The sequence below is a fragment of the Paraburkholderia lycopersici genome (genome assembly GCF_900096975.1).
Classification (GTDB): Bacteria; Pseudomonadota; Gammaproteobacteria; order Burkholderiales; family Burkholderiaceae; genus Paraburkholderia; species Paraburkholderia lycopersici.
On the sequence record NZ_FMYQ01000012.1, the window covers coordinates 56,580 to 114,250 of the forward strand.

At 64.4% G+C, this 57,671-nt stretch carries 47 protein-coding genes and 1 pseudogene (1 of these 48 only partly in view); 25 read left to right on the forward strand and 23 right to left on the reverse strand.

Annotation, left to right across the window (positions count from 1 at the left end):
- The 3 genes in view from BLU17_RS14920 to BLU17_RS14930 are tightly spaced (at most 3 nt apart) and all read left to right on the forward strand, a layout consistent with a single transcriptional unit that may run on beyond the window.
- Window positions 1-1,116: the 3' portion of a hydrogenase 4 subunit F gene (locus BLU17_RS14920; protein ID WP_091997731.1), read on the forward strand. It extends 348 nt beyond the left edge of the window; the window shows 1,116 of its 1,464 coding nt (coding positions 349-1,464); its start codon lies beyond the left edge, outside the window; the stop codon is at window positions 1,114-1,116.
- A 3-nt stretch (window positions 1,117-1,119) separates the two neighbouring features.
- Window positions 1,120-2,682 (forward strand): hydrogenase large subunit, encoded by a 1,563-nt coding sequence (locus BLU17_RS14925; protein ID WP_091997733.1) that lies wholly within the window; start codon window positions 1,120-1,122, stop codon window positions 2,680-2,682.
- Window positions 2,679-3,197: an NADH-quinone oxidoreductase subunit B family protein gene (locus BLU17_RS14930; protein ID WP_091997735.1), complete on the forward strand. Its 519-nt coding sequence runs from the start codon at window positions 2,679-2,681 to the stop codon at window positions 3,195-3,197. The genes BLU17_RS14925 and BLU17_RS14930 overlap by 4 nt, the downstream gene beginning before the upstream one ends.
- 134 nt (window positions 3,198-3,331) lie before the next feature.
- Here the strand turns inward: BLU17_RS14930 and BLU17_RS14935 are convergent, their stop codons facing one another.
- Together BLU17_RS14935 and BLU17_RS14940 are read right to left on the reverse strand one after the other, a co-directional pair.
- Entirely contained in the window at window positions 3,332-3,973 is a 642-nt protein-coding gene (locus BLU17_RS14935) for a DUF1109 domain-containing protein (protein ID WP_091997738.1), read from the reverse strand.
- The gene (locus BLU17_RS14940; RefSeq protein ID WP_425434093.1) at window positions 3,970-4,587 is read right to left on the reverse strand and encodes a sigma-70 family RNA polymerase sigma factor; all 618 of its coding nucleotides are present in this window, start codon (window positions 4,585-4,587) and stop codon (window positions 3,970-3,972) included. The genes BLU17_RS14935 and BLU17_RS14940 overlap by 4 nt, the downstream gene beginning before the upstream one ends.
- Before the next feature lie 348 nt (window positions 4,588-4,935).
- On the opposite strand from BLU17_RS14940, the gene BLU17_RS14945 reads away from it, so the two are divergent.
- The 4 genes from BLU17_RS14945 to BLU17_RS14960 all read left to right on the forward strand — a co-directional run bounded on the left by BLU17_RS14945 (window position 4,936) and on the right by BLU17_RS14960 (window position 7,271).
- Window positions 4,936-5,574: a cytochrome b/b6 domain-containing protein gene (locus BLU17_RS14945; protein ID WP_091997741.1), complete on the forward strand. Its 639-nt coding sequence runs from the start codon at window positions 4,936-4,938 to the stop codon at window positions 5,572-5,574.
- A gap of 56 nt (window positions 5,575-5,630) precedes the next feature.
- Window positions 5,631-6,407 (forward strand): molybdopterin-dependent oxidoreductase, encoded by a 777-nt coding sequence (locus BLU17_RS14950; RefSeq protein WP_091997743.1) that lies wholly within the window; start codon window positions 5,631-5,633, stop codon window positions 6,405-6,407.
- Window positions 6,408-6,495: 88 nt separating this feature from the next.
- Window positions 6,496-6,762 carry a hypothetical protein gene (locus tag BLU17_RS14955; RefSeq protein ID WP_091997744.1) on the forward strand — a complete coding sequence of 89 codons (267 nt, stop codon included), beginning with the start codon at window positions 6,496-6,498 and terminating at the stop codon, window positions 6,760-6,762.
- Between the two features lie 305 nt (window positions 6,763-7,067).
- Window positions 7,068-7,271 carry a cold-shock protein gene (locus BLU17_RS14960; RefSeq protein WP_091997746.1) on the forward strand — a complete coding sequence of 68 codons (204 nt, stop codon included), beginning with the start codon at window positions 7,068-7,070 and terminating at the stop codon, window positions 7,269-7,271.
- Window positions 7,272-7,808: 537 nt separating this feature from the next.
- Here BLU17_RS14960 and BLU17_RS14965 read toward each other — a convergent pair.
- The 7 genes from BLU17_RS14965 to BLU17_RS14990 form a co-directional block, all read right to left on the reverse strand.
- The gene (locus BLU17_RS14965) at window positions 7,809-9,350 is read right to left on the reverse strand and encodes a GTPase (protein WP_143189258.1); all 1,542 of its coding nucleotides are present in this window, start codon (window positions 9,348-9,350) and stop codon (window positions 7,809-7,811) included.
- On the reverse strand, window positions 9,337-11,112 hold the full coding sequence (locus tag BLU17_RS14970; protein ID WP_091997749.1) for a GTPase: 1,776 nt from the start codon (window positions 11,110-11,112) through the stop codon (window positions 9,337-9,339). The genes BLU17_RS14965 and BLU17_RS14970 overlap by 14 nt, the downstream gene beginning before the upstream one ends.
- A gap of 64 nt (window positions 11,113-11,176) precedes the next feature.
- Window positions 11,177-11,668 (reverse strand): hypothetical protein, encoded by a 492-nt coding sequence (locus BLU17_RS14975; RefSeq protein WP_091997750.1) that lies wholly within the window; start codon window positions 11,666-11,668, stop codon window positions 11,177-11,179.
- A 2-nt stretch (window positions 11,669-11,670) separates the two neighbouring features.
- Window positions 11,671-12,471: a GTPase gene (locus BLU17_RS14980; RefSeq protein WP_176929098.1), complete on the reverse strand. Its 801-nt coding sequence runs from the start codon at window positions 12,469-12,471 to the stop codon at window positions 11,671-11,673.
- A gap of 78 nt (window positions 12,472-12,549) precedes the next feature.
- Window positions 12,550-12,972 (reverse strand): hypothetical protein, encoded by a 423-nt coding sequence (locus BLU17_RS14985; protein ID WP_143189259.1) that lies wholly within the window; start codon window positions 12,970-12,972, stop codon window positions 12,550-12,552.
- A gap of 315 nt (window positions 12,973-13,287) precedes the next feature.
- Window positions 13,288-13,431, reverse strand: a complete 144-nt coding sequence (locus BLU17_RS33160) for a hypothetical protein (protein WP_176929099.1) — start codon at window positions 13,429-13,431, stop codon at window positions 13,288-13,290.
- A 283-nt stretch (window positions 13,432-13,714) separates the two neighbouring features.
- Window positions 13,715-15,340, reverse strand: a complete 1,626-nt coding sequence (locus tag BLU17_RS14990; RefSeq protein ID WP_091997756.1) for an AAA family ATPase — start codon at window positions 15,338-15,340, stop codon at window positions 13,715-13,717.
- Window positions 15,341-15,766: 426 nt separating this feature from the next.
- On the opposite strand from BLU17_RS14990, the gene BLU17_RS14995 reads away from it, so the two are divergent.
- Together BLU17_RS14995 and BLU17_RS15000 are read left to right on the forward strand one after the other, a co-directional pair.
- Complete coding sequence (locus BLU17_RS14995; protein WP_091997758.1) at window positions 15,767-17,713, forward strand: phosphate transport regulator; 1,947 nt, start codon at window positions 15,767-15,769, stop codon at window positions 17,711-17,713.
- Window positions 17,710-19,338: a PEP/pyruvate-binding domain-containing protein gene (locus BLU17_RS15000; RefSeq protein ID WP_091997759.1), complete on the forward strand. Its 1,629-nt coding sequence runs from the start codon at window positions 17,710-17,712 to the stop codon at window positions 19,336-19,338. Before BLU17_RS14995 ends, BLU17_RS15000 begins: the two co-directional genes overlap by 4 nt.
- A gap of 245 nt (window positions 19,339-19,583) precedes the next feature.
- Here the strand turns inward: BLU17_RS15000 and BLU17_RS15005 are convergent, their stop codons facing one another.
- From BLU17_RS15005 to BLU17_RS33165, 4 genes are all read right to left on the reverse strand, one after another.
- Entirely contained in the window at window positions 19,584-20,369 is a 786-nt protein-coding gene (locus tag BLU17_RS15005) for a glutaredoxin domain-containing protein (RefSeq protein ID WP_176929100.1), read from the reverse strand.
- A 123-nt stretch (window positions 20,370-20,492) separates the two neighbouring features.
- Window positions 20,493-20,948 carry a Zn-ribbon domain-containing OB-fold protein gene (locus BLU17_RS15010; protein ID WP_091997762.1) on the reverse strand — a complete coding sequence of 152 codons (456 nt, stop codon included), beginning with the start codon at window positions 20,946-20,948 and terminating at the stop codon, window positions 20,493-20,495.
- Window positions 20,949-20,976: 28 nt separating this feature from the next.
- A complete protein-coding gene (locus BLU17_RS15015) occupies window positions 20,977-22,155 on the reverse strand; it encodes a thiolase family protein (protein WP_176929101.1) in 1,179 nt (392 codons plus the stop codon).
- Window positions 22,152-23,297: a thiolase C-terminal domain-containing protein gene (locus BLU17_RS33165; protein WP_176929102.1), complete on the reverse strand. Its 1,146-nt coding sequence runs from the start codon at window positions 23,295-23,297 to the stop codon at window positions 22,152-22,154. The genes BLU17_RS15015 and BLU17_RS33165 overlap by 4 nt, the downstream gene beginning before the upstream one ends.
- Window positions 23,298-23,576: 279 nt before the next feature.
- Between BLU17_RS33165 and BLU17_RS15020 the strand changes: the two genes are divergently transcribed.
- The gene (locus BLU17_RS15020; protein WP_091997766.1) at window positions 23,577-24,449 is read left to right on the forward strand and encodes a cyclase family protein; all 873 of its coding nucleotides are present in this window, start codon (window positions 23,577-23,579) and stop codon (window positions 24,447-24,449) included.
- A gap of 27 nt (window positions 24,450-24,476) precedes the next feature.
- Here the strand turns inward: BLU17_RS15020 and BLU17_RS15025 are convergent, their stop codons facing one another.
- The 7 genes from BLU17_RS15025 to BLU17_RS15055 all read right to left on the reverse strand — a co-directional run bounded on the left by BLU17_RS15025 (window position 24,477) and on the right by BLU17_RS15055 (window position 32,398).
- Window positions 24,477-25,946: an MmgE/PrpD family protein gene (locus tag BLU17_RS15025; RefSeq protein WP_091997768.1), complete on the reverse strand. Its 1,470-nt coding sequence runs from the start codon at window positions 25,944-25,946 to the stop codon at window positions 24,477-24,479.
- Window positions 25,927-26,715, reverse strand: a complete 789-nt coding sequence (locus tag BLU17_RS15030) for an ABC transporter ATP-binding protein (RefSeq protein ID WP_091997916.1) — start codon at window positions 26,713-26,715, stop codon at window positions 25,927-25,929. Before BLU17_RS15030 ends, BLU17_RS15025 begins: the two co-directional genes overlap by 20 nt.
- A 14-nt stretch (window positions 26,716-26,729) precedes the next feature.
- Window positions 26,730-28,124, reverse strand: a complete 1,395-nt coding sequence (locus BLU17_RS15035) for an MmgE/PrpD family protein (RefSeq protein ID WP_091997770.1) — start codon at window positions 28,122-28,124, stop codon at window positions 26,730-26,732.
- Window positions 28,121-29,221: a 2-hydroxyacid dehydrogenase gene (locus BLU17_RS15040; protein WP_176929103.1), complete on the reverse strand. Its 1,101-nt coding sequence runs from the start codon at window positions 29,219-29,221 to the stop codon at window positions 28,121-28,123. The genes BLU17_RS15035 and BLU17_RS15040 overlap by 4 nt, the downstream gene beginning before the upstream one ends.
- Window positions 29,194-30,042, reverse strand: a complete 849-nt coding sequence (locus BLU17_RS15045) for an ABC transporter permease (RefSeq protein WP_091997773.1) — start codon at window positions 30,040-30,042, stop codon at window positions 29,194-29,196. The genes BLU17_RS15040 and BLU17_RS15045 overlap by 28 nt, the downstream gene beginning before the upstream one ends.
- 10 nt (window positions 30,043-30,052) lie before the next feature.
- A complete protein-coding gene (locus BLU17_RS15050) occupies window positions 30,053-31,171 on the reverse strand; it encodes an ABC transporter substrate-binding protein (RefSeq protein ID WP_091997774.1) in 1,119 nt (372 codons plus the stop codon).
- Between the two features lie 255 nt (window positions 31,172-31,426).
- Window positions 31,427-32,398: a LysR family transcriptional regulator gene (locus tag BLU17_RS15055; protein ID WP_091997776.1), complete on the reverse strand. Its 972-nt coding sequence runs from the start codon at window positions 32,396-32,398 to the stop codon at window positions 31,427-31,429.
- A gap of 157 nt (window positions 32,399-32,555) precedes the next feature.
- On the opposite strand from BLU17_RS15055, the gene BLU17_RS15060 reads away from it, so the two are divergent.
- The 3 genes from BLU17_RS15060 to BLU17_RS15070 all read left to right on the forward strand — a co-directional run bounded on the left by BLU17_RS15060 (window position 32,556) and on the right by BLU17_RS15070 (window position 36,729).
- Window positions 32,556-34,175, forward strand: coding sequence for a class I adenylate-forming enzyme family protein (locus tag BLU17_RS15060; protein ID WP_091997778.1), 1,620 nt, complete (start codon window positions 32,556-32,558; stop codon window positions 34,173-34,175).
- Entirely contained in the window at window positions 34,172-35,347 is a 1,176-nt protein-coding gene (locus tag BLU17_RS15065; RefSeq protein ID WP_091997779.1) for a CaiB/BaiF CoA transferase family protein, read from the forward strand. Before BLU17_RS15060 ends, BLU17_RS15065 begins: the two co-directional genes overlap by 4 nt.
- Window positions 35,348-35,505: 158 nt before the next feature.
- On the forward strand, window positions 35,506-36,729 hold the full coding sequence (locus BLU17_RS15070; protein WP_091997781.1) for a porin: 1,224 nt from the start codon (window positions 35,506-35,508) through the stop codon (window positions 36,727-36,729).
- Window positions 36,730-36,982: 253 nt separating this feature from the next.
- On the opposite strand, the gene BLU17_RS15075 is transcribed toward BLU17_RS15070, so the two are convergent.
- Window positions 36,983-37,900: a class I SAM-dependent methyltransferase gene (locus BLU17_RS15075; protein WP_176929104.1), complete on the reverse strand. Its 918-nt coding sequence runs from the start codon at window positions 37,898-37,900 to the stop codon at window positions 36,983-36,985.
- Between the two features lie 402 nt (window positions 37,901-38,302).
- On the opposite strand from BLU17_RS15075, the gene BLU17_RS32390 reads away from it, so the two are divergent.
- From BLU17_RS32390 to BLU17_RS15135, 12 genes and pseudogenes are all read left to right on the forward strand, one after another.
- Window positions 38,303-38,605, forward strand: coding sequence for a hypothetical protein (locus BLU17_RS32390; RefSeq protein ID WP_143189260.1), 303 nt, complete (start codon window positions 38,303-38,305; stop codon window positions 38,603-38,605).
- 644 nt (window positions 38,606-39,249) lie between these two features.
- The gene (locus BLU17_RS15085) at window positions 39,250-41,394 is read left to right on the forward strand and encodes a hydantoinase/oxoprolinase family protein (protein WP_091997786.1); all 2,145 of its coding nucleotides are present in this window, start codon (window positions 39,250-39,252) and stop codon (window positions 41,392-41,394) included.
- Between the two features lie 11 nt (window positions 41,395-41,405).
- Complete coding sequence (locus BLU17_RS15090; protein WP_091997788.1) at window positions 41,406-43,730, forward strand: hydantoinase B/oxoprolinase family protein; 2,325 nt, start codon at window positions 41,406-41,408, stop codon at window positions 43,728-43,730.
- Window positions 43,731-43,778: 48 nt separating this feature from the next.
- A complete protein-coding gene (locus BLU17_RS15095) occupies window positions 43,779-44,285 on the forward strand; it encodes an acetone carboxylase subunit gamma (RefSeq protein ID WP_091997790.1) in 507 nt (168 codons plus the stop codon).
- Window positions 44,286-44,656: 371 nt separating this feature from the next.
- Window positions 44,657-46,690, forward strand: coding sequence for a sigma-54-dependent Fis family transcriptional regulator (locus BLU17_RS15100; RefSeq protein WP_245746874.1), 2,034 nt, complete (start codon window positions 44,657-44,659; stop codon window positions 46,688-46,690).
- Window positions 46,691-46,919: 229 nt separating this feature from the next.
- Window positions 46,920-47,131, forward strand: a pseudogene (locus tag BLU17_RS15105) (phospholipase); the annotation flags it as partial.
- 401 nt (window positions 47,132-47,532) lie between these two features.
- Window positions 47,533-48,030 (forward strand): hypothetical protein, encoded by a 498-nt coding sequence (locus tag BLU17_RS15110; protein ID WP_091997792.1) that lies wholly within the window; start codon window positions 47,533-47,535, stop codon window positions 48,028-48,030.
- Between the two features lie 286 nt (window positions 48,031-48,316).
- Window positions 48,317-48,667, forward strand: coding sequence for a DUF1488 family protein (locus BLU17_RS15115; RefSeq protein ID WP_176929105.1), 351 nt, complete (start codon window positions 48,317-48,319; stop codon window positions 48,665-48,667).
- Window positions 48,668-49,088: 421 nt separating this feature from the next.
- Window positions 49,089-49,784, forward strand: a complete 696-nt coding sequence (locus BLU17_RS15120) for a phosphatase PAP2 family protein (protein WP_091997795.1) — start codon at window positions 49,089-49,091, stop codon at window positions 49,782-49,784.
- Between the two features lie 1,166 nt (window positions 49,785-50,950).
- Window positions 50,951-52,081 carry a sensor histidine kinase gene (locus BLU17_RS15125; RefSeq protein WP_091997797.1) on the forward strand — a complete coding sequence of 377 codons (1,131 nt, stop codon included), beginning with the start codon at window positions 50,951-50,953 and terminating at the stop codon, window positions 52,079-52,081.
- A gap of 302 nt (window positions 52,082-52,383) precedes the next feature.
- The gene (locus tag BLU17_RS15130; RefSeq protein WP_176929106.1) at window positions 52,384-53,385 is read left to right on the forward strand and encodes a helix-turn-helix transcriptional regulator; all 1,002 of its coding nucleotides are present in this window, start codon (window positions 52,384-52,386) and stop codon (window positions 53,383-53,385) included.
- 193 nt (window positions 53,386-53,578) lie between these two features.
- A complete protein-coding gene (locus BLU17_RS15135) occupies window positions 53,579-54,973 on the forward strand; it encodes an aminotransferase-like domain-containing protein (RefSeq protein WP_245746875.1) in 1,395 nt (464 codons plus the stop codon).
- 54 nt (window positions 54,974-55,027) lie between these two features.
- On the opposite strand, the gene BLU17_RS15140 is transcribed toward BLU17_RS15135, so the two are convergent.
- Window positions 55,028-56,164: a porin gene (locus BLU17_RS15140; RefSeq protein ID WP_091997800.1), complete on the reverse strand. Its 1,137-nt coding sequence runs from the start codon at window positions 56,162-56,164 to the stop codon at window positions 55,028-55,030.
- Window positions 56,165-56,247: 83 nt separating this feature from the next.
- Entirely contained in the window at window positions 56,248-57,606 is a 1,359-nt protein-coding gene (locus BLU17_RS15145; protein WP_091997802.1) for a purine-cytosine permease family protein, read from the reverse strand.
- Between the last annotated feature and the right edge of the window lie 65 nt (window positions 57,607-57,671).

Here is a 57,671-nt window from a genome sequence, read left to right on the forward strand (position 1 = left end):
TTCGTGTTCGCGATGCTGCTCGCGCTCCTCACCAACAACATGGGCGTGCTATGGGTTTCGATGGAGGCCGCGACGCTCGCAACCGTCCTGCTCGTGAGCGTCTACCGCACGGCGGCCAGCATCGAAGCGGCGTGGAAGTACTTCATCCTGTGCGGCGTGGGCATCGCGCAGGCGCTCTTCGGCACGATCCTGCTCTACCTCGCCGCCAGCCGCGAGCTGGGCGGCGGCGACGCGCTGCTCTGGACCAGCCTGAACGCCGCGAAGGCGAGCCTCGATCCCGTCATCGTTTCGCTCGCCTTCGTGTTCCTGCTGATCGGCTATGGCACCAAGGTCGGCCTCGTGCCGATGCACAACTGGCTGCCCGACGCCCACGCCGAAGGTCCGACGCCGATTTCCGCCGTGCTCTCGGGACTGCTGCTCAACGTGGCGCTCTACGCCGTGCTCCGCTGCAAGGTACTCGCCGACGGCGCGCTCCAGAACGGCCTGCCGGGGCGGCTGCTGGTGGGCTTCGGGATCGTCACCGTGCTCGTCGCGACGTTCTCGCTCGTCAAACAGAAGGACGTGAAGCGCCTCTTCTCGTTTTCGTCGATCGAGCACATGGGGATGATGAGTCTCGCGTTCGGAATGGGCGGTCCCGTGGCGACGTTCGCGGGCCTGCTGCACATGACCGTGCATGCGCTCGTCAAGTCGGCCATCTTCTTCACCGTGGGGCACGCCGCGCAGAAGGCCGGCACTCAGGCCATCGAGGGTATTCGCGGTCTCGTGCACGTGAGCCCCGTTGTCGGCTGGGGCATGGTGCTCGGCGCGCTCGCGATTCTCGGCATGCCGCCGTTCGGCGTCTTCGCGAGCGAGTTCCTGATTCTCACCACGGCAATCCATGCGCTGCCGTGGGCCGTACCGCTGCTGGTGCTGGCGCTCGCCGTCGCCTTCGCGGTCATTTTCCGGCACGTGCAGGGCATGGCGTTCGGCGACTCGACGACGGCACACCGGCTCGAACACCGGCCGGCGCTGCTGCCGGTGTTCATTCATCTGGCCATCGGGCTCGCGCTCGGGCTCTATATTCCCCCCTGGCTCGCGGCGTGGTATCGCGCGGCCGGGGCCGTGCTTGCAGGATGATTCATGCGGATCGACGCACTCCAGTTACCCGGTCTCACACGCCTCGCGAGCTTTGCTGGCCCGCCGGCCACGCTCGTCGCGCACGCCGATGCCGCCGCGTGGATCGGCGTCGCCGCCGAGGCCGGGCGTGACGGAGGACGGCTGGTCACGATGTGGGGCGCAGAGGACCGCGGCGGCGCATTCACGGTTTGCGCTGCTTATGCCCTCGAAGACGGCCTGCTCTGGGTCCGCCTGCCGCTCGGCCACGGCTCGTCCGGGGGCGGCGAGTATCCGGATCTCTCGGCGCTCTTTCCCTGCGCGGTCCGCATGCAGCGCGCCATCCACGATCTGACCGGCCTGCGCGCCTGCGGCGCGGGCGACGTGCGCCCCTGGCTGAACCACGGCAACTGGCCCGCCGACTACTTCCCGTTGCGCAAATCCGCATCCGGCACGGAACGCTTCGAGTCGCACGAAGCCGACTACGCGTTCACGCGCGTCGCGGGGGACGGCGTGCATGAAATCGCCGTGGGGCCAATTCACGCGGGCATCATCGAGCCGGGCCACTTCCGCTTCTCCGTCGTCGGCGAAAAGGTGCTGCGGCTCGAAGAGCGGCTCGGCTACGTCCATCGCGGCATCGAGCGCCTGTTCGAACGCACGCCGGCGCTCGCCGGCCATCGCGTGGCGGGCAGGATCGCGGGAGACAGCACCGTCGCGTTCGCGTGGGCGTACTGCATGGCGCTCGAGCGCGCGTTCGACACGAACATTCCGCCGCGCGCGCAATGGCTTCGTGCGCTGCTGCTCGAGCGCGAGCGCGTTGCCAACCATCTCGGCGACCTCGGCGCGCTCGGCAACGATGCGGGCTTCGCATTCGGGCTCGCGCAGTTTTCGCGGATGAAGGAAGACTGGCTGCGCCTGAACGAACGCATTTTCGGGCACCGTTACCTGTTCGACGCGATCGAGCCCGGCGGCCTCGCGCGCGACCTGAGCCAGCAAGGGGCCAACGCGATCGTAGCCCAGAGCGAGCGCATCGAGCGCGAGGTTCGATCGATGCGGCGCATCTACGACGATCACCCGGGGCTGCAGGACCGCTTCACGAGAACCGGCATCCTCACCCCGCAGGTCGCCGCCGATTTCGGCGTATGCGGCCTCGTCGCACGAGCGAGCGGCGCGGCCATGGACCTGCGGGTCGAGCACGGACCGTCCCCTTACCGCGAGATCGGCGCGCGCGTTGCAAGCGACAAACGCGGCGACGTGGCGGCGCGCGTCGCGGTGCGGTTCCGCGAGATCGACGAATCGTTGCGGCAGATCCGCGCGATCATCACGGGCCTGCCCGCCGGCAGCGTCGCCGCGCAGCCCGAAACGGGCCGTCCGCCATCGTATGGAGCGGGCTGGATCGAAGGCTGGCGCGGCGACGTCCTCGTCGCGCTCGAAACGGGCGAAGACGGCACCCTCGCCCGCTGCCATTGCCATGATCCGTCGTGGCAAAACTGGCCCGCCCTCGAAGTCGCGATCATCGGCAACATCGTTGCGGATTTCCCGCTCATCAACAAATCGTTCAATCTCTGTTATGCGGGGCACGACCTGTGACGTGGCAACTTCTCAAGCGTATCGCCGGCAACCGGGCTCCTGCCGAACCGCTCCCGCAGGGCGGCGACGACTGGCGCACGGAGTCCCAGCGGCTGCATCAGCAAATCCTCGACGTGCTTGGCCGCGCGCTGTGCATCCGGCAGATCGACGCGGGGTCGTGCAACGGCTGCGAACTGGAGATTCACGCGCTCAACAACCCGTACTACAACATCGAGGGACTCGGAATCCGCTTCGTCGCGAGCCCCCGGCACGCCGACATGCTTCTGGTGACAGGGCCGCTCGCGCTGAACATGCGCGAAGCGGTACGACTGGCGTACGAAGCGACGCCCGACCCCAAGCTGGTGGTTGCCGCCGGCGAGTGCGCATGCACCGGAGGAATCTTCAAGGACAGCTATGCGGTCTGCGGCCCGCTCGCCGAACTGCTACCGGTCGACGTCAGCATTCCGGGCTGCCCGCCTTCGCCGGTCGAGCTTCTGAGAGGCATATTTGCCGCACTCCATGCCTCAAGGAGTTAGCGACAGACGCCTCGTCGGCTGGTCCGACGCCGCCATTGCGCCGCCTGGCGCCAACCCGCCTGTTTGCGCGGCGCCGTCGCGATCACTCTGATCGATGATGATGACCGGCCAGCGCCGGACGAGGGATACCTGCCCTACCACCGCAACAACCGCGGCCCCAGCCACGCGCCAATGCCGGCGGGCAGCAGCATGCCGATCACGTACCAGACGCCCCAGAACGCCGGGCTCATCTCCGGGCAATGGAGACAATACGCGACGGTCGCGAGCGCGCTCGCAAGGAGGCCTGCCGCGGCGCCCGCCGCACGCAGACGCGTGGGCGCGAGACCGCGCACGGCCCAGAACACGGCCGCGAACGTGGGCACCGAAAGCAGCACGATATTGAACGGGCAGGTGCGCCAGGTGAGGCCGAGAACGAGCGGCACGCGTTGCGCGGGCGCGGCGTCGCCGAGCACGAGCCACGCGCCGCCCAGCATGGCGACGAACGGCAGCGCCACCAGCGCCCACGCATAGCCGCCGCGCAGGCCCGGCCGCCCGAGGCGGTTGACCGCCAGCGCGGCCGCCAGCGCAACGCACAACGGGAACGCGAGCTTTGCCCAAAAAATCGGCGTGTGTGCGACGCTCATGAGATCGCGCCGCACGCCGAACACGACGCTCATCAGCACGACGGAGCCCGCGAAACCGAGCGGCAACGCGCGCGCGAAGCGGCGCAGCGCGGCCTGGCGATCCACGCGCGCAACGCCGGTGGCAAGCAGGCTGATCAGATCGTCGGTTTTCATCGCGCTCCCCGAATGCGCGCGGCAAGCGCTTTGAGCCCGCGATGAATGCCCACCTTGACCGCCGATTGGGACAGCCCGGTGAGCTGCGCCGTTTCGACCACCGAAAGCCCTTCGAGCTTCACGTGGATGATGGGCAGGCGCTGCTTGTCGGGCAACTGCTCGAGCAGTTTGCCGATGTCGCGGCGCGCCTGGGCAGGCTCGTCATCGGGGGCGGCGAAGAGATCGGTGTGGTCGTCGAGCGGATCGTTGAGCACGTCGCGGCGCGCGCGCGAGCGGAAAAAGTCCATCAGCTTGTAGCGGGCGATCGCGTGCACCCAGGCCGTGAGCGGTTCGTCGGGACGCCAGGTATGACGCGCATTGTGCACAGCGAGCAGGATTTCCTGCACGAGGTCCTCGACGTCGTCGCGCAGTTGCGGAATGCGCCGGCGCAGGTAGCCACGCAAATGACGCGTGAGCTCCGCGAGGAAGTCGCGGTATGCGAGCGCGTCGCCTTCCAGTCCGCTGACGAACAGCGCTTTGAGACGGGTTTCCGCGGAGTGCAAAGGTCGTCCTGAATTGTCGCGACGATAGGTTGGCGGGCTGGCGGGCGCGGTGTTCGACCGGTCTCGCGCCAGCGAACTTTCAGGCAGCTTGCACACGTCGCCGCCTGCGGCCCCGATCGCGTGAGCGTAGCCGAACGCCTCGCGCACCGCAACCGGATGCCGGTTGCCGGCAGCGGCGCCGGGCGTCTCCGCTTCCCTCATCGTCGCCCATGTCCTCGTCAAGCCCACCGTCCGATTCTCCGCGTGACGCGAGCGCATGCGCCCGATTGACGGTAATTCGCCTGGAACGCCGGGCCGGTTACAGCCAGAGCGGCTTTTTCTGCGCCACGCTCCCTCGCGTGAAATTCGAGTTCGGGCGCTGTAACCGCCGCGCGCCCCGCAGCGAATTCACTGTCATCTTTCCGCCAACGAGGAATCGCCATGCACACGTCGATCGGCGAACCGCGCTCGCGCGCACCACGCATGACCCGCCTTCGCGCAATCCAGCCGATCTGGCTGCGCATCACGCATTGGCTCAACGCGCTCGCTGCGTTCGTCATGATGTTCTCGGGCTGGCGCATCTACGATGCGTCGCCCGTGTTCGCAGGTTTCGCCATACCCACGTCGATCACGCTCGGCGGCTGGCTCGGCGGAGCGCTCCAATGGCATTTCGCGGCAATGTGGCTGCTGTTTTTCAACGGCCTCGTCTATCTCTCGCTGAATCTCGCGACGGGACGGTGGCGCACGAAGTTCTTCCCGCTGAGCGCGCATGCCGTGATGCACGATCTGTGCGCCGCACTGAAGGGACATCTTTCGCACGCCGACCGGAGCCGTTACAACGCCGTGCAGAAACTCGCCTATCTCGTCGCGATTGCCGATCTCGTCGTGCTCGTGCTTTCGGGTCTGGTGATCTGGAAATCGGTGCAATTCCCGCTGCTGCGCGAATTGCTGGGCGGATACGATCGCGCGCGCGTCGTGCACTTCTGCGCGATGGCGCTGCTCGCCGCCTTCGTGCTCGTTCACGTGACGATGGTCGCACTCGTGCCGCGCTCGCTGCTCACCATGCTGCGCGGACGCTGAATATGCCGCTCCGTGCGAAGCCTGACATTCCGCATCGCATTTCGTAAGGATTACCTATGAAAAATACCGATCGCGAGATCATCTCACTTGACCGCGCCGCGATTCTTGCCGACGCGCGGCGCGAACTCGACATGCCGTCACGGCGCCTGTTCGGCAAGCGCCTGCTCACGCTCGGCGGTCTTTCGATGCTCACGGGCTGCACGCTCACCGACGACGCCTCGGTCAACACGTTCCTCACCGCCGTTTCGCGCCTGAACGATCGCGTGCAAGCGTGGCTGTTCGATCCTCGACAACTCGCGCCCACGTACACCGAAGCCCAGATCACGCGGCCATTTCCCTTCAACGCGTTCTATAGCGAAAGCGAGGCGCCCATCGTCGACGGCGGCGACTATCGGCTCGAGCTCAGCGGACTGGTCAAAGGCCAGCGCATCTGGCGGCTGCCCGAGTTGTACGCGCTTCCGCATGCGGAGCAGATCACGCGGCATATCTGCGTCGAAGGCTGGAGCGCAGTTGGCCGTTGGGGCGGCACGCCGTTCGGGCATTTCCTGCGTCGCGTGAATGCGGATCTCACCGCGAAATATGTGGGATTTCGTTGCGCCGACAACTACTACGAAAGCATCGACATGGCCACGGCGCTGCACCCGCAAACGCTGCTTGCCTTCGACTACGACGGCGAGCGTCTGCCTGCGAAATACGGCTATCCGATGAAACTGCGCATGCCGACGAAGCTCGGCTACAAAAACCCCAAGCACATTGTCGAGATATTCGTCACGAACACATATCCAGGCGGCTATTGGGTCGACCAGGGCTACAACTGGTTCGGCGGTTCGTGACGTTTGGATGCCGCTTCACGCGGCGGATTCGTCTTATGTTCGCCCGAACGCGGGCTTCGTTTTTTCCACCCAGCAAGGAGCAATGCAAATGAACACAATCGCAATCGCAGCCATCGCCATGTCGGCCGCACTCTTCAGCGCAGGCGCAAGCACTGCATTCGCGCAGGCGAGCGGCGCGATGTCGAACGACGCCATGCCGCAAGGCCAGATGAACAAGGACGGCATGGGAAAAAGTGCCATGTCGCATGAAACGAAAGGCAACAGTAGCGCAATGAGTCACGACTCGATGAACAAGCCGATGAAGCACGATGCAATGGGCATGGATCATCCGGCATCGGGCGCCATGGCCCATTGAGCAACCGTACGGCGCTCCCGGCGCAGCTTTGCGGCGGGAGCGTTTATTGCGCACTTTGCCGCCGTGGGCTCTCGAAAGCCAAATCCTGTTTCAATGGGGAACGAACGGTGGCGGCGTCGAACCGAAATATCTTGACTTTCCCCGCTTTCCAGCGTAACGTCGGCGCGCTAAAGTCTTCAAGAAGCGCGATTGCTGTTCATCATTCACCGCACGCTGCGGTACTCGTTGTCCTTTCCCTCCTTGATTCTTTTCCCCGCGCCCGTCTGGTGCGCATCTCTATATATGTTCATATTCAGGAGAAATCCATGGACACCGGTACCGTAAAGTGGTTTAACGACAGCAAGGGTTTTGGCTTTATCACGCCCGACGCAGGCGGCGACGATTTGTTCGCGCATTTCTCGGAAATTCGCGGCAGCGGCTTCAAGACCCTCGCGGAAGGCCAGAAGGTCAGCTACGAGACGAAGCGCGGCCCCAAGGGCATGCAGGCATCGAACATCACCCCGCTGTAAGTCATTTTCGCTCCGCCAGCCGCCATGACGGCGGCGGTGCCGATTCTCAGGAAACGCGAGCGTCCTCGCGGTTTCCAGCCAGGTATTAAATAGCTGGCGCCCCACCGACGACGCAAACGCACCCCGTTCCTCCGACCTCCGCAAAGGGGTCGGCTCCGTCTTTTTTAAAAAGACAAAGTGTGAATTCCTTTCGCCAGCATTACCGCGGTTACGCGGCCAGGCCCTCGGCGCACCGTCTTCCCGGCGGCTGTTTCTTCGAATCTCGCACTCACACGTCCCGGCAGTCGCGAAAGAACGTTCGATTCCGAATTTTAGCCTCGGGCTTTTCGGATCATTGGCGCGATAGGGCACCGCTCCGACGCGGATAGATAGACAACGACAGGCTGCGCCGCGTAGGCGAATCGAAGAGGAAGTGGGTGCGATCGACGTCCTCGTCCACAACGAGGACGTCAAGGCGCTTCTTGCGGCGCTGCCCGGGCGAAATCCTTCGGTCCCGTTGCGCCTCACCTCACACCGATTCCGTCAACACTTCACGAACTAGAAAGCGACGTTCTGGAACGCTGTCGTGAGCGCGGCCCAGTCGCTCCGGTCCTGATCGAGCCCGCCCGACTTCGCCCGCAATTCGTCGCGACGCGCCTCCACGGGCTGCAACTCCTCCAGCTGAACGTGCGCGATCACGTCGGTCACGCTCTGCATCAGGCTCGAGTAAAGCTGCGAGCAGGCCTCCTCGATCCACTGGCCGCGCTGCAACGCACGGTCCTGCTTCGTCTGGATGTCGCGCTCTTCGCCGTAATACTCGACTCCCACTTCCGCCAGCACGGCAACCACCTGAATCACGGGAGCGGCCTTGTTCGCCCAACTGCCGAGCGTCTTCGACCAGCGCCCCTTGAGCCCCGGAATCTTCAACTTGCGGCCGAACTCCAGCAGCGATTTCACATGGTCCTTGTTGACGCCCTTCATTCCTTGCAGCGCGGCGTCGAGTATCTTGTTGCCGAACTCGCTGCCGTTCGCGTCGTCCCCTTGCGGAAATTCGAGCCCGTCGGCCGCGAGCGCAGCGCCGATGCGCCCCTTGACGTTGTGCTTGAGCTCCTGCTGCAACCAGTTCTGGACGATCTCGCTCACCGCCTCGCCAACTTGCGTCAGCGCGGCGAGCACGGCGTCGCTCGTGCCGCCTTGTGCAATGGTGTCGCTGATCGTCGGGCGCCTCAGCATCAGCTCCGTGCGGATCTTGCTGGACGCCGCGTTCGTAAGCAACCGGTACTCGCGGGTAATATGCCCAATCTGCGCGTCTACCGCCTGCATGTCGCCCTGCGGCGGCGCCTCCCTGTCGATCGAAGCCGACACCGGCTGCAGCAGCGAACGCTCCAGCCCCGCGTACATCTGTTGCAAGAGCTGCTTCTGGCTGTCGTACTGCACGAGCCATTCGCGGAAGCGAAGCATGAAAACGTCGAAGCGCGAATGCTCGAGCAGCACGGCCTTGTTTTCGAGCCGGGCGCGGCAAGCCGACTTGACGTTCATGAGGATCGTCGGGACCGCGGCGAGGCTTGCCGTGTCAAATCCGCGCCGTTGCGCGTATGTCGTGAGCGTATGGGTGAAACGCGCCTGGATCGCTTCGATGCGCGCCGGATCGCCGTCTTCGTAGTTCAGGACGATGAAGAGGGGCCGCTTCTGCTCGAGCAAGTCGAAGATGCGCCCCATGATGTCGCTCGCATCCTGATCCTCCTGGCGCAGCACGAACACGATCAGGTCGGCGCGCTCGAGTTGCGCGAGGCTGATGGCCTCGTGCTCGATCGGCGCGTTGACACCGGGCGTGTCGAGCAGCACGTGGCCGTCCCATTCGTGGAAGTCCACCGTGTCCGTCGTGGGCACGTCGCCATGCCGCGCCACTTCGCGCCCGACCAAGGCGTTGATCAGCGTGCTCTTGCCCGCGTTATAGGCTCCGAACAGCATGATGTGAATCTTCTGTGCGTCGACTCGCGTCTGCCATTCGGCGATGATCGCCTCGGAGCCGGGAAGATACCGCGTGGCCAGGGGCGCGGCCTGGCCGAGCAACGACTTGTATTGTTCAAACGGATTCACGTGCAATGTCCTTTTTCAACTGGCTAAGTTCCCGCTCGCTGGCGGCGACGACGTCGTCGATCCGCTGGATCTCGTCCGTCACCTGCTTGACGCAGGTCCGGCAACGCTCGACCAGCTCGCCGACCACGCCCGGAAGGCGCTCGCGCAAATCCGCCGAGATCGCCGCGTAAAGGCGCTCGTAGCTCACGCCCACGGGAATGCGCAGACGCTCTGTCTCGACCAGATAGTCGCCGCCCTTTTCGCCGAGCAGCGCGCTCACCGCGCCGCCCACGAGCCCGCCGATGGCCTCGCCCGCCCCCACGCCGGCAATCGTCCCGGCGCCCGGAAACAGGACAGAGCCGATCAGACCGCCGAGAAACATGCCCCCCAGCCCCGCCGCCCCGGCCACGGCGCTCTTCTTCCAGCCTCCCCGCTTGACCTCGCATTCCTCGGTGACGTCGTCGAAGGCGCCATACTGCCCTTCCTTCATGGCGACCAGTGCGGCGCCCATCTCGTGCGCATATTCCTCCAGCTCGCGCGCAATGTGCTCTTCGACCACCTTGCGGACCAGCGCGGTCAGTTCGCGGTGCACGGCCGCCGTGTCACGCGTCTTCTTGTGGCGTTCGAGCAGATTGGCCAGTTCGCCGAGTACCTCGTCCAGCACGCCGCTTCTGATTTTCGGACCTGCGGCGTCCAGCGATTTCGACGCGTCCTCCGCATTCTTGCGCATGGTTTCGAGGTGCGGGCGGATCTGCACCTGCAGCGCCTGCACCACATCCTTTTCGAGGTGACTGAGCGCGAGCTCGGCCGCCTTGCGCTTCTTGATGCCCGTCGCGGCCTCCGCGATCACGATCAGCTCGTCGAAAAGACGCTGGAATCCCGCGCCCTCGAGCGCTTCGTCCGGCTCCGGACTTTTGCGGACCACTAGCGCCGAGACCGAAACCGGGCGGCGCACGAGGCCGTCGTCCATCCCGGACAGGCGCAGCTTGGCCTGCGCCCGTTCGAGCACGTCGCTTTCCTGCAACGTGCGGTTGTCCGCGGTCTTGTTCTTCAAGACTGCCACGATCTGCCCATCGAACTCATCTTCTTCCGACAAGTCGCTCTTCGTGATGACGGGAAGCAGCGGCTTGCTGCGCTTCAATTCTTCTCGCAGTTCGTCCAGCTCCTGGACCTGGCCCGGTGATGTCGAACTGGTGAGCCACAGGACACCGTCGGCGCTATCGGTGAAACTCTTCGTGAGCGCGCCGTTTTCGGCCGTGACCGAATGCAGGCCCGGCGTGTCGAGCAGAATGAGCTTCTCGCCGAGCCTGATACCTTGAATGCGCGCGGTGGCCTCCGTCGCCGCTTCGACGAACGGTTCATGGGTCTCGACGATCTCGCCGTTTTCGAAACAGAAATACTGGACGTGGCCGCCGTGCCGTTTGAATCGCTCGGCAAGGAAATTGCAAAATGAACTCTTGCCGGCGTTGACCTTGCCGAAAACAAGCAGGATGCCCTGGTCGCCAAACTGTTCGCTGAGACGCCGCATAGGCCCGCTGTTGTCCAGCGCGCGCGCCCACCCGGCGACGCACTCGCCGATCTGCTGACGCAGTTGCTGGATCTGGCCCGCGAGGGTGCTGCCCGCCTTGAGCCCCTTCACGCCATGCGGCCCGACGGCAAGTCTCGCCTCCAGTCTTTCCTTCCAGTCATTGAGCTCATCGACTCTGGCTTGCATGTCCCGCGTGACGAACTCGAATTGCTTCAACTTCTCGATGAAGCGCACTTCCGATGTCGTTTCTTTCATCTTCCCTTTCACTTCCTGGCCCCGCTCGCTATTCGATCAGGTGTGTCGGTCATGCGATCGGCGCTCACGATTGCGCGGCAACCGCTTCCTCCCCGCCGTGCGGCGCGGCAGCCCGCTCCGCCATCAACGAGCGAATCGCCTGCGCCGCCTGCTCCAGACGTTCGATTTCGTCCTTCAGGGCTTCCATCCCGGCCGTGTGCGCCTGCATCTCCGCCGTTTCCTGATACCGCTTGATGAACTTCCCCTCTGCATCGGTCGCCGAGCCGGATGAACACGCCTTGACGAACTCATCGATTTCGACGTCGGTGACCGTGAGGTGGTGCTTCTGAAAGAAGCTTTTCAGCATGACCGCCGACTCTCTTTGCGCAACGCGGCGCACGCCCTCTCGTCTCGCGGCCTCCACCTGGAGAGCGGACGACGACGTGCTGCTGGACGACGACGAATCGGACGGAGAAGGAATGGCGTCCGTCAGTTTCTGGATGCCGTCCGCGATGGATTCGAGCGCGGTTTCCGCCACCGATTCCAACATGCTGCCCAAACTGGAGAAAAAGCCCATGCTCAAACCTCCCGGATTTTTTCGTGAATGTCGGCTTGAATCTGGGCAAGCTCGCCCTTGAAAAGCGCCATCAGCCGGTTGCGCTCGGCCGAGAGCATCTTCAGGCGCCCGTAACGGTCGGCGCCGGCGGACGCCAGACGCGAGCGCAAGAGAATGCCCGTCATCTGCAGTTCGTCGGCCCGCGCGGCAAAAACCTGGCGGACCGCCGCGGCGATACGGTCCTTCAGCGCCAGCATGCCGCTCTTCTCGATCAACAGCTGCTTGCCGCCTTCGCATCCGCGCCTGTAGCGGACCGCCGAAACGGGCAGGATTTCCAGCGAAGCGGCCTGCTCCCTGATGACGCGCAGGATGTCCGCGAGCGTGTCTTCGCCCACTTCCTCGATCTGCGTGATGACCACCAGCGCCTTGCGCCGGGTATGCCCGGCATCGGCGGCAAGTTCGGCGAGCAGCGCCTTTTCACTGCCGTCGAGTTCCCCTTCGCGCGCCGAATGGACGAAGAGCCGGATGTCCGCCTCCTCCCAGCTCCCGCGCAGGGCGCGGCGATCGTCCTCGGTCTGGACGTCGGCGTCGAGTCCCGGTGCGTCGAGCCAGCGCACGCCCGCCTGGTCGAACGCATCCAGTTCCGTGGTCTGCCGCGCGTCGGAAACCGCGAACACGCCCTGACCGATCAACGCGTTCAGCAGCGTGCTCTTGCCGTGATTGAACTTCCCCAAAACCGTCACGACCGGCAACTTGCCGGCATCTGCGAGCTGTTCGAGGCGCGCGGCGTCCGCCGCGCGTTCCGGCAGCAGCTCTGAAATCACTGTCAAGTCCATGGATTCAGCGTAATGAATAACGAAAGAAGAGACGCGTCGCGGCGTCCCGCCCGGATTGAATCCGCATCAGGATCGGCTGCCGCCCGGAAACGGCCATGCCGCCGCAGGATTGAGCGCCGGCTTCGGAGCCGGCGCCGCCGAACGTGCGTCCTCCGCAACGGGCGCCGCCTTTGTCGCACGCTTCGCCGCCGGCCTGGATTCCCCAGTCCTGCGAGCTGCGCCGTCAGGCGCCGTTCGCTTCGCGGCAACGGCCTTCTTTGGCGCCGCTTTCTTCGCAACGGGGCGCACCGGCGCAGGACCCGGCGCCTCGTCCTTCAGGTTCGAAGCGTCGGCCTTGCCTTGATAACCGAACACCTGTTCCGGGGTAAAGCCGTGATGCCGGATGTGGGAGCGCACGGCGTCGAGCGTCTGCTGCACCTCCTGCAGACGCGACTTCAGGGAAGCCGTCGGGCTGCCCCCGGTGGACTCGTTCTTTTTTCGTACCGACACGTTTTCATGCTCCACGTTGCTTTGCAATTTGCCTCGCTTGCGTGCGCGGCTCCACTGTCTCCACGATCACCGCACGCCAACCCAGCCATCCAGAGACGCTACCTCCGATGAACGGGGACCCTCACGAAGCCTGCGATGGATATCGGAGATGCCGGAGCAGTCGTCTTGCCCGGCCGCATCGCGCAGCGGGCCGGCGATGTCGCGGTCCGGATCAGGCATGGGCAAGCAGTGGCCCGGGAAGAAGTCCGTGTCGGCATTAACGGCCGGTAGCGCGCTTTCTTGAGCGCTTCACGCGGCACACTCCAGGCATTTCGCTCAATTCATGCGCGCCGCATCGTTGAGCGCGTCGCGCCGCACCTTTTCGATGTATTTACCGAGCGCCACCGTGGACAGAACGCCGACGGCGAAGGTGATCGCGAATGCGGCAAGGCTCTCGAGCGGCGAGTTATTGTTCATCATGATGCATCGACTCCGTAGCGGTTGAACTGCCGGTCGAACAGGCCTTCTGCAAAGGCGCTGTCCGGTACCGGACTTCACTGTAGCGACTCATCCGGACAAATCATGTCCCGATGAACATCGTGGCGCCGACGCCCGTTGCGTCTCCCTCTGCCCTATGCGCCCGCGACTGGCGCAGCCGTGTGCAGCGGGTCCGATTGACGCCGGACTGACGCCGGACTGACGCCGGATCGACGCCGCTCCCGAAGCGCGGTGAAACGCGCGGTGCAGGCCATCGCAACGCGCTTCACGCATCGGCGAGACGCTGCGCCAACGCTTGCGCCGCGGCATCGGCAATCACGACCTCCACGTGCAGCCTCGCCCGCGTCAGGCCGACGAACAACAGGTTCGGCCACAATCCGTCCGAGGGATCGAAGTCCACCTCCGTGAGCACGATCGCCGGGGCCGACTGGCCCTTGAACCGGCGCACGGTTTCGATGGTCAGGTCGCCTTCCGTGTAAAGGGGCTCCCCAAGGTCGTCGTAATCGCCCGTGAATTTCCTCAGCGTCCATACGGCCAGCGTGTCCTGCGCCAGCAGTTCCGAATGCGCCCTCCCGCGCCAGCAAAGCACGACAATGTCCTGCAGCGCGTAGCCCGATCCCAGGCACCGGCGAACCGCATCGGCCGTCGCATCCGCAACGCGCTTCCCCGAAGCGCTGCCGTAGGTCGTGAACGCCGGCTGCGTGCCGGCAAACGGCGCACACGGCGCAACCGGCTCGTCGGTCAGCCGCAGCAGGTTGATCGACTCGGCGACCCGGCGCGGACTCCGAAAATTTTCGCGGGCCGTAATCACGACGGCATCGCCGATTTCGATCTGCGCGCGATCGGGATAGACGCATTGCTCGGGGTCTTCGAGCAGATAGATCCGCCCTTCCTCGCGCACGCGCGAAATCAGCGCCTGCACCCACGCCGCCTGCATGTCCTGCAGTTCGTCGATCACGAGTACATCGAGATCCGGCGCGGCGCGCGCCTGCTCCTCCAGATAGCGTGTGGCGAGCGCTTCGAAGTCCGGCTCGACACGCGGCCGACTCGCGGTCTTCCAGCAAAGCTGATGGAAGCTGCTGACCTCGACGCCCGACGGCGCGAACGTGCGCATTTGATCGGCAAGCGGTCGATTGAAGCAGACGTAAGAGGCCGCCTTTTGCGCGACACACGCCTGACGCAACAGCGTGAGCGCCAACTGGGTCTTGCCGGAACCCGCCGTGGCGCGCACATGGACGACGCCGCTCGCCACGGCGATGCGCGGAACCCATCGCGCCAGTCCGCCGGAAATCTCGCTGACACGCCTCTGGAGCGTGCCCGCCAGCGCCGAAACGTCGGGCTGGACGCGCACGCGGTCGAGCAGGAACGCGCGCACGCGCTCCCGCCGCGCATCGGGCCGGCCGGCCCCGAGCCGGCGCTGCACAAAGCCTGCGAGATCCAGGCAGTCGTCGGCGTCCGCGATGCGTTCGCGCGGATAGTCGATCGTCCCCTCGCCGCCCACCCGATAGTGCGGCAACACGAGGCAATGCAGCAGACGCACGTCGAGACCTTCAGACTTCAAGCGCTTCAGGATCGAGCGGAACTGCCAGCCCGCCTGCTGCCCGACGTCCTTGCGCTGCGCACCGTATTGCTTGAACAAGCCGTCGCCGGTCGCCTCGATTTCGCCGGCCTTCACCTCGAGCACCGCGACGTCGCCCGCGCTGTTCACGACCACGATATCAAGCTCGCCGTGACTGTCGCGATGCGGTTCCGCGTTCGCCCAGTCGACGCGATGGAACAATTCGTAGCTCTCGGGAAGGCCCTTCGCGAGCTGCGCGAGCACGTCGAGTTCGACCTGCTCGCCCGCGGACGTCGGATCAATTTCTGAAATGGGAGGATGAACTGTCGCCATGACTGTTTCGATGGAAGCTGCACGCGGGGCATTTGTACCATCAATCGGCGAGGCTTGGCGCTCGTTTCAGGGACCGCCGCGAATGACCGAACGCACGCGTGCCGGCTATGGACATTACCTCTGCTTTTAACGGTGCAGATCGGCGAAACTTGAATGTGTCGCGCCACTTCGCGCAGCAGACGGGGCGGTCGTGCCTCGCCGCCGCTCACGTCGATGACATCGCGCTGCCATATTTCTGCCGCAGTTCCTTGCAAGACTCGCATTGACCCGTCCGGTGGCCGGCAACGCCTCCCGGGGTCGTTCAGCCTCGTCCATTCCCCTGATTTGCGTCAAATAACCGGACGCCCTGATTGCTATCGTCGGACAGCAATTCCCGTGCTGCGAGACGTAAGCGGCTCCCAACGCTGAAACTGATCGGTGCTCCTCATGCGAAAAACCGAAGCGCTCACCGCAATGGGGCAGCATGGTCTGCTGCTTCCCGCCCGCATCAAGGCCGCGCTCGCGGCGAACGACCGGTTGAAGGTCTATCTCAGCGTCCTGCAATGCGCCGTCACGCACGCCGGTCAGCCTGAAAACGATTTCCTCCGGCTCGATGCCGAGCTCGCGGCCGCGGGCGTCGACCTGCCATGGCTGCGCGACATGCCGTCGTCGGCCCAGTTGCTCGACGGGGACGTTGTCCTGCAGGAATGCGAACGTCTGGTAGCCGCGCTCGCGCAGGATCTCCAGATCATGTGCAAGCCGCTGGATGCCACCGGCCCCGGCGACGACGCACTGCGCGAGCGGGCCGAACGATGGCAGACATGGTTCGCAAGCTTCCGCGGCCAGCGCCTGACACCGACGCAGGTGAACAAGTTCGTCAGCGGCGACCGCACCGCCGACGGCGACAGCCTTCATGTGCTCGTCATGGACCTGCATCGGCGGATCAACCAGCTGGCGAACGAAATTTCGAGCGAAGAAATCGACGGCGCGCACGTCTGGCATCTCGAAGCGGAGGACCGCCCGCGCGTGGCCGCGTTCATGCGCGGTCTCAATCGCACGGCGCCGTTGAGGTTCGATCATCCGGGGCTCGACACCGCGGCGACGAGAGACGGCCAGCGGCTCATCCTTCAAAACGACATCGGCGAAAACGACGTCCACGTGCTCGTCCTCCACGTCGAAGGCCGGGCAATCACGCTGTCGTATTCCGATCTGCATTCCGGGCGCTTCGACTTCTTCAAGACGCTGCTCGCGCCGCTCGGGATGCAGTGGGAGGAAATCGCGTCGCGCGCCAATGCCGCGCTGAACGCCGGAAAGCCTTACACGTTCGGAACCGGACGGCTCGCATGCGGCGACGATGCGCAGCTCGACGCCGCGCTCGAGACGATAGGCGCCAACATCGTTTTCCTGATCGACTGGAACCGCGCGCGCAAACGCCTTTTGCCGTTCGTGAGCAAGCGCGCGGCGATTGCGGTCCTGCTCGACGCCGCCCGCGCCGAATGCGGGCACATGGCGTGGCTGAAAGCCGGCGCCGAAACGCTGATCTACGCGGCGATGCAGGCGGCGGGCGGCGGCGCCTTCCGGATCGGCGACCGCCTCGACGCGATACTCGGCGAAGCGGACGCGAAGGCGTTCCTGCTCGAAACGATGGAAACGGCCTGCCGCACGCAGCGCCAGGGGCAGCCCATCGCGCTCGTCGCCGACGAGACACGTCTTCTGATCGGCAAACGCGTGCGGCAGCACACGAGCGGGTTCGATCTGCTCGACGAGCACGCGGGATATTGCCACGCGCTCGCGCAAAGCATCTGCGACGGTCTCATGCTCGACGCGCTCGGCATACCGGGGGCGGCACGCGACCTGGCGGCGCGCGCGAAGCTCTGGGAGCGGCAGGCCGACCATCTCGTGATGCGGGCGCGCGATCAGGCCTCGCGCCAGCCGCAGTGGGAACCGTTCGGGCAACTGGTCGAGCTGTCCGACGACATCGCCGACGCCCTTGAAGAAGCCGCTTTCCTGATGAGCCTGATCGCCGACGGTCACATGCAGGGCTGGAATCGCGACGTGCACGAGTCCGTGAGCCGCCTAGCCGACGCCGTGCTGTACGCCACGCAGGAACACGTCAAGGCGCTTGCCATCGCACGCTCGCTATCGGCGACCAGCGACGCGAGCGATAGCGACGCGTTCCTCGCCGCCTCGTGGAACGTGCTGCGCTCGGAGCGCGAATGCGACGAGCTTCTGCGTACGGGGCGCCGCGCGATCCTCGGCGCCATCAGCGATGCGCCGGCCCTGATGCTCGCCAACGATCTCGCCTGCGCGCTCGAGCTCGCGTCGGATCGCCTGCTCGTCGCGGGATACGCACTGCGCGCTGTCGCGTTCGGCCGAACGGAGGCAAAAGCATGAGCACCCAACGAGAAGACGCCGCGTCGGCGCTGCCCGACCATCTCTACCTGATCGGCTGCGACGCCGGTTCGCCGCAGCGCCCGCTGCCCGCCGACGTATCGGCGCAGATGCTGGGATTCAAGGCGTTCAACCTGCTGAAGATGGCGGCGCTCGGGCTGCGCGTGCCGCCCGCTTTCGTGCTCGGCACGCCTTATTGCGGCAGCGACGAGATGCGGGCGCGCGCGACCGGCGCAAGCGTCTGGCGCGCCGGGATATCCAGGCTCGAACGCGCCACGGGACGGCGCTTCGGCGATCCGCGCGTGCCGCTGTTCGTCTCGGTGCGATCGGGCGCGCCGGTGTCGATGCCGGGGATGATGGACACGCTGCTCAACATCGGCCTGTGCGAGCGCACGCTAGGCGGGCTGCTGCGCCAGACCGGCAATCCGCGGCTCGCCTGGGACACCTATCGACGTTTGATACGGGCTTGGGGTGAACTCGTTTCGGGCGTGCCCGAGCATGCATTCGACGAGGAATACAAACGCATCGCCGGCTCGCGTGACGAGCGCTCGCTCGATTTCACGGAACTGCGTACGCTCGCGCATCGTTACCTCGCCGTGCATGAAAGCGAAACCGGCAAGCCGTTTCCGCAAGATCCCGCGGCGCAACTCGAAGCGGCCATCTCGCAGGTGCTCGCGAGCTGGCATTCGGACCGGGCGTGCGAGTACCGGCGCCAGTTCGGACTCGACGACACGCCGGGAACGGCCGTCACGGTTCAGACGATGGTATTCGGCAACGCGGGCGGCCGCTCGGGGGCCGGCGTCGCGTTCACGCGCAGTCCGCTCGACGGCGAGCCGGCCCTCTGGGCCGATTTTCTTTTCAACGCACAAGGCGAGGACGTGGTGTCGGGCCGGCGCGTCGCGCGAGGGCACGAAACGCTCGCCCAGGCACTGCCGCCGGTCTGGACGGCGCTCCGCGACAGCGCCGCCGCGCTCGAACGCGCGCTCGGCGATATGCAGGACATCGAATTCACCGTGCAGGACGGCCAGCTCTACCTGCTGCAGACGCGCGCCGGAAAGCGGTCGGCGCGAGCGGCGGCGCGCATTGCGCTCGACATGCTCGACGAAGGGCTCATTACGGCCAACGTCGCGAGGGAGCGCACGGCGTCGCTCGATCTGGCGAGCCTCGTGACGGTTCGCCTCGCAAACGAAGACGGCCAGACGGCGACGCCTCTCGCCCACGCGGCAAGCGGAAACGTCGGCGTGACGAGCGGCGAGATCGCCCTCGATACGAAGCGCGCAATCGAACGAGGCGCGCAAGGCGCTGTCGTGCTGCTGAGGCAGGACGCCGATACGGCGGACATCGCAGCGTTGCAGGCTTCGACAGGCCTGCTGACGAGAAACGGCACGCGCACCGCGCATGCAGCCGTCGTCGCGCGGCAGATGGGCAAGGTGTGCCTCGTAGGCTGCCCCGATCTCGTCATCGACGAGGTCGCGCGCAGCGTCAGATTCGGCGACACCACGCTGCGCGAGGGCGATCCGGTCACGCTCGACGGCGACACCGGCGCCGTATATGCGGGCGCGATGCAAACCGTCACCGAACCGCTGGTGGATTTGCAGCAACGGCTGCTGCGGCTAAGGAGCCAGTGACGAGTTCCGTCCTCCCGGTACGTCGGGCCGGGAGGACGCGAGAGCGCTCGCACGCCCGAACCATTGCCGGGATCGCGGCGCCGCGACTTCAACGCCTGATGCGGGCACGCCTGTGCTCATCCGGTGCGAGTGCATCGTCGCCTGCGAGCCAATCGCATCGCAACAGATTCCATGCAGCACCGCGGCTGCCAATCCAGTCCGCTCGCATCGGCAACCCCGTTGTACAGGGCGCCCCTCCTCGGGATTCAAAGCCCGGTATCGCTGTGCCAGACCGCCGACGGCATCGGCAAGCCTTTAAAAAGCGGCGCAGCCGACGTCACGAGATCGCGCGACTGCGCCCGATCGAGCCGCCAGAGCAATTGCCGTAAATGCTGTCCCGAATGCCACGCGGTTCTTTCGAGAAACTGCCGGTTGGTTTGCCGATCGTAGTAGACGTCGGCCAGATCGTCCCACGGATAGGCCGCGAGATGCGCGTCGAACCAGGCCGACACGCGCCCGATCACATCGGCGCCGTACGCGGCCAGTCCTTCGCGCGTCGCGATATCGGGCAGCGGCAGACGCGCGTACGATTCGAATACGACAGGTTGCCCATTGTCGTGTTCGAGAAATACTTCCGCTACGCTGAACACGTGATAAGCCAGATCGGAAAACGACCGTTTGCCATCGGGAATTTCCTCGCCCAGCATGATCGCGTCGAATAGCAGAACGGCCTCGCGTGCCCGTTCGAGAATACGAACGAGCCGCGCTGCGAGCACGTCGGTGGTCAGCGAAACGCGCGCTTCGAACTCGATCCCGCAAAGCCTCGCAACGTCCGCAAGCGCCTGGCCGTCCACCCAGTCATCGCCTTTCGCGACGATCGGCACGCGCCGGACGCCGAGCGCGCCGAGATCCGACACGGCGGTTGGATCGGTCTGAATATTGCGCGAGCGATACGCGACGCCATGCTGGCTCAGGTATTCCTTGACGCGCAGACAACTGCTGCAGCCCGGCGCCCAATAAACGGTCACGTCGGAGCCCGTTTGCGTTTCCATATCATTCACCTTTCGCGGCGCGAACGGCCTGCACGATGTCCGCCGTTGCGCGCCGCGCCTGCTGTGAATATCACCGAACCCGGTCGATCGACTCATCCGGTCGCATCGACTGAACCGTTCGCGTCAGCTCTCCACTTCGAACCAGAGATCGGAGATATCGCCCTTGCGTTGCGGCGCGAAGTGGGTCATGACCCGTGTGCCGACCGCGAGGCGCGCGGCAGCCGCCTTTGGATCGGACAGATCGACGCCGCGAAAGAATCCGCCCAGCGCGGTATCGGCGCCGTCGAGCCGCACATAGCCAAACGCATAGGGCGGGTCCGGCAGATGCTTGAACGATTCGTAGACGATCGTGAACGTCTCGATCACGCCGCCTGGCCCGACCTCGACCCACTCGGCCGTCGGTTCGAGCGTCTGATCCGAAAACGCGCGCGGCGGCACCAGCACGCGCCCCGATTGCGGACAGCGCCGCCCGTACAGCTTGCCGTGATCGCGCAATTGCACGTAAAACCAGCTCGCGGTTTCGCCGAGCGCGTGCTGATAGGTGATGTTCCAGGTCTCCGTGCGTGTCAGCAGTTCCATCGTCCGTACTCCTATATTGATTCGAATGTCATGCTTCGACAACCGCGGTGCCGAAGAATTGATGATCGCCGCCGTTGCCGCTCGCGATGCCGATCCGCGCGCCCTTTACCTGATGCTCGCCGGCGCGCCCCCAGACTTGCAGCGCCGCCTCGGCCACGCGCACCATCGCCGTCACCGCAATCGCGTTGGCGCACAGCGTGCCGCCCGACGGATTGACCGGCAACGCGCCGCCGAGCGAAAACGCGCCCTCGCGCAGCGGCCCCGGCGCTTTGCCGACCGGCGCGAGCCCGGCGGCCTCGATCGCGTGCAGTTCCGTGTTGCTGAACGGCGCGTAGAGTTCCGCGACGTGAACCTGCGACACAGGATGCGTGATTCCCGCCATGCGATAGGCGCGCGCGAACGAATCGGCCAATGCGTGCGCGTTCGCGTGATCGGCCACCTGGCCGCGGCCCATCCGGTCGCCGATGTAGTAGCTCTCGGAGCAGTTGCCGATGCCGGTGATCCACACGGCGTCGAGATGGTTGTCGCGAATGTAGTCCTCCGAAGCAAGAATCAGCGCGCAGCCGCCGCTCGACTGCGGACACGCGTCGAACAGCTTGATCGGCCACGCGATGTAGCGCGACGCCATGACTTCCTCGATCGTCGTGGGCTTGCGCAAATGCGCGTTCGGATTGAGCGCGGCGTGCGCGCGGTTCTTCACCGTCACGCGCGCGAAATCCTCTTCGGTCGCGCCGTAAAGGTGCATGTAGCGAACCGCCGACATTGCCAGCATCGAGATCGTCCCGAGCGGCAAAGCGCGTTCGTAGGTCGGGTCCCAGATCTTGTTGAGAACGGTCTGCGAATCGCCGCATTCGCCGACCTTGTCCGCGCCCGCCGTCAACACGACGTCGCACGCGCCCGACGCGATGTGCTGATGCGCGGCCGCAACGCACGAAATACCCGTCGAGCCGCCGGTATTGATCCGCATGAACGGCTTGTAGCGCGCGCCCACCGGATCGACGCCGAGGCGCTCCGCGTTGCCGATGCCGAGCAGCGCATCGGGCGCGAGCGAATAGACGACGCCGTCGATCGCGTCGAATTCGAGCTGCGCGTCGTGCATCGCGAGCGTCACCGCCTCGCGCACGAGTTCCGGATAGCTCGCGTCCGCACGGCCCGCCTTGAACGCCGACTGGCCGATGCCGATAATTCCCACCCTGCGGCCGCTCATTGCGTACCTCCCGCGTGATCCGATTCCATCACCACCACCGTGTTGTATTGCATCGCGAAGCCGCTTGCGCCGTGCCCGATCGCACGCCGCACGCTCGCCAGTTGATGCGCGCCGGCCCGCCCGCGCACCTGCTGCGCCGCTTCCGCGATACGCATCAGGCCGCTGCAGAACACGGGGTTGAACGACGTCGCGCCGCCGGACAGATTCAGCGGAATGCGCGCGAGCGGGCCCTCTGTCGCGCTCGCGCGCCGATAGACGCCGAGCGCTTCGCCGGCAAGAATCTGCTGATACGGCGTCGCGTCCATCAGTTCCGCGAGATCGATCTCGCTTGCGGCGTCGGTGAGCCCTGCCTCGCCGCACGCGCGCGCGATGGCTGCATCGAGCGACGGCAGCTTCGCGAGATCGCGATCGCCGAGAAAGCCCGGTTCCGCTGCCCATCCGAGCCCCTTGATCCACGCGACGTCGTGCCTTTGGCGCCCGGCGATGAAATCCGCATCTGCGATGACGAGCGCGACTGCGCCGGCGGCGGGCGGCGCGACCATCGAACGCGTGAGCGGCCAGCTAATCATTTCGTCATTGCCGATCCACGCCTTCTCGCGCGCGCCGGACGCGCGATCGGGATACGCAAGACCGCCCTGCACGCGATTCTTCGCGGCGAGCGCGACGGCGCTGTCGCGCAGCGCACCCGTGGGGTCCATCGCCACGGCCTGCAGCGCGTATGACGTGGTGTCGTCGAGCGGCAGCGAGCGATGAAAATAAGGATCGGTGCCGAGATGCTGCGCCTCGCTCAGCGACTCGACTTCGAGCGGGCTCCACGACATCACGAGCTGCGTGCGGTATTGGCCGGACGCGACGCGCAGCGCGCCGAGCACGAACGCGTGCTCGGACGACGACGGCGTCGAGACGATATCGCGCGTCACGCCGCCGACCGAACCCGACGCCGCCATGATCGCAATGGCGCGGCCGTCCAGTTGATCGCACGACGCAATCGAGATGCCGTCGATATCGGCGAACGACAGTTGCGCGTCGGCCAGCGCGCGGCGCGCGAGGCCATACAGCATTTCTTCGAGGGATTCGTGCGGCGGGCCGCCTGGCGCCGCGAACGCGCAGCCTGTTACGCCGCCATACTTCGATCTGCTCATCTTAGGTCGTCTCCTTCCAGGGGTTTGTATGCAGCGGATGCGTTTACCCGAACGGTGCACGCGCATGCATCCGCTTCCTGTGCGAAAGCTCAGCCTCGAAGTTAAAGGCGGCGATTGATAACGTATAGCGATATAAAGTTATCTAAACCGATCGGCAGCACGAATCGTTCGCTACGCGCCAATCGATCAATAAGCATCCGAAAATACGCACCCATATCGCGACGCTTTCCCGTACGCTCGATCCTCAGTCAATGACAATTCGAACGGAGGACGAAACAGATGGCCAAGGAAGCATGGCACCGCTGGGGACAGGACGACGAAGCCGGCGCATTGCGCGCAATCGATCCGCGAAAGGTGCGCGACGCCGCGCGGCTCGTGACGAGCGGCCGCGTCATCACGCTTGCGCAGCCCATATCGGAGCGCACGCCCGTTCCACACGGGCGCAGCGCCGTGATGCACTTCATGAACCGCGACGGCGGCGATTATGCGGCGGGCGGCAAGCGTCCAGGCGGCTTTCAGTTCGCAGAGGACACGATCGTCATGCCCGCCCACCTCGGCACGCATCTCGACGCGCTCTGTCACGTCTGGTACGACGATGAACTCTACAACGGCTTTTCGTCGAACTCGATTCGCAGTACGGTCGGCGCGAGCCGCTGCGGAATCGAAAAACTCCCGCCGATCGCGACGCGCGGTCTCCTGTTCGACGTGATGCGCCATCGCGGCGCGCCGCTGAATGCGGGCGAATTCATCGGACTCGACGAATTGCAGACGATCGCCGCGTGCGCGAACGTCAAACCGGAACCCGGCGACGTCGTGCTGCTTCGTACCGGCTGGTTCGAGACGCACGGCTCGCAAGCCGATTACTTCGAGGGCGAGCCGGGTCTCGCGCTCGACGCCGCGATCTGGCTTGCGGAATCCGGCGTCGCAGTGATCGGTGCCGACAACTATGCGATCGAAGCGATCCCCTTTCCGCAAGGCACCGTGTTTCCCGTCCACCAGCGCGTGATTCGCGATTACGGCGTACTGCTGCTCGAAGGACTCGTTCTCGACGAACTCGCCGCCGCCGGCCAAACCGCGTTCTTCTTCACCGCCGCCGCGTTGCCGATCGTCGGCGGCACTGCGAGCCCGCTCAGCCCGATGGCGATTCTTTGACTTGCGCGATTCCCCGCACCGCGGCGCTCAACGCTCGCCGCGGCACGCGCGCATCAGCGCGTCGAGATCGGGCAGCGCCTCTATCCCGAACACCAGATCGGCGACACGTTGCGCGCCCGCAGACGACAGACGCAACGCTGCGTTTGCATCGAATTTCGCGCGCAACTCCGCTTCCGTCATCGGATGCGCGACGCTGCCGCGGGCCGACGCCTCGACGTGTTCCAGCACTCGCCCCTCGACGGTCCGCACGATCACCCAACCCTTGTAGGTGCGGCTGTCGGGAGCAGTCTCATCGACGCGAAAATCGATTTTGTCGGCGAGCGCGAGAATGCGCGGATCGCGCAAGCTCGCTTCGCGATAGCCACACGCATCGAGACGCCCAAGCACCAGCGCCTCGGCCAGTGAATACTGCAAGCTCGTGCGAGCCTGCGCGTCGCTCTGTGGCCGGCGCTTTTGCGCGACCGGCTCGCAAACGACCCCGATCATGTAATCCGCGATCGGGCAGACGATCCGCTCCACGTCTTCCGCTTTCAGTCCGGCGCGATGGAGCGCGAGGACCGCATCGAGAAACGGATGGATCACATGCCCGCACGGATACGGCTTGAAGGCGATCTGCTCCGATTCCCAACGCTCGCCGAGCCCTTCGGTGATTCGCGCGAACGCGAACGGCGCGCCGCCCGCGCGCGTATGCGTGCTGAACACGCCGGCATGACCCTCGATTACGGTGGCGGGCCCGGTGAAGCCGCGCTTCGCGAGCGCAGCCGCCGTGATGCCGCCGTGCGCACCCCATCCCGGATGCAGCAGTTGCGCCCACGCACCGTCCGCCCAGCTCTCGATGATGCCCGACGCGAAGCTCCCCGCAATCCCCGCGGCATGGGCGATCCGCCGCGCGTCGAGCCCGTAGAGCCGCCCTGCCGCGAACGCCGCCGCAAGCGGGCCGACCACCGCCGTCGGTTGGAAGCCCGCCGCATGAAAACGCCGGACGGCCGCCAGCCCGATGCGGCACGCCAGTTCGCTGCCCGCGAGCAGCGCGGTCAGAAACGCACGGCCCGACGCGTGCGTTGCCTGCGCCACCGCCAATGCGGTCGCGACGATCACGCTATCCGGGTGAATAATCGTTTCGTTATGCGTATCGTCGAAGATCAGCGCATGAAACAGCGTGCCGTTCGCCAGCGCGGCCCATGGAGTTCCCGCGCGGCCACCCCCGAGCACGTCCGCCGGGCCGTCCGCGCCATCGTCGAGATCGTCGAGCGCCGCGCTCACCGATTGCGCGGCGGGCAGCGCCGTGGCCGCGAGTCCGCCGCCGAGCGTGTCGAGCAGACGCCAGCGCGCGGCATCGCGCAATGCCGGCGGAAAATCCTCGAACTGAACCGCCGCCGCCCATTGCGCGCAGCGCTGACTGACCGTCGACGGAAACGGCGCGGGCGACGAGGCAGCGCCGTTTCGCTCGGCGTCGGCACCCGCTTCGGCAAGCGCGTCAGAAGTGATTGACTTCATCTTTCAGGCTCCCCCAGATCCGCGCATGAATGTCCTGATACTCCGGCGCCGCGGCAAGCTCGGCGGGCGGCAGGCGCGGCCGCGGCAGATCGACGGGGATGATCGACTTCACGCGCCCGGGCCGGTTCGTGAACACAATCACGATGTCCGAAAGGAAGATCGCTTCATGTAGATCGTGCGTGACGAACAGCACCGTCTTGCGCGAACTCTCCCAGACCGAGAGGAACAACTCCTGAAGCTTGAGCCGCGTCTGACTGTCGAGCGCACCGAACGGCTCGTCCATCAGCAGAATGTCGGGATCGGTCGCGAACGTTCGCGCGACGGCAACGCGCTGCCGCATGCCATGCGACAACTCGTGCCGATAGTGATTCTCGAACTGCGCGAGACCGACGCGCCTCAGCCATTCGCGCGCGACCTCGCGATGATTCGGCACGCCGCGGACTTCGAGCCCGAACGAAACGTTCTGCAACGCGGTACGCCACGGCATCATCCCGTCGCGCGCGAACATGTAGCCGACGTCGTGACGAATTCCCGACACCTTCTGGCCACCCACGGACACTGTTCCCGACGACGGTTCGAGCAGCCCGGACACCGCGTTCAGCATCGTCGACTTGCCGCAGCCGGACGGCCCGACAATCGTGACGATCGACCCGAGCGGCACGTCGAGCGTGACGCCCTGCGCAGCCGTGACGGGCTCGCGGCCCTCCGGCTCGAAACGGATATCGACGTTCTGGATGCGTATTTGCGGTTCGGTCAGCACTGTGCTCATCGTGAATTCCTCGATCAAGATTGCGGGGCCGTGGCAAGCGGGCCATTACCTTCGAGCAGGCGCGCGAGCGGGCCCACGCCGGCCAGCGCATCGAGCTGCGCGAGCGCGGCCAGCGCATCGTCGCGAGCCGCGCCGTCGAGCACACCCGCCGCGCACGCGCGGAACTTCGCGTGGATTTCGGTCTCGCCCAGACGGCGTCCCGATCCGCCTGGCGGCACCTCGCGCCGCTCGGTCACCGTGGTGCCGTCGCTCAGCCGTATGTCGACGGCGGCCGGAAATTCGCCGTTGTCGGGCAAGCTGTCGTCGATCCGGATCTCGAACGCCTGCATCAGGCGAACGAGCATTGGATCGTGCAACGCCTCGGCGGAAAACTCGTCGGGCGTCAGGCGGCCGAATCGCAGCGCCGCGGCCACGCAAAAACGCAGATTGACTCTCGCCTGATTCGGCGTAGACGGCGGCTCCTCGCGCAGCGTCATTGCATTCCACGGATGCACGCGGCACACGACGTGTTCGACCTGCGCGGGAGCGATGCCGCGCGCGCCGCGCAATGCGAGTGCGGCGTCGACGGCTGCGTGCGTGGGTGCGCCGCACGGCCACGGCTTGAAAATGATTCCCGAATCGACGAGTTCGAACGGCGCACCGAGCGCCGGCATCTCGAACGGCATGTCGGCGAAGACGCTGACGAGCCCATAGCGGCCGTCGAGTCCCGCCGCGTCGGCGTCGAAGCCGCGCTGCGCGAGCAGCGTCGCCTCGATTGCATCCCGCGCCGTCCAGCCCGCATGCAACGCCATCGTCATCGTCCCGAAGTGCTGCCGCAGGCCGCCTGCCGCAGACGTCGCGATTCCGAGCGCATTGACCGTCGCCGCCTCGCCGAGGCCCGCGAGCCGGCAGCAGGCTGCCGTCGTGCCGAGCACGCCGAGCACGCGCGTAACGTGCCAGCCCTGCTCGTAAATCCGCGGATTGAGCGCACGGCCTAGCGAAACGCCGACCTCGAACCCCGCGCAATAGGCGTACAGCAGATCGCGTCCGCTCGCGCCGCACGCCTGCGCGAGCGCGAACAGCGCCGAGACGAGCGGCGCACTCGGATGCGCGATCATCGGCGCGCTGTTGTCGTCGAAGAGATCTGCATGCGCGGACGTTCCGTTCACGAATGCCGCCCGCGCGAGCGACGCGCGGCTGCGCATTCCGACGAGCGACGCGACCTCGCGACCGGCACTCGATGCATCGAGCGAGGCGACGATCCGCGGCGCCGCGCGGCGCGAGCCGATCAACGTGACGGCGAGCGTATCGGCGAATGCGAGCCGCGCGGTGGCGAGTCCCGCTTCGGGCATGCGTTCGACTGCGTCGCCGCATACCCACTGCGCGATCCGTTGAAGCGCCGTCGCGCCGGCAACGTGTGGTGCGTTCATGCGATCTGATGCGCGAAAGTCGTCGCGCCTCCAAAGGCCGCCCGGCAGTTGTCGAGCAACACGCGCAATTCGGGCAGCAACCCCGAACGCGAGCCGCCCGCGACGTGCGGCGTCAGTATCACGTTGTCGAGCGCGCAGAAGCGATCAGTCGCGGCGCGCGGCTCGAACGCATGAACGTCGAGCCCAGCCCCCGCGATCCGTTTCGCGGCCAGCGCTTCGTACAGCGCATCCTCGTCGACGAGACCGCCCCGACTCGTGTTGACGAAGTATGCATGCGGCCGCATTGATTCGAACTGCGAACGACTCATCATTGCGCGGTTCTCCGGCAGATTGGCCGCATGCAGCGAAACGAAATCGGCCCGCGTGAGCAGACCTTCGAGCGTGTCATACGTCGCGCCGATCGCGGCCTCGCCTGCGGCGTCGAGCGGCTTGCGCCTGGTATAGATCACGTTCATTCCGAATGCGCGCGCCAGCCGGACGACGAGCGTGCCGACCTCGCCCAGACCGATGACGCCCAGTGTCTTGCCATGCAATCCGCTCAGGCCATCGAGACCGATCCAGTTATAGGCGACGCCATCGACGCCGGGCGAAGCGGGCACGTCCGCGCACCGCACCAGCCGGTCGCATTGCGTGACCTTCTTGCCGAGCGCAAGCATTAGCAGCAACGCATGCTCGGCCGTGAACGCCAGCGTGCGGCGCGGCAGGCACGACACCGCCACGCCGCGGCGCTTCGCGGCGTCGAGATCGATTCCCTCCGCACGCTCGCCGAGCCGTTGAATCAGCTTCAGCCGCGTGCATCCGTCGATCTGGTCGGCGCGCATCTCGCCGCGCCGGAACACGACGACGTCGGGATCGAACTCACGCGGATCGACGCCGCCGCCGGATTCGATGCGTATCCCGTCGGCGCGCGTGATACCGCGCGACGCTTCGACGAGCGGCGCGAAATCCGGCGTTTCGGGTGCGAAATACGCGCGAAGCCATTGCGCGTCGGCTTCGTTGGCAAGCACGGCGCGCGCGATGCGCACGACGTGGTCGTCGTCGAGAAAGAGTATGGTGCCGGTCGCCATCGTCATGCGCTCGTCGTCGAAGGTTTCCACGACAGCAGACGCGATTCGATCGTGCGCATGACGATCGCGAAGACCCATGCGACGAACGACAGCGCGATCAGTCCCGCGAACACGCCCGCCGTGTTGAAATTGCCGGCGTTGTGCGCGATCACGAAGCCGAGGCCCTCATTCGACGACAGGATCTCCGCGACGATCACGCCGAGCAGCGAATAGGTCAACCCGAGATTCAGGCCCGCGAAAATCCACGGCAGGGCGGACGGCAGCGTCACCTTGAACAGCATGTCCTTGCGCGACGCGCCCATCAGCAGCGCGATCGTCCGGATATCGTTGTCGACGTTCTTCGCACCGTTCAACGTATTCACGAGCAGAATGAAGTAGACGAGCGTGAACGCCGTAATTACCTTCGCCGCGAGCCCGATTCCGAACCACAGAATGATGAGCGGCGCGATGGCGACGCGCGGCATGCTGTTCACCACGACGATCAGCGGCGCGAGCACCATGTCCCAGAACGGCGAACGCGCGAGCAGCAGCCCGCTCGCGATCCCTAGCACGGCCGAGATCACGAACGCGATCAGCGCCTCGAATACCGTGATGCCGATATCGGACACCAGCGTCCCGCTCGATGCCTGCGACCAAAGCTCTTTCGCGACCAGCACGGGGCTGCTGATCCAGAACGGATCGACGAGGCCGCCGCTCACGAGCGCCTGCCAGATCACGAGCACCGCGACGATCAGCAGCGTGCGTGCGATCACGACCCGCCTCGCCATCCGGTTGCGGCTGCGACTATACGTGCGCGCGCGGCGCGGCGGCACGGCCGTCAACGTCTGTTGTTCCGCTTTTCGGCTCATCATCGTCGATTCCTCACTTTCCGCTGGCCTGAATCTGGATCTTCGGCATATAGGCCGTCGCAACGACCTGCTCGTAGGGAACGGCCTTGTCCAACTGCTTTTGATACTGCAGGAAGCGGTTCACGTTCGCGATCGCGTCCGGCGACGCATACGGGACGAAAATCCCGCGATACGTTTCGATGTATTGCTTCAGCAGATCGGGCGCGATACCGTGCATTCGCGCGACCGCGACTTTCAGCACGTCCTGGATATGCGCGGGATCGTTGATCATCTGCTCGGCCTCGACCACGGCGCCGACGACGTTCTTCACGATTTCCGGATGCGCGTCGATATAGTCCTGCCGCGCGAACACGCCGTTGAACGCATAGCTGCGGTAGATGTCGGGACCGGCTTCGCCCTTCTCGAGATTCACGACCGATTTCGTGATCTTGTCGCCGAACACCGCCTGCGTCTGAATCGGCTCGAACGCCATCGTGCCGTCCACCGTGCGGTTGCGCAGCGCGGCGATCTGCGTCGTCGGATCGCCCACCGGCACGATGCGCACGTCGCGATCGGGATCGAGTCCCGCCTGCTTCAGCAGCAGACGCAAGCTCGTATCGGCGCTTGCGCCCGGCGAGCTGATGCCGAGCTTCAGCCCCTTCAGGTCCCGCACGCTAGCCGGAAAACCCTTCGACAGATTCGGCAACGGAACGTCGTTGCGCACGATCAGATCGAACGGCGGATTCGTTTCGTTGAGCACCAGCAGCTTGAGCTTCTGCCCCTTGCCGATCACCTGTACGCCATGCTCTACCGCGAAGCCGCCGAATTCGGTCGCACCACTGACTACCATGTTGGTCGGCTGAATGCCGGTGCCGTAGATGAGTTGCGCATCGACGCCGTGCTTTTCGAACAGATGCAGATCGTTCGCGACGTACAGCGGAAAATTGATGAACGATCCATCGAACGCGGCGATCTTCACGCTCGGCGCGGCATGAGCGGCATTCGACGCGAACGCCGCCGCACACACGACAGCGGCGGCGGACAACGCGCCTTTGCAATGCGATGGACGGGCGAGATAAGCGGCGCGCAGGCGGCGCGGAAAACGGACAATACGCGCAGCCGAATCCAAAGCCGCGCGATACGGCTGAATCATGTCTCCTCCTCGTATTTCGTTTTACGCCGGTCCGCTTGCTCGAAGCACCCCGCTCATTCGGGATGCGATGCGCCGGCCGACGATGAAGGAAGACTGTATCGGAAGCGCTTATCGGTAACTACCGGCAATTTCCGATACGCAATGATCGGTAAAAGTGATGTTTTCGCGGGGTAATGGATCGGCAAAGCGATTCATCGGGCGCATTCGACACTGCGTCCGTCGCAAGGCATTGCCGCGACTCGCCGCAATGCGGCATCAGGCGCCGGCGGTGTGTTCTGCAGGCAGTAACGGTGCCGCGTCGGCGGCCACGGCGGCCGGCAATTCGCCGGCGCGGCGGAACGTGCTGCTCGCGACGGCGGTATCGACGACGTACCGCAGGACCGAATGCTCCTGGTCGGTGTGCCACGCGACGAAGAACTCGATGTTCGCCGGCGACAGCGCGGACGGCATGCGGACGAGCCGGCCGCTGTCGAGATCGTCCGCGACCAGGTCCTCCGGCAAGAGGCCGATCCCGCCGCCGGAAACGATCACGCGCGCGATCGCGCTCAGGTAGTCGCTCGTATTGACGTCGACCGCCTTCGCGCCGGCTTCGCGCAGCGCCGCTTGCGTGGCGGGAAAAATCGTCGCGGGACGCGGCAGCGACCAGATGGGGAAGCGCTCGCATAGTTCGGCAGCCGTCGCATCAGGCGGGCAGTGGGCGGCGAGCTTCGGCGACATCACCCAGATGAAGCGCGCCGAGCCCAGCGAGCGCTTCGAAATGCGGTTCTCGTCGAACGGCCCGGCAACGATCGCGATATCGAGCTTGCCGCCTTCCAGTTTCTGCCGCGCAATCACGTTCAGATCGGTCTCGACCTCGAACACGACCTTCGGCATCAGGACCTTCAGCTTCGCGAGCAGATCGCCGAGCCAGCTCAACGCGACGGCCTCGCCAACGCCGATGCGCACGATACCGGTCGCGGCGGAAGGATTGTCGAGCGATACGACGACGTCTTCGATCTGATGCAGCAGCGGTTCGAGTCTGCGCACGAGCTCCCGGCCATCCACCGTCAACTCCATGCGCCGGCCATGCCGCTGAAAAAGCGTCAGACCGGTCGAGTTCTCCAGTTCCCTGACACGCCCCGATACTGCGGACTGCGTAGTGTTCAGACGCTCGGCGGCAAGGTGAAACGTACCGAGACGAGAGATCCAGCAGACCGTTTCCAGATTGACCAGATTTAGCCGTTTCATCGCGATTCCCGATTGATTCCGATGCGAAGATATCTCTATTTATTATGTTTGCATCTAGCTAAAGTAGCACCCTGTATTTTCCCTACCAGGCCGCGAAAAGAAGCGGCCGCTTTCGAATCGCGGCCGGAAATGGCCGCCAGACAATAGAGAGACGCCTATGCCGACGATGCCTGCCGCTCGCACCGTGCCACGCCTGCTGGAAGACTGGGCCGCGCTCGACCCGGCGCACGAAGCCCTGGTGGGTGGAGGCGAGCGGCTCAATTACGGCGAACTGCTGGCGCGCGTGCGCGAAACGGCTGCCGCGCTTCACGCGCTCGGAATCGGCAAAGGCGATCGTGTCGCGATCCTGATGGGCAATCGCGTCGAATGGCTGGTGCTCGCGTGGGCGGCGCAATATATCGGCGCGATCGCGGTCGGCATGAACACGTGGGCCACCGCGCGCGAATTCGCATATGCACTGCAGCATTCCGGCGTGACGCTGCTCGCGGCGGCGCCGACGTTCCTGCGTCAGGACTTTCGGGCGATGCTCGAATCGATCGGCCCCCTCGCCGAGCGTGCGCCCGAATTGCGGCACGTCGTCTGGGTCGGCGAAGGCGACGAGGCGCACGTCGGCGGCAACGTCACACAAATGTCGCTTTCGACATTGTTGCGTCACGGCGCGCACGTTGCTCCGGCGACGATCGACCGGCTCGGCGCCGACGTATCGCCCGACGACGCAGCGCTGCTCGTTTACAGTTCCGGATCAACGTCGTTGCCAAAGGGCATCCTGTTGCGTCAAGGCGCATTGATCGAAAACGGCTGGCACATCGGCCAGCGCCAGCACGTCGACGAAAACGACCGGTTATGGCTCGCCGTGTCGCTGTTCTGGAGCCTCGGCAGCGCGAACGCCGCGTTCAATCTGCTCACGCATCGCGGCGCGATCGTCTTGCAGGAATCGTTCAACGCAGCCGATGCAATCGCGTTGATCGACTCCGAACGCTGCACCGTGTTCTACGGCACGCCGAACATGGTGAGCGCGATCGCCGCCCAGATGCCGCCCGGCCAAACACGACTCGAATCGCTGCGCACCGGCGTGACGATCGGCTCGCCCGATCAGATCAAGCGGCTTGCCGCGCTGGGTCCGCAGAAAATCTGCAACGTCTATGGATTGACGGAGACCTACGGCAACTGCGCCGTCACGGACGCCGACGAACCGCTCGATGTTCGCGCAACGACGATGGGCAAGCCGCTGCCGGGCTTTACGGTGCGCGTTGTCGATCTCGATCGCGGATATCCGCTGCCCGTTGGCCAGGTGGGTGAATTGAGGATCAAAGGGCGTATGTTCGCGGGCTATTTCAACGACGAGGCGCGCACCGCAAGCAGCTACGACAGCGACGGATTCTTCCGTTCCGGCGATCTCGGCATGATCGATCAGCATGGCCAACTAATCTATCGCGGCCGCGTGACGGAGATGGTGAAAACCGGCGGTATCAATGTCGCGCCCGCCGAGGTCGAGGAAACGCTGACGCAGCATCCCGCCGTCGAATCTGCGTTCGTCGTCGCGCTGCCCGATACGGTGAACGACGAAGTGCTCGGCGCGATCGTGATCGCGCGCGACGGCCAGGAGATCAGCGAAAAATCGCTGGAGGCATTCTGCCGCCAGTCGCTCGCCGCCTACAAGGTGCCGCGCGTGTTCCGGATACTGCGCGAATCCGAATTACCGCTCACGACGACGGGGAAAGTGAAGAAGGCCGAACTCAAAGCGCTGTTCGCCCAGACCGGCATGGTCTCCCGATGAAGGCGCTGGACGGGGTACGCATCGTCGACGTGAGCCGGCTGCTGCCGGCCGCGCTCTGCACGCAATTGCTCGGCGATCTCGGCGCGGACGTCGTGAAAATCGAGGAACCGACGAGAGGCGATTATCAACGCGCATTCGAGCCCATGGGCGTGCGTGATTCCGGCACGTTCCTGCTGTGCAACCGGAACAAGCGCAGCGTGACGCTCGATCTGAAAACGCCGAAAGGCAACGCGCTGCTGAAGACGCTCGCCGAATCGGCCGACGTATTCGTCGAGGGTTTTCGCCCTGGCGTGATGGAACGCCTCGGCCTCGGCTACGAGACGCTCGCCGAAATCAATCCGCGGCTCATCTACTGTTCGTTGTCGGGCTTCGGGCAAACCGGTCCGTACCGGCTCGCGCCCGGACACGACCTGAACTATATGTCGCTCCTCGGGACGCTCGGTCTGTTCGGCCGCCCGGAATCCGGACCTCTCGTGCCGGGACTGCTCGTCTCGGACATCGGCGGCGGATCGATGATGGCGCTCTATGCGATCCTCGCGGCGCTGTTCGCACGCGAGCGTACCAACAAAGGGCAATGGCTCGACGTTTCGATGTTCGACGGCGCGGCGATGTTTCTCGCGTACCACGCGGCGGAGGTGCTATTCGCCGGTCGCGAGCCGCGCGGAGGACTCTACCGGAACGCAGGCGGCGCGGCGTGCTACAACACATATGAGTGCGCTGACGGGTCGTGGCTCGCGCTCGGCATCATCGAGGAAAAATTCTGGCGAGCATTCTGCGAGATGATCGGGCGGCCCGCGTGGCTCGGCCATCAGTGGCCATCGGGCGCCGCCGCGCTCGCGCAAATCGACGAGCTCCGCACGCTGATGAAGATGCGCCCGCGCTTCGAATGGCTCGCGCTGCTCGGCAGCGCCGACATCCCCGCCAGTGCCGTCCATACGATGCATGAAGCGCTGCACGATCCGCATTTCGCCGCGCGCGAACTACTGATGTCGGTCGAACACCCCGTCGAAGGCACGGTGCCGCAGCTCGGCTTTCCGGTGAAGTTCTCGGCCACGCCCGCATCGATCGACCGTCCACCGCCGACGCTCGGGCAACACACCGACGAAATCCTGCGCGAGCTTGGCCTCGCGGAGAGCGAAATCGCGTCGCTCAGACGCGACGGCGTCGTTTGACGCCTTCGATATCGCGATCATTACGATGAATTCCGATAAGAAATTACCGCTTTTACTCCGTAGTCCAAATCAATAGCATTGTCTACGCGTCGCAACGCTGCCGGGCAGCCGGCCCGGCGGCGATTCCCCAAAAGAAGAAATCGACATGGAGACAATCAATGAAAAATTCACGCCGCGCGGTCGTGGCACCGGTCGTGCTGACCGCCATGATGGCGGGTACCGCCCATGCGCAAAGCAGCGTCACGTTATATGGCGTCGTCGATGAAGGGCTGGAATACGTCTCGAACGTGAAGACCGGAGCAGGCGGCAAATCGCTGTTTCAGCTCGATTCGGTGAGCGGACTGCAGGGCTCGCGCTGGGGCTTGCGCGGCGCCGAGGATCTCGGCGGCGGACTGAAGGCGATCTTCACGTTGGAGAACGGCTTCGATCTCAATAGCGGCAAGCTCGGCCAGGGCGGCGCGCTGTTCGGGCGGCAAGCTTACGTCGGCTTGTCGTCGAACAGCTTCGGCGCTGTGACGCTGGGCCGTCAATACGATAGCGTGGTCGATTATGTCGAAGCCTATGTGGCGGCCGCGCAGTGGGCAAGCCATCGCGCCGCCCACCCTGGCGACCTCGACAACCTGAACAACTCCGTGCGGACCGATAATGCGGTCAAGTACGCCAGCCCGAATTTCGGCGGCTTCACGTTCGGCGGTCTGTATAGCTTCGGCGGGCAGCCAGGATCGATGTCGCGCAACCAGGTCTATTCGCTCGGCGCGAGCTATAGCGGCGGCCCCGTCTCGCTCGGCGTTGGCTATCTGAACGTCCGCAATCCAAACGTGTCGTACTTCGGCGACAACCCGAACGGCGGCGGCGTCACCACCAACAACGTTTCGGCCGCAACGAATCCGGTGTTTTCCGGTTACTCGTCCGCGCGTACTTATGAGGTGATCGCCGCAGGCGGCGCCTATACGTTCGGCAGCGCGACGCTCGGCGTGACCTATTCGAATATCCGTTTCAGCAATCTCGGCGACACCGCGGCCTCCGGCCCGAATCCTCTGCACTACACCGGCAACGCGACGTTCAACAACTTCGAGGTGAACGCGAAATATCAGATCACGCCGAGCCTCGTCGCGGGTTTCGCATACGACTACACGAAGGGCAACGCCGTCACGAGCACCGACCCGTCTGTCCACAACACGGGCGTCACGTATCACCAGTTCGCGCTTGGCACCGACTACAACCTGTCGAAGCGTACCGACGTCTATCTGCTCGGCATCTATCAGAAGGCCTCGGGCGTCGACTCCACCGGCAACGAAGCCGTGGCGAGTCTCCCGAACGTGACTGCGGCGGCGGGCAACCATGCCGCGCTGATACGCGGCGGCTTGCGCGTGAAATTCTGACGCAAGGAAACATTCGCGAAGCATCTTGCACCGGCGCTGATGCGCCGGCTTTTTGTGGATGCGGAGCCGCCATGAGCATGATCCTGTGGCTAGTGGTTCCGTTGCCGCAGCGCCCGTTCGCGGCGGCACTTCGTCGGGACATGCGCCAACGTGAACTTCATTGTGCGCCGGTGACGCGCCGCAGATCGTCGGCCAATAACCGACGGCGGCCGCAGCCGGGCAAGGAGCGATGCCTCCCGGAAGCGTCTGGTCTTTACGGCCTTTTCGCCGTCAGATAGGCGATCCGCTCAGCGCCGAGCTGATTTCCGCTTTCGAAAATCGCTCGCATTCGAACTTCCAGGTATCTGCGCTCGTCGCGGGTAAATTCCTTCTCAAGGACCTCTTCCAAGGTGGGTGCCAACGGGTGAGGCGAGATACGCAGAAACGTTTCCCAAGGGAGGCAGTCTTCAGTTCGCACATTGATGTGCAATTCCAGATGAACGTCGGTAAATCCCGCGTCGATGGCGAAGCGCACGAGGTCGCGCTCACCATAGTTAGTGATGGACAGCGAGCGAGCCTTCTCCTCGGTGTCGGGAAACTGTGCGGCGCGACATCGAAGCAGGAGGGCAAAGAACGGATCGTCGGTGTTGAATGCACGTTCATCCACCAATCGCTTGAGCATGCAAACTTCAAGCGCTTCGTCGCGCAGAATCGGCTCTGCAATGGCGAAGCGACCACCCGGTTTGAGTATGCGATAGAGTTCCCGCATCGCAGCGGGTTTGTCCTGCACATACGCCAGTACCGCGCGCATCGTGGCGGCATCGACGGCTTCATTGGCGATGCCTTCCAGTTTCTCGGCGCAGCCGTGTATGAATGCGCACTGCCCGCTCACTCCCAGACTTCGTGCGGTCTCTTCCGCGTACCGCAGCAATGGGCTCGAAATATCCGTCATGAGCACCCGGATCGAGGCGCCAGTCCGTTCGATCGCCCGAAATGCGACGAGACCATCGCCAGTCCCGATGTCGGCCAGCGTCATGCCGGGATGAGGCTGAACGAAATCCAGCACACGGTCTGCGTATCTTGTGACCTCGTCACGGACCGCGTGCTCGTGTGCGCGATCTTCGCCATGACGATGCCGGAGAATCCATGCGAACCAGTTGTCGAGAGTTACGTCGTTCGTGAGCGGAGACAAGATAGATTTCCATGGGAAACTTGACAGGCCTCCGCGAGGGTAACCTGGCATTCTGATGAACGCCTTAACTGGAGAAAATTAATAACCATGGCTTCGCGAGCGCGCAATCCGCCCGCTTTTAGCCTGAATAAAAGTTGCTTCGATTCCAGAAAATTCCTTCGCCATTTCACACCAGTTTCATCGACAGACGCGCCAATGCGCCGGGCGGCAGGTAATTCGGACCCGACTGATTCTGAAAATAAGCGCCAATTGCATGAATGAGACCAATGCAAATCGCGCGATAGCTTATGCGAGCCTTAAGATGATTCGATAACACAAAATAAATACCTCTTAAGTATTTGGAAGACACTCCGATAATCACTGTGCTGTTCACGGTTTTTTCTATTTTTCAGAGGCCTTCCCATGACCATTCCAGTAGTTTCCAACCAACCCACCGCCGCCGCAGCGGTGGCGAATACCGGCACGCAGAAACAGCAGGCGACTACGGCTGCGCAGGCGACGACCAGCACAACGCAGCCGCAGTCGGGTACGACGGCACAGGGTTCGACAACGTCAGCTTCGTATACCGTCGCTATCAGCACCGCCGCACGCGCTGCGTTGGCCGAAGCCACCGAAACATCGGTACAGACCGCGCAAGAAGCCAACCGCGGAGATCGACAAGCTCAAAATTTGCTTGCGAAGGAGCAGGCCAACAAGGTCGCGTGACGCGTTCGTAATCCGCTTGTACGTTGCGTGAAAACCGCGACGTACAAGCCAGCAGCATTGCGGCAAGACCGCCCGGGGCCGCCGCATCCGGAACGTCCGGTCGGTCGCGCCCGACATGCGCCGCCTGGTCGCCGCAGCGAATTCGAGTGGTTTGCGATTCCGGGCGATCCTGGCGCGAAGACTCGTGCCCAGACACAACCGGTGCAGGCTGGACGCGCCCTCGCGGGCATCGGGCCAAGGTTGCGGCGAACCTTCCGCCGCGCCTTCTTCCAGGGCCTGCGCAACGCGGACAATGATGCGGCCCGTTCCCTGTTCGAGCACCTTGCGCATGGCCTCGGACAAATCGCGTCGGGACCCGCACGCCGGCGGCGCGACTGCCGGGTACGCATGCGCGTGCGTCTCTCGACCGACCGGCAATCGAACGGCGGCGCAGGTTGAAAACCGGCCGCCAGACTGCACTTGCGGCCGTCCTCGCGCCTGCCGTGCAGCCCGCGCGACCTTGTCGTGCGGGGCTCTATTCCAGCTTGCGCTCCAATGGCATGGCTGTTGCAAGAACGAGTGCGAGCCGTCACGTCATGTTCGACGCATTCGGACAAACGTGCGCGACGCGGCTCGTAACTACTTCAACCATTGGAGACGAAACCATGGAAGGGCTTTCGCAAGTCCAGGTGTTGGGCATCGACGCCGGCGGCACGATGACCGACACCTTCTTCGTGCGCGCCGACGGGCGATTCGTTGTCGGCAAGGCGCAGAGCAATCCCGAGGACGAGTCGCTCGCGATCTTCAACTCGTCGCAGGACGCGCTCGCGCACTGGCAGCGCGACGTCGACGAAGTCTATCCCGAGCTCGTGACCTGCGTGTACTCCGGCACGGCCATGCTCAACCGCGTCGTGCAGCGCAAGGGGCTCGACGTCGGGCTGCTGGTGAACAAGGGCTTCGAGCACGTGCACTCGATGGGCCGCGCGATTCAGAGCTACCTCGGCTATGCGCTCGAAGAGCGGATTCACCTGAACACGCACCGCTACGACGAGCCGCTCGTGCCGCTCTCGCGCACGCGCGGCGTCACCGAGCGCACCGACGTGCAGGGCGAAATCGTCATTCCCGTGCGCGACGCCGAAGTGCGGCTGGCCACGCGCGAACTGGCCGCAGCGGGCGCGAAAGCCATCGTGATCTGTTTCCTGCAGTCGCACAAGAACGCCACGAGCGAGCGCCTCGCGCGCGACATCGTGCGCCAGGAACTCAAGGCAATCGGCATGGATATCCCCGTGTTCGCCTCGGTGGACTACTATCCGCAGCGCAAAGAGAGCCACCGTATGAACACGACCGTACTCGAGGCGTATGCGGCCGAACCATCGCGGCAGACGCTCAAAAAGGTCAGCGACCGCTTCCGCAAGCACGGTGCGAAATTCGACCTGCGCGTCATGGCAACGCACGGCGGCACGATCAGCTGGAAAGCGAAGGAACTGGCGCGCACGATCGTCTCCGGACCGATCGGTGGCGTGATCGGCTCGAAGCTGCTCGGCGAGGCGCTCGGCTACGACAACATCGCGTGCTCCGATATCGGCGGGACGTCGTTCGACATGGCGCTCATCACGAAGGGCAACTTCGCGATCGCATCGGATCCGGACATGGCTCGTCTCGTGCTTTCGCTGCCGCTCGTCACGATGGATTCGGTGGGCGCCGGCGCGGGCAGCTTCGTGCGGCTCGATCCGTACAGCGGCGCGATCAAGCTCGGTCCGGACAGCGCCGGCTATCGCGTGGGCACGTGCTGGCCGCAGAGCGGGCTGACCACCGTGTCGGTGTCCGACTGCCATGTGGTGCTGGGCTATCTGAACCCGGACAACTTCCTCGGCGGCCAGATCAAGCTCGACGTCAACCGCGCGCGCGAACACATCAAGGCGCAGATCGCCGACCCGCTCGGGCTTTCCGTCGAAGACGCGGCCGCGGGCGTGATCGAGTTGCTCGATCTGCAACTGCGCGAGTACCTGCGCTCGAACGTCAGCGCGAAAGGCTACAACCCCACGGAGTTCGTCTGCTTTTCGTACGGCGGCGCGGGGCCGGTCCATACCTATGGCTACACCGAGGGACTCGGCTTCAAGGATGTCGTGGTGCCCGCGTGGGCTGCCGGCTTCTCGGCATTCGGCTGCGCATGCGCGGATTTCGAGTACCGCTACGACAAGAGCGTCGATCTGGCGTTGCCGCAACTCGCCAGCGACGATGAGAAGACCCTGGCCGCACAAACCATCCAGAAGGCATGGTCGGAGCTGGCCGCCAAGGTGGTCGAGGAATTCCGCATCAATGGATTCGGCGAACAGGACGTGATCCTGCGCCCGGGTTTTCGCATGCAGTACATGGGCCAGCTCAACGACCTCGAGATCGAATCGCCGATCGCGAGCGCCTCGGCCCCCGAAGACTGGGACCGCATCGTCGCGGCATTCGAGGACACCTACGGCCGCGTCTATGCCAGTTCGGCGCGTTCGCCCGAACTTGGCTTCTCGGTGACGGGCGCCATCATGCGCGGCATGGTGCTCACGCAAAAGCCGGTGCTGCCCGAAGACCCCGAAGGCGGTGCGCTGCCGCCGGCCGAGGCGCGCATCGGCGTTCGCAGGCTCTATCGGCACAAGCAATGGCACGACGCCGTCCTGTGGAAGATGGAGGCGCTCAAGCCGGGCAACGAGATCGCCGGGCCGGCGATCATCGAATCCGACGCGACCACCTTCGTAGTCCCGAATGGTTTCGCCACGACGCTCGACAAGCACCGCCTCTTCCACCTCAGAGAAGTCAAGTAAGGAGACACGCGATGAACATGATATCCAGCCAGGAGGTCGGTTTCGCCGACCTGCTCAAGAACGGCCAGACCCTGAAGCAGTTCCGCGACGACATTCTGGAGCGCACAGCGAAAACGGGTCATTACAACGGCCTCGAACGGCTCGAATTGCGCGAGCACGATCCGATCCGCTACGAAAAGATGTTTTCGAAGCTGCGCGGCGGTCTCGTGCATGCGCGCGAAACCGCCAAAAAAATCGCGGCAAGCCCCATTGTCGAGCAGGAAGGCGAGCTGTGCTTCACGCTCTACAACGCCGCGGGCGACTGCGTGCTCACGTCCACCGGCATCATCATCCACGTCGGCACGATGGGCGCGGCGATCAAGTACATGATCGAAAACAACTGGGAGGCCAACCCCGGGATCAACCCCGGCGACATGTTCACCAACAACGACTGCTCGATCGGCAACGTCCACCCGTGCGACATCGCGACAATCGTGCCGATCTTCTCGCACGGCAAGCTGGTCGGCTGGGTGGGCGGCGTGACGCACGTGATCGACACCGGCGCGGTGACGCCGGGCTCGATGTCGACGGGCCAGGTGCAGCGCTTCGGTGACGGCTACATGATTACGTGCCGCAAGACCGGCGTGAACGACACGCCGCTGCGCGACTGGCTCCATGAAAGCCAGCGCTCGGTACGGACACCGAAATACTGGATTCTCGACGAACGCACGCGCATTGCCGGCTGCCACATGATTCGCAACCTGATCGAGGAAGTGATCGAAGAAGAAGGAATCGAGGCCTATCAGAAGTTCGCCTACGAGGTGATCGAGGAAGGACGCCGGGGCCTGCAGACGCGCATCAAGGCGATGACGCTGCCGGGCAAGTACCGCAAGGTCGCCTTCGTCGATGTGCCGTACAACCATCCGGACGTGCAGACCTCGTCGGCGTTCGCGAAGCTCGACTCGATCATGCACTCGCCCGTGGAAATGGAGATCCGCAAGGACGGTACGTGGCGGCTCGACTTCGAAGGTGCGAGCCGCTGGGGCTGGCACTCGTACAACGCGCACCAGGTCGCGTTCACGAGCGGCATCTGGGTGATGATGACGCAAACGCTCGTCCCCACGCAGCGCATCAACGACGGCGCGTACTTCGGCACCGAGTTCCATCTGCCCAAGGGCGCATGGATGAACCCCGACGACCGCCGCACGGGCCACGCCTATGCCTGGCACTTCCTGGTTTCGGGATGGAGCGCGCTGTGGCGCGGCCTCTCGCAGGCCTACTTCAGCCGCGGCTATCTCGAGGAAGTCAACGCCGGCAACGCCAATACGTCGAACTGGCTGCAGGGCGGCGGCATCAACCAGGATGGCGACATCCATGCCGTCAACAGCTTCGAGGCGTCGTCGTGCGGCACGGGCGCCTGCGCGATCAAGGACGGCCTCAGCCATGCTGCCGCGATCTGGAATCCCGAAGGCGACATGGGCGACATCGAGATCTGGGAAATGGCGGAACCGCTGCTCTATCTCGGGCGCAACATCAAGACGAACTCGGGCGGCTACGGCAAGTATCGCGGCGGGTGCGGCTTCGAAACGCTGCGCATGGTCTGGAAAGCCCAGGACTGGACCATGTTCTTCATGGGCAACGGCTACATGAACAGCGACTGGGGGCTCATGGGCGGCTACCCGAGCGCCACTGGCTACCGCTTCGAGGCACATCGCACCGGCCTGAAGGAACGCATCGCACTGGGCGAAAGCCTGCCGCTCGGCGGCGACGCCAACCCGGATTTTCCGGACTACGAAAATCACCTGAACGCGGGCGCCGTCATCAAGCGCGATCATCAGTGCATGACCACGGAAGATTGCTACAGCAATTACGACCTCTACCTCAATTATCTGCGCGGCGGCCCCGGCTTCGGCGATCCGCTCGATCGCGAGCCGGAAGCCATCGAACGGGACCTGAACAATGCGCTGCTGCTGCCCGAATACGCGCAGAAGGTGTACGGCGCGGTCGCGACGAAGAACGCCAACGGCATCTGGACCGTGGACGCGAAAGCGACCGCGCTGTTGCGCGTCGAGATCCGCAACGAGCGCCTTGCGCGCTCGCAACCCACGCGCGAATGGATGAAAGGCGAACGCGAGCGGATTCTGCTCAAGCACGCGGCGCCCCAGGTGCAGCACATGTTCGCAACGAGCTTCGGGCTTTCGACGAAGTTCGAGCAGCAGTTCCGGACGTTCTGGGATCTGCCGGATTCGTGGACGCTCACCGAAGACGAGCTCGACGTGCCGACCTACGGCTCGAAATTCCGCATGGACCTCTCGAAGATGCCCGACGTCAACACTGTCGTGCTGGTCGAAGAGTAAGTCCGTCGCTTTTCGCACAACCATCGAGGAATTCGAGGAGGAAACGCAATGTCCACCTATACCAGGGAACAAATCCGGAATCTGGTCGACGGCAAGCTCGACTGGGACACGACGCTGCGCATGCTGTCGATGCCCAAGGACGGCGAGCGGTTTCAGATGTATGTCGAGTCGCTGCAGCAAAAGCTCGGCTGGAAGGACCGCATCGTGCTGCCGCTCGGGCCGCACCTGTACATCGTGCAGCAACGGGCGACGAAGAAGTGGGTCACGCAGTGCGACTGCGGCCACGTGTTCTGCGACTACCGCGAAAACTGGAAGCTGCACGCCAACGTCTTCGTGCGCGATACCGAAGAAGCCATGGACGAGGTTTATCCGCGGCTGATGGCGCCCGATACGCAATGGCAGGTGTACCGCGAGTACTACTGCCCCACGTGCGGCACGATGCACGACGTGGAAGCGCCTACGCCGTGGTATCCGGTCGTCCATGACTTCGAGCCCGACATCGATGCGTTCTACTCGGAGTGGGTCAAGCTGCCGGTGCCCGAACGGGTCGATTAGTCCGATGTTTGAGCCGGCCGGCGCTCCCGGGCGCCGGCGCGCCCCGCTTTCGCCCCGTGCGAAGCGGGGCGTTCGTTTTCCGGACGTTCGATTTCCGGACGGCCGGCTTCTTTCCGGGCACTCGCCTGATCGGCGGCGCAGAGTCCACGCACGGGACAGCGGCAACAGGACGCGCTTCCGGGCCGGACGGAGCCGACTGGCTCACGCATTGCTTGTACCGGATCGACAGCGAGCCGGTCGCGACGTCGGATCGGAGTACGATATCCAGCAACGAGCCTGGCCGGTCTTGCCGGGCAGAACTGGAACTAAAAGAGGGGCCAGACGAGACGGCCTCATGGTTCGTGGCAAACGCGAACTGCCAGGAGACATGTATGCAACAGACAGGCACGCCTATGGACTGGTTTTCCAGTCCCCAGCACGATGCCGGCATCATGACGGCATGGGAGCACCGGGTGGGCGGCGGCGAATGGCACTCGACGGAGGTGCGCGGCGTCGTCGATGATTCGTGGCAGCGCTGCCTCGTGGGGCAGGTCAACCCGGCCGCAGACCGCGCCCCGCCGCCGCTCGGCGAGGACCAGTTGATGCGATGGCAAGGCGCCAGCGACCGTCTGATCAGCGCAAGTCTGCCGCTGATGCAGCAGACCCGCGAATTGCTGACGCAAACCGGTACGGTGATGCTGCTCGCCGACCCCGACGGCATGGTCCTGAAGCACGAAGGCGACATGCGGATCATCGAGCCCGCACACGAAATCGGGCTCATGCCGGGCTGCAACTGGACCGAACTCAATTGCGGCACCAACGCGATCGGAACTGCGCTTGCGCTGGGGCAGCCTGTGCAGATTCACGGGGCAGAGCATTTCTGCGCCGGCATCAAGCGCTGGACCTGCTCGGCAACCGTCATCCGCGATCCGTTCGATGGTCACGTGCTAGGCGTGATCGACGTCTCGGGACTCGCGGACACCTACAGCCGCTACACGCTCGCGCTGACCGTGTCGCTCGCGGGGCGCATCGAAAGCCGGCTTGCCAAGGATGCCATGCAGCGGCGTTTGCGCGTGCTGGACCGCTGCGCGCCGCACCTTGGCGGCAACGGCCCGGACGGCGTGCTCATCGTCGACGACCGGGGCCGCCTCGTCAAGGCGAATGCCCAGATCGTGCCCGCGCTGCGGCGTCTCGGGTTCGACGTGCAGTTCGACGCCAGCTTCGTGCTGCCAGGACTGGACACCAGATCGGGGACCTTCACCGTCGCTTCGGCGACGGCGCCGGCCTGGCTGCGTCAAGCGCACGTCGAAATCCTGCGCGAAGACGGCGATGTCCTGGGTTTCATGATCGTGATCCCCGGCGCCTCCGCGGTTCGCAGCGCGATACCGGTCACCCGCCCGCATCGCGTCGAGACCCGCGGCTTCGGGCGCGTCGTCGGAGACAGCCGCGTCTTGCGTGCGGCCGTCGACAAGGCGCGCCAGCTCGCACCCTCGAAGGTCCCTGTCCTGCTGCTCGGCGAAACCGGCGTGGGCAAGGAACTCTTTGCGCAAGGCATCCATCAGGCCAGCGAAAGGGCAAACGGGCCATTCGTCGCGTTGAACTGCGGCGGACTCTCGAAAGACCTGCTCGCGAGCGAGCTGTTCGGCTATGCCGAGGGCGCTTTTACCGGTGCGCGAAAATCGGGCGCGGCGGGCAAGATCGAAGCTGCCAACGGCGGCACGCTGTTTCTCGACGAAATCGGCGAAATGCCGCTCGACATTCAGCCCCACCTGCTGCGTGTTCTGGAGGAGAACGAAATATACCGGCTGGGAGAGAACACGCCGCGCAAGGTCGACTTCCGGCTTGTCGCCGCAACCCATCGCGACCTGAAGGACGCCATTGGAAAAGGCATGTTCCGCATGGACCTGTTTTACCGCATCGCGGTGACGACAGTGTCGATCCCGAGTCTGCGCGAGCGGATAGAAGATCTGCCGGCCCTCATTGCATACTGGCTCGAGCACATGCGCGGGTCTTATGGTTTGCAGGACAGATCGTTTGACGACGAAGCCTATGCCTGTCTGCTCAACTATTCATGGCCAGGCAACGTGCGCGAGTTGCGCAACGCAATCGAAGGTTCTCTCCTGCTGGCCGACGGCCCGGTTATCAGCGCGGAGAAATTGCCCGCAGAGGTTCGTGCTCCGGTTGCGCCCGCCGCGTGCGGCGCGCCGGGCGTTACGAGCGCGTCGGAACCATCCACGGAAGCCTCGCTCCGAATGGCTGAAGCCGAAACGATCCGCCGGGCGCTCGATCGTCATGCCGGCAACCTCACGCAAGCGGCGAATCAACTGGGTATCGCCAAAAGTACGCTCTACGAAAAGGTTCGCAGATACGAACTCGTGGCAGCCGTCAGCCATGCGCGCCGGACAGGCGGCTTGCGCGGGACATAACGATCACCTGGGGCCCTCTTCACCGGCAAAGCGCCGGGAAATTCCGATGCTCCGCGAGGAAATCGAAACGTACCGGGAGCCCATAGACACTGACGTCAATTAGCGCCTCGATTTCTCGCAGCCGCAGCATTCTCGATCATATGCAATGCGAGGGATGACCACGGCGGGAATCCGTCTGACGACGTTCGCACGCCCCCCCGTCAAGCACCTTGCGCGCTGCCAGGTACGCCCCGGGGTGAATGGCCTTTCCGGGGCCCTTCTCGCGAGAAATCCGAATTCCACGAATACGGCCAACGGCGCAGGCGCATCGAATCCGTTCCGCCTGGACCGTACCCAGGCAAATACTGTTGACGAGGATCACGCGTCTACGACGGAGCAGCGAGCGTACGACACCGGCGCGGCCGACCTCTTCCGAAGCACACGGGTGAGAGCGACACTGGACCACGGCAAGGCGGGTGGCATCACGGAGATGCTCGACTTCGGCCGCCGCAACCAAGACCTCGCTGAGCGCAAGCTGTTTCTGGATTCCTCGACGGCGCGACGGTAGACAAGGTGCCCAAGGTCTGACGCGACAGTACATAAATTCACTACCAGCCCGAAACAGACCGCCCCACTTTTTGATTAGTCTACCTAACTTATCTGCACCTTCGTTTTTTGTTCTGATTTCGATTCAAGTTACGGTTGCGCAATGGCCTTGCTCGCAGAGTGATGGGGTACAGCGATTGCGCAGCTCGCAGAGCGCACTGTCACGGTTGTTGATGTCCGGATGGATGCGCCGGTCCCCGCGACCTTCGCCGTCGAGGGTCGCGACGTCAGACATTCGTACGAGCGGGGGCTCTCCTATGTCGAACCGACAACAGACCTCTCCTGCCGAGGCGGGAGAGGTCCTGGTACTCGTGGGCGCCGCCTTCGCCGTGCTTGGCGGTTGGCTCGTGGCAATGGGTTCCACGCCCTACTACGTGGTTACAGGCCTGGCACTGATTGGCTCCGGCACCCTCATGGTGCGAAGCCGGTCGGCGGGTATCTGGAGCATCTTCTTCACGCTCGTCGCGGCACTCGTATGGTCCATTTCCGAAGTCGGACGCGACGGTTGGGAGCCCATGCCGCGTCTACTGTTGCTCGCATTGCTTGGCATCTGGTTCTACCTCAACATCGTCGTCGGCCACTCGGCAGTCGCCCGGCCAATCCGCGTTGTGGCTGCCGCCGCAGCGATCGTCTATGCGCTCACGATCCTCGGTTTGTTTTCGCCCGACGTGCCCAGGTCACTGGCGCAACACTTTCGCTACGGGCCACTCCCGGCAGCCCAGAGCAGCGGCTCATCGGCCGGTCAGGGCGACTAGCGCCGCCTGAACAGCACGACCGGTGCAGACATCGAGCGGCGGGCAGCCTCGCCCGGTTCGCCGCCGCAGTTCCGTTCGCACGTGCCGATGATCCTCGTTCGATCACCACCGGATCGATGGCGTGCCGCCGATCATTTCGGCGCGAACGACTTCAGCATTGATTTCGGTTCAATGTTCCATCGGGCGTAGCCAGCGCACGAAAACGCCGCGATGTCAGGCTTCATCAGACCAGTGAGGAATACCAGTTGCTTGAGCACAGGCTCCGGGATCATGGAGGTAAACCATCGTGCTCATAGATTTTCCAGACGAAGACACTTTCTACTATGCGAGCGGCACGATCCGGTATCACGCCGTCGTCGACGGCACACTGGTCACGTGCGAGATTTCGCCGGAGGCCCTTGAAGATTATTTTCGTGCGCGCGCTGGCCGCACTGGTCTGTTGGCCGCCTTCGCAGCGCATAGAAAGCAGATCGAATCAATCACAAGGCAGATCCTGCCACACAGGCTCTACGCTGGACACTGCCATCTTTTCTTGCTCGACCTCATCCGCAAGCCAGGAAAAAGGGAGGCATCCACGGGGAAAAGCCGGGAAATCGTGGAAGTGACCCATTCCGGCCTGGACTGCACCGTGAGCTGACGATTGCGTGCGAGCAGGAACGCGCGCGATACCGGAAGCGCGCCGGAATGCGCTTTGTGATGCCATGACGCAACTCGATTCCGGCGAGATAACCAACGCTTCAGTGGAGACGACACGTGCGCCAGCGACTGGGCAGATCCGTCAAGGCATGCTCGTGATTTGCGTGAACTCCGCCACGCTCTCTGCTTTCGAATACTTGCCGCACCGCGGCGTGATTGGGGGCACGCTATATGCGCGCCCACGCACTTGCTCCGTAGCGGCAGCAGCGGCCGGCACCTTTTTCACTTGCCTCGCTTTTTTACCGTGTGCGCTGGCTTGAAACATACGATGAAGAACGCCTTGCGGATCAGGCACGGAGGCGGTCGGCGATTTGATTGGAAACCGCCTTTCTTACGAATTCATCAGCGGGACGGCCACAATAATGAACAGCTTCGATATCGTCATTCTGGGAGCCCTCACCCAACTCCAGTTGTCTCCCCAGATCAATCGCGCAATTGCAGTGATCGCGGATCTCTACACGTTCAAAGGCTATTTGTTGATTCCGCTGCTGTGGTGGATCTGGTTCCAGCCGAGCGACCGGCGCGACTGGCGGCGCGAGATCGTGCTCGCCACGTTGGCGAGCGGCCTGATCGCACTGGCGGCGGGACGTCTTCTCGCACGCTTTCTGCCCTACCGCGAGCGGCCACTGTTCACTCCGGATCTGCATCTGCATTTCGCCTCGTCGCCGGTGCAGCTCGCCGGGCTGATGCACTGGAGTTCCTTTCCAAGCGACCACGCCATGCTGTGGATGTCGGTCGCGATGGGGATATTCCTCGTATGGCGGGGTATAGGCGCGCTTGCGTTTTTGCTTGTGGCGCTGTTCGTCTGCTTTCCGCGCGCGTATCTGGGTTATCACTACCCGACGGATTTGCTTGCCGGCGCGCTGATCGGCGTGGTGATTACCTGGATCATGACGCGCGATGCCGTGAGGAAGCGAACCGCCGCGCCCGTTCTGCGCTGCATCATGCGCTATCCGGGGCCGGCTGTGGCGCTCGGGTTTCTGCTGTGTTTCGAACTGGTCACGCAGTTCGACGATCTTTTGCGGCTCGCCCATTCGGTGTTGCACGCGACGACCTGACGGCAGCCGCAAAAAATCCTGCCGTCCCGCGCGAAGCTGAGCCTGACATTCTTTCGAAATCCCGCCAGTTCGACATGCTCAGCCAACCGGCGCGCCGAAGCAGCGGCCACACGAACGCGCTTGGCCCAATCGCAGGCGTCCGGCACTCACTGTCGCTTCACCGCCGCACTCACACCGGCATACCCACAAACCCTCACCCGCGTACCGATCCGTCGTCAACTGGCCGAATACTTCGCCTCCGCGCAACGAAGGAGAGCCCGGCCGGGACCGCCACACCCGACGCTGCTCACGGCAGCCGCAATCCTGCGTTTGACCGGTCTCCACCGCATCCAGCCGGGCGTTCAGCTGTTCGCCGCAACGGCACCTCCAGAGCCACACGCCGGCGCCGCGATATTGGAGCGCGACAAGATCGCCAAAGGTGTGCCCCGCGACATTGCGGCTCGGCGGAAAGGGCCACTCAGGCGTCAAGGGGGATCCGGTACGCTGTTTCATAAAAGGTAAATGGGATTCGGCACCCTGCTTTCAAGCGCAACTGGCCGCCTTCGGTTTGCGGGCGCGCCGCCCGGAAAAAGCGGGGCAGAACGGCCACGGTCGTTCCGGCAAGCACCGCCGCGTTACCGGGAATCCGTGCATTTTGCCACTTCGCGCGCACCGCCAATGACAGGTCCTGTGTTCCCGGCGACCGACGCTTCAGTGTCGGCCCGGCTAAACCCGGCTCGGGTCAAAATGCGCGGCACCTTCGGCAGACATGACATGCCTGCCGCCAAACCCGGCCGGTGTTGGCGGCGAAGCGGCGCCGGGTGAGTGCAAAGCCCCGGACGACGACGGAACCCGCATGTCTTTACCCGATAACCGGGGCCATGGGTAAAGCCGATATATTTTTTATTGTGAAAGGGATTGTCTATCGAATAAGCTTCGATATAACGATGAGCGCACCACTAATGAACGCAAGCGGTATCGCAGCAAGGCAAGCGCCCGGGTTTCCGTCTTGCGTTGTCCGGTAGGTCAGGAACCGGCCGGCGAGCACCATTCGCCATTACCGCAGCACCTATGCGGGCGCGTTACAGTCCGGCATGAGCCGCCGAACTTCGCGAGCACCAGGCCGGCTGCACCGCGTCGGCCGCCTTGCGCGGGCACGCGACTCGCCCTTTCGCACCGGGACTCACATGACTCTGTCGGACTTTATCGAAGCGGACCTCGATGGGCTGATCGCGGACTGGACCGAATATGCTCGTGCCATCAGCCCGAAGGACAGCCAGCTCGACGACACGCAGTTGCGCAATTCGGCGCGCGAATTGTTGACTGGGATCGCGGCCGATATACGGGCGAGGCAAACCGACGCGCAGCAACACGCAAAGTCGCATGGCGAGCGGTCCGATCCAAATTCGGCGTTCAACCAGATCGGGCGTGGACACGCCGATGACCGGCAGGCACACGGCTTCGAAATCAATGCACTCGTGGCTGAATACCGCGCACTGCGGGCGAGTGTGCTGCGAAGATGGCAGCAGACGTGTCGGCTCGACTCGGCGGCGTTTCAGGAGATGATCCGCTTTAACGAAGCGGTCGATCAAATGGTGGCGGTGTCGGTCCGGCAGTTCGCACAGAGCACCGAGCATATCCGGGACCTTTTTGCCGGTGTGCTTGCACATGACATGCGCTCGCCAGTGGGAGCGATACTGAACTCGGCGCATGTTCTGCTGCGTGACGAGAACCTGTCTCCCACCAGCACGCGCGCGGCTGCGAACCTTCAACGCAGCGCAGAGCGCCTGAAATTGTTGATTGACGATCTCTTCATCTTCACGCGCACCCGTCTCGGAGATGCGCTTCCGATCGAGCCCACCCAGCAGGATTTCGGGAGGATCTGTCACGGCGCAGTCGAGGAAGTCCGCGCCGCGAGGCCCGACGCGCAAATCGAGGTGCAGGCAACGGGCGAACTCGCCGGCATCTGCGACGCCGCCCGCATGAATCAATTGATCGTCAATCTCGTAACGAATGCCGTTCAGTACGGCTGCGGAGCCGTCCTCGTGGAAGCCGCCGGTGACGTCGGACAGATAGTTCTTGGCGTCTCGAATGGAGGTCCGCCCATACCGGCAACGGCACTGCCCACGCTCTTCGATCCCCTGACCCGCGTGAATCCGTCACCGAAGCACGGACGAGCTTCGTCGGGCGTTGGGCTTGGCCTGTATATCTGCCGTTGTATCGCACATGCTCATCAAGGAACGATCGAAGTCGAATCGGACGAGGGGGGGACGGTATTCACGGCGAAGATCCCACGCCTCCCGGTTCCGCCGCACTGACCACACGCGGTACTTGTGCCTTTATGCGTCTGCCGATGGCGGCGGTTCATTCGGCAACGGACCATTGGACCGTACCTCGGCGTCGCGCGGCGGCCAGATGGCGGCGCGGGCCTGACCGCGCGGTCACGCCTGCCGACGCCCATCGAACGCCCCGGGCGGATCCGGATTGCGCGCGCATTGACGAGGCGATAGCGTTGCCCCGTAGTGTTGGCCGCAGTGTGTTGGCCAATAGTGCCGTCCGGTGCCCGGCACCTACGCGCCTATGCGCACGGCGCGCCCATATCACGAAGGAGATGACGAGCATGACCGAAAATGGCGGGATCGCCGCACGAAGTACGGCGCCAGCCCGCACATTCAACGTCGATCTCACCGCTCCCGGGCGGTTTCGCAGCGGTATAGAGACGTGGTTCGAAATACTCCACGACAATTACTTTCCGCTCGACGTGAAGGTTGGCCGCGAGTTTCGCTCGGGCCTGCTCACGCGCGTCGATATCGGGGAGATACGCGCCTGCACGCTGAAAACCGATCCGATGCTGACCGAGCGCCGCACGTCTCGCTCCATGCCGGACGGGCGCGACTTCTACGTCGTGGAAATACCCCGGGCGGCGTCCATTCGGGTCGCGCAGCGCGGCCGGGAAAGCGTCGTGCGTCCGGGCGGTTTCACGGTCGTCAACGGCGCGGAAGGCTACACGTTCGAAACTGCGCAACTCAACGAGGTCCGCACGTTGCGTATTCCGTGCCGCTCGCTGCGCGCACGCCTGCCGAGCCTCGATGACTGGGTCGCGAAAACACGCGAGTCGAGCCAGCCGCTCGTGGCACTCTTTCTCGATTTCGCGGCTTCGTATGGCCAGCATGGACCCGCGCTGCCGCCGGCGCATCACGAGCGCGTGGAGCAGCATCTGCTCGACTTGCTGGTGATGGCACTCCTCGGCGCCGACGACGCCAGCAGCGAAACCTCCGTGCGCAGCGCCCACCGGCAGCGCGCCTTGCGGGCCATCGAACAGCGCTTCTGCGACCCGGCGCTCGAACCGTCCGGCGTCGCGCGCGCGATCGGCGTATCCGAACGCTATCTGCAGAAGATATTTTCGGAGAGGCGGGAAACGGTCTCGGCCACGATACGCGCGCGCCGCATTCTCGAAGCGAAGCGCCTTCTCGCGAACCGCGCGCCATTGCGCCTGAGCGTCACCCAGATCGCGTATGCGGTGGGCTTCTCCGATCCCGCCTATTTCAGCCGCGTGTTCCGCCAGGCCACCGGCGTCTCGCCCGTCCAGTACGAAGGCGACGCTCCGCGAGCCCCGGCGTAAGCAGCGCCGGGGCTCGCGCATTCCGCAGACAAAACGCCTTGCAGGCCCGCGCCTCGACGACCCTCGGCCCGGCGTTCCAGTCCAATCTTTTGTGCGCCACAGTGCAAGTGGGCGCATTTTCCGCTTTGTAGAGTGCGAAGCAACGGGGCGCGCATGCGGACCCGCCGCACCCAGGACAAAGAGGAGAGATGCCGTGTATTCGACCATGCCCGATACGTCCCGCTCGCTCGTGCAGCGCATCGTCGATCACTTCCGCACGCTGATCGAAGACGGCAAGCTCCACTCGGGCATGAAGATCCCGTCGATCCGCAGTTTCGCCGAATCGCATGGCGTCAGCGTGTCGACCGTGGTCGACGCCTACGACCGTCTCGTCGCCGACGGTCTGCTGGTGCCGCGCCAGAACGCCGGCTTCTTCGTGCGCAGTTTCCAGCACGGCGTGCGGCGCGATCACGACGCGCGCGGCGGCGACGAAGCGGCGGGTTTCGATTCGCTATGGATGCTCAACCGCATCTGGCAAAACCACAACGTCGAGATCAACCCGGGCTGCGGCTGGATTCCGCCACGCTGGCTCGACGAAGAAGGCTTGCGCCGCGCAATGCGAAACATGTCCGTCCACACGAATGGAACGATGGCCGGCTACGGCACGCCCAAAGGTTATCTGCCGCTGCGCTGGAAAATCTCCGACTGGCTCAACCAGCAGGAGGTCTTCTGTCCGCCGGAGCAACTGCTGATGACGACCGGCGCCGCGCATGCGCTCGGCCTCCTGATCCAGTTGCTCGTCAAGCCGGGCGACACCGTCTTCGTCGATACGCCCGGCTACAGCCTGCTGTTCCTGCACCTGAAGCGCGTTGGCGTGAATATCGTCGGTGTGCCGTGGACGCCGCTTGGCCCGGACATCGCAGTCCTCGAACAACTGCTGCGCGAGCACCCGCCGCGCGCCTGGTTCACGAATCCGCGCCTGCACAACCCAACGGGCGCGTCGTGCTCGACTGCGACCGCTCACCGGATGCTCCAGCTTGCCGCGCGACACGACTTCCTGATCGTCGAGGACGACGTGTGCGCCGATCTCGACAGCGCGGCACGCCGCCCTCTTGCGAGCATGGACCAGCTCGAGCGCGTGGTCTATGTCGGCAGCTTTTCGAAAGCTGCGTCTCCGGCCGTACGCGTCGGCTACATCGCCGCCCATCCTGATCTCATCGAAGACCTCACGCAGTTCAAGATGATCACCGGCCTCACGAGCTCGGAGATCGGCGAGCGCTTCGTCTATCAGTTGCTGACCGATGGCCGCTACCGCAAGCACCTCAAGGGGCTGCGCGATAACCTGTCGCGCGCGCAGGACGAAACGCGGCGCAAGCTCGTCGAGGCCGGCATGGTGTTGTTCAACGACGCGCGCGACGGCCTTTTCGTGTGGGCGCGTCACCCGTCCCACGACGACTCGCGCGCGCTCTCGAACCGCGCGCTCGACAAGGAAATCTACCTCGCGCCCGGCCACCTGTTCGCGCACGACGAGGCGGCTACGCCGTGGCTGCGTTTCAATGTCGGCTATTGCGGGCACGATGCGCTGTTCGAGTTCCTCGCGCTCGCGTAGCGCGGCGCAAGCGGGTGAAAACCGCTCGCGCCATCTACGTGCCCCCCCCGTCTGCTAGAACTGGTGCGTCATGCCGAGCCGGGCCGCGACCTGCCGGCTCGTGCCCGACGGATTGAAGCCGGCGATCTGCGCCACAGGCGCAGCGCCCGACGCGTTCTGGAACGCCCCCATCGCATAGACCGATGTCCGTTTGGAGAGCGCGTACTGCGCGATCAGATTGACCTGTTGATACTTTGGCGTGGTGTCGCTCGCATGCGCGTGCCCGATCGTATAGGTGAAACCCGCGCCCATGAGCAGCGCGCTGGTGAACGAGTACGTGCCCGAGATTTCGTAGTTCTGAAACGTCATGTCGCCACCGCCGATCGACGAGCGAAACGCCGTATCCGAGAAGGCCGCCGAGACCTTCAGCGACCCCAACGTGTACGACGCGCCCGCCGCGAGCACGCTCTGGCTGCGGGCGCGCGCGAGGGCGTCGCCGTAAATCGCGTTGGTAAAGCCGCCGCCCGACGCATAGCCCGCCACCGCGGTCACCGGATCGTCGACATGCAGATAGCCGACGCCCGCACCGAACGCACCGCCCGCATACGCGATTGCGACGCTCCAGGTCGAATCGGTCGAAAACGCGCCCGCATGCCCGCCGGGCGAGTAATGGCCCTCGAACGTAACGCCTGCGATCGCAGGGCTTACATACTTGATCGCGTTGGGTACCGAGAAGCCGTTGTCCAGATTATCCATATCGTTCGGGTGTGCGAAATACCAGCCGCCGTACTGCCCGTTCAGCGTGAACGGTTCCAGCAGATCGACGTTCGCGTCCCATTGCCGCCCGAATGTCAGCGCGCCGTATCGTACCGACTGGATGCCGACGTAGGCGTTGCGCGAAAACGCAAGCCCGCCACCCGCCTGCCCATTGGCGGCGTCGAAGCCGCTTTCGAGCCGGAAGACCGCGCTCAAGCCTGCGCCCAGGTCCTCCGTGCCCTTCAAGCCCCAGCGGCTGCCAAGCGGCACGCCGCTTTGCATCTGAACGAGCCGGCCGCCGCTGCCCGCCACGGCCTGCCCGTTGTTCGCGCTCACCACATTGTTCGCATAGTCGATTCCGAGATCGAGCACGCCGTACAGCGTGACCGAACTCTGCGCCTGCGCACCGCCTGCCAGCAAAACGAGCGGCAGCCCCATAATCAGATGTTTTTTCATTGTCTCTTCCACATTGATTCGATGTCGAATGGATGGCCGCGGCGCAGAGCGTCTTCATCAGCGTGTGCCCTGCGCGCGAACCCTTAGAGCGCTACATCGCGCACGAACGACCGCTTGCCCGCGAGCGACAGGGCCGCGCGATAGACGAGCGCCGCGCTGATGGCGGCCGCGGGGGCGGAAAACGTCGCGACGCCGCCGCCGCATTCGAGCAGCGCGATGCCGATCGCCGTTGCCGCGAGCCACGCCAGGAGCCCGCACCGGTTGAGCGCGACCACGCGCTCGCGGCGATATTCGATCTGCCCGCCGAATATCTCGTCGTAATGCGGCGACACGATATGCGTGACCGCAATCGCCACCCACGCCACGACGAAGATCCCCTGATACGAGAGCGCCTGCAGGATGAAGCCGAAGACGTTCGTCAGCATGAGCACGTAGACGAGCGCCCCGACCACGATCGACCAGACGAATTTCGGCAAATCCAGCCCGATCGCGCTTTGAAAGAACGCGTGCATGTTCGTCGACGCAAGATAGAAGTTCGCCGTGTTGATGCGCGTCTGGGTGACCCAGACGAACAGCAGCCCGCCGAAACCCATTAGTTTGAGCAATGCCATCACGACCGAGACCTCGCTCACCGCGCCCTCGGTCGCAAGCGTGCCCGCGAGAAAGATGCCCGCCACGCCGTTGCAGAGGAACGTGAACGTATAGAAGAGCCAGCCGAAGTTGAGGTTCGCGTGATAGCCGGCGTCCTGCTTCTTGCCGAAGCGCGCATAGTCCCACGTGTACATCATGAGGATCCACACGCCCATGAACGCGGTGAAGCAGTTCCACCAGCCATTCGCGGGCGCGCCGCCAGGGGGGCCTAGATGCAGCCAGGCGCTGTGGTCGCCGCTCGTGGTGAACGCGGCGATCAGGGCGGCGATGAGGCCGATCAGGTAGAACGGCAGCAGCACGCCGTTGAACCTGTCGAGCCAGCGCTGCACGCTTCCGAACACGAGCAGCACGCTATAGGTCACCACGATCAGGTATGCGACATGCAACGAGACGGCCGGGAAGTATGCATTGATCGCAATGGCGATCACCGAACCTTCGAACAGCGCGTAGTAAATCGCGGTAGCGAAAAAAATCAGTGTCGCAAGCGGTGCGCCGTAGCTGCCGAATACCACGCGCGAGAAAAGCGCAACCGACAGTCCGCTCGAGATCGCGAACCGGACGATCACGCGGTTGATTACGCTATAGACGGCGACCGAGAGTGCCAGCCCGATCAATGCATTGACGGTGCCGAAATGGATCGCGAGCGTGGCGGACACCACGAGCCAGAACATCGCGCTGCAGATCGCCCACCACGCCATCGTCAGCGAGCCTCTCGACATGCGCGCGCCGTCCGGAACCGGGCTTGCGGCATAGCTGCTGTCTTGCTTGTCCGCGTCGTCTTTCAGTTCCATAAGTCCTCCGAAACAAATTGGATGAAATGAGCAGGCAATATGGCTGCCTGCTTCGTCGCCTGGCG

Coding starts and splice junctions, on each gene's coding strand:
- BLU17_RS15140 (WP_091997800.1), bottom strand. CDS start 56,164: ATGAAAAAACATCTGATTATGGGGCTGCCGCTCGTTTTGCTGGCAGGC.
- BLU17_RS15000 (WP_091997759.1), top strand. CDS start 17,710: ATGAGCACCCAACGAGAAGACGCCGCGTCGGCGCTGCCCGACCATCTC.
- BLU17_RS15020 (WP_091997766.1), top strand. CDS start 23,577: ATGGCCAAGGAAGCATGGCACCGCTGGGGACAGGACGACGAAGCCGGC.
- BLU17_RS15095 (WP_091997790.1), top strand. CDS start 43,779: ATGTCCACCTATACCAGGGAACAAATCCGGAATCTGGTCGACGGCAAG.
- BLU17_RS32390 (WP_143189260.1), top strand. CDS start 38,303: ATGACCATTCCAGTAGTTTCCAACCAACCCACCGCCGCCGCAGCGGTG.
- BLU17_RS14935 (WP_091997738.1), bottom strand. CDS start 3,973: ATGAAAACCGACGATCTGATCAGCCTGCTTGCCACCGGCGTTGCGCGC.
- BLU17_RS15060 (WP_091997778.1), top strand. CDS start 32,556: ATGCCGACGATGCCTGCCGCTCGCACCGTGCCACGCCTGCTGGAAGAC.
- BLU17_RS14925 (WP_091997733.1), top strand. CDS start 1,120: ATGCGGATCGACGCACTCCAGTTACCCGGTCTCACACGCCTCGCGAGC.
- BLU17_RS15035 (WP_091997770.1), bottom strand. CDS start 28,124: ATGAACGCACCACACGTTGCCGGCGCGACGGCGCTTCAACGGATCGCG.
- BLU17_RS15145 (WP_091997802.1), bottom strand. CDS start 57,606: ATGGAACTGAAAGACGACGCGGACAAGCAAGACAGCAGCTATGCCGCA.
- BLU17_RS14995 (WP_091997758.1), top strand. CDS start 15,767: ATGCGAAAAACCGAAGCGCTCACCGCAATGGGGCAGCATGGTCTGCTG.
- BLU17_RS15110 (WP_091997792.1), top strand. CDS start 47,533: ATGTCGAACCGACAACAGACCTCTCCTGCCGAGGCGGGAGAGGTCCTG.
- BLU17_RS33160 (WP_176929099.1), bottom strand. CDS start 13,431: ATGATGAACAATAACTCGCCGCTCGAGAGCCTTGCCGCATTCGCGATC.
- BLU17_RS15015 (WP_176929101.1), bottom strand. CDS start 22,155: ATGAGCGGCCGCAGGGTGGGAATTATCGGCATCGGCCAGTCGGCGTTC.
- BLU17_RS15050 (WP_091997774.1), bottom strand. CDS start 31,171: ATGATTCAGCCGTATCGCGCGGCTTTGGATTCGGCTGCGCGTATTGTC.
- BLU17_RS15025 (WP_091997768.1), bottom strand. CDS start 25,946: ATGAAGTCAATCACTTCTGACGCGCTTGCCGAAGCGGGTGCCGACGCC.
- BLU17_RS15030 (WP_091997916.1), bottom strand. CDS start 26,715: ATGAGCACAGTGCTGACCGAACCGCAAATACGCATCCAGAACGTCGAT.
- BLU17_RS14945 (WP_091997741.1), top strand. CDS start 4,936: ATGCACACGTCGATCGGCGAACCGCGCTCGCGCGCACCACGCATGACC.
- BLU17_RS15005 (WP_176929100.1), bottom strand. CDS start 20,369: ATGGAAACGCAAACGGGCTCCGACGTGACCGTTTATTGGGCGCCGGGC.
- BLU17_RS15070 (WP_091997781.1), top strand. CDS start 35,506: ATGAAAAATTCACGCCGCGCGGTCGTGGCACCGGTCGTGCTGACCGCC.
- BLU17_RS15045 (WP_091997773.1), bottom strand. CDS start 30,042: ATGATGAGCCGAAAAGCGGAACAACAGACGTTGACGGCCGTGCCGCCG.
- BLU17_RS14970 (WP_091997749.1), bottom strand. CDS start 11,112: ATGAAAGAAACGACATCGGAAGTGCGCTTCATCGAGAAGTTGAAGCAA.
- BLU17_RS15055 (WP_091997776.1), bottom strand. CDS start 32,398: ATGAAACGGCTAAATCTGGTCAATCTGGAAACGGTCTGCTGGATCTCT.
- BLU17_RS15120 (WP_091997795.1), top strand. CDS start 49,089: ATGAACAGCTTCGATATCGTCATTCTGGGAGCCCTCACCCAACTCCAG.
- BLU17_RS15125 (WP_091997797.1), top strand. CDS start 50,951: ATGACTCTGTCGGACTTTATCGAAGCGGACCTCGATGGGCTGATCGCG.
- BLU17_RS15065 (WP_091997779.1), top strand. CDS start 34,172: ATGAAGGCGCTGGACGGGGTACGCATCGTCGACGTGAGCCGGCTGCTG.
- BLU17_RS15130 (WP_176929106.1), top strand. CDS start 52,384: ATGACCGAAAATGGCGGGATCGCCGCACGAAGTACGGCGCCAGCCCGC.
- BLU17_RS15090 (WP_091997788.1), top strand. CDS start 41,406: ATGAACATGATATCCAGCCAGGAGGTCGGTTTCGCCGACCTGCTCAAG.
- BLU17_RS15100 (WP_245746874.1), top strand. CDS start 44,657: ATGCAACAGACAGGCACGCCTATGGACTGGTTTTCCAGTCCCCAGCAC.
- BLU17_RS15085 (WP_091997786.1), top strand. CDS start 39,250: ATGGAAGGGCTTTCGCAAGTCCAGGTGTTGGGCATCGACGCCGGCGGC.
- BLU17_RS14955 (WP_091997744.1), top strand. CDS start 6,496: ATGAACACAATCGCAATCGCAGCCATCGCCATGTCGGCCGCACTCTTC.
- BLU17_RS14990 (WP_091997756.1), bottom strand. CDS start 15,340: ATGGCGACAGTTCATCCTCCCATTTCAGAAATTGATCCGACGTCCGCG.
- BLU17_RS33165 (WP_176929102.1), bottom strand. CDS start 23,297: ATGAGCAGATCGAAGTATGGCGGCGTAACAGGCTGCGCGTTCGCGGCG.
- BLU17_RS14975 (WP_091997750.1), bottom strand. CDS start 11,668: ATGGGCTTTTTCTCCAGTTTGGGCAGCATGTTGGAATCGGTGGCGGAA.
- BLU17_RS14950 (WP_091997743.1), top strand. CDS start 5,631: ATGAAAAATACCGATCGCGAGATCATCTCACTTGACCGCGCCGCGATT.
- BLU17_RS15010 (WP_091997762.1), bottom strand. CDS start 20,948: ATGGAACTGCTGACACGCACGGAGACCTGGAACATCACCTATCAGCAC.
- BLU17_RS14960 (WP_091997746.1), top strand. CDS start 7,068: ATGGACACCGGTACCGTAAAGTGGTTTAACGACAGCAAGGGTTTTGGC.